Source organism: Rahnella victoriana (assembly GCF_004330295.1).
In the GTDB taxonomy this organism is placed as follows: Bacteria; Pseudomonadota; Gammaproteobacteria; order Enterobacterales; family Enterobacteriaceae; genus Rahnella; species Rahnella victoriana.
Genome location: NZ_SJOJ01000031.1, coordinates 1 through 57,389, shown reverse-complemented (window position 1 = coordinate 57,389; position 57,389 = coordinate 1). Strand labels below are relative to the sequence as shown.

Sequence of the window (57,389 nt, the reverse complement as noted above, 5' to 3'; positions counted from 1 at the left end):
CGCCAACGCCCGTCGCTTTGAGATGCAGATGAAAGTCATCCACAGCGTCGATGAAAATGAACAGAGTGCCAACAATCTGCTGTCAATGAGCTGATGATGGCAGAGGAGTAAAAACATGATCCCATCGCTGTATATTGCGAAAACCGGTCTGGATGCCCAGCAGACCAACATGGATGTCATCGCCAACAACCTGGCGAACGTCAGCACTAACGGCTTTAAACGCCAGCGTGCGGTATTTGAAGACCTGCTTTACCAGACAGTCCGTCAGCCTGGTGCGCAGTCTTCTGAACAGACGAACCTGCCATCCGGTTTACAGATCGGTACCGGTGTGCGTCCTGTGTCCACGGAACGTCTGTTCTCGCAGGGTAACCTGTCGCAGACCAGCAACAGCAAAGACATCGCCGTAAAAGGGGAAGGGTTCTTCCAGGTGCAGTTGCCGGACGGCACCACCGCCTATACCCGTGACGGTTCTTTCCAGGTTGACCAGAACGGTCAGCTGGTGACCTCCAGCGGTTATCAGGTGATCCCGGCTATCACCATTCCGGCCAATGCCCTGAGCATGACCGTGGGCCGTGACGGTATCGTCAGTGTGACCACGCAAGGTCAGACGGCGGCACAGCAGGTCGGTCAGCTGACGCTGAGCACCTTCATCAACAACAGCGGCCTGGAGTCACTGGGTGAGAACCTGTATCAGGAAACCCAAAGCTCCGGCGCACCGACTGAAAGCACACCGGGCCTGAACGGCGCGGGTCTGCTGTATCAGGGTTATGTGGAAACCTCTAACGTCAACGTGGCGGAAGAACTGGTCAACATGATCCAGACGCAGCGCGCTTACGAAATCAACAGTAAAGCCGTGTCCACGTCGGACGAAATGCTGCAGAAACTTTCTCAGCTGTAAGTTTTTTGTGTCAGTAAGACAAAAAGAGGACAGGGGCGGATCCGCTCCGCTCCTGTCCTGAACCGGTTCAGATCCCTACCAGGTCGATTTTTTTAAAGGCGATAACTGTGGTGACCAAAAAAAACACGTCGGTAATGACTTTTTCTACAGACCGACCAGGCAAGCTGGTGCTGCCGCTGTTAATCACATTACTGGCGAATGGCTGCGCGTATATGCCGCACACCCCGCTGGTCCCCGGAACAACCACAGCGGCACCTGCGCCTGCCGCACCGCCGGTTCCAAACGGCTCGATTTTCCAGTCAGTACAGCCGATGAACTACGGTTATCAGCCGCTGTTTGAAGACCGCCGTCCACGTAATATCGGCGATACGCTGACCATCGTCTTGCAGGAAAACGTCAGTGCGAGCAAAAGCTCCTCAGCGAACGCCAGCCGTAACGGCTCCACGACGTTTGGCTTTGATACCACCCCGCGTTATCTGGAAGGCTTGTTCGGCAATGGCCGTGCCGCCGTGGATACCTCCGGTGCGAATACCTTCGCCGGCAAGGGCGGTGCTGCTGCCAATAACACCTTCAGCGGCACACTGACCGTGACCGTCGCCGAAGTGCTGGCGAACGGCAACCTGAAAGTGGTCGGTGAAAAACAAATCGAAATTAATCAGGGAACCGAATTTATCCGGTTCTCCGGTGTGGTCAACCCACGCACCATCAGCGGCGCGAACGCCGTGATCTCCACGCAGGTGGCAGATGCACGCATCGAGTACGTGGGTAATGGCTACATCAATGAAGCGCAGAACATGGGCTGGTTGCAGCGGTTCTTCTTAAACTTATCGCCGTTATAACGAGGCAATCATGCGAAAACTTCTCTCCGGTATTCTCTGTCTGGCGATGTCTGCCCTGGTGGTACTGCCCGCATCCGCCGATCGTATTCGCGATCTGACCACCGTTCAGGGTGTGCGTGATAACGCCCTGATCGGCTACGGTCTGGTTGTCGGCCTCGACGGTACCGGTGACCAGACCACCCAGACGCCGTTCACCACCCAGACGCTGACCAACATGTTATCCCAGCTCGGTATCACCGTACCGGCAGGCACCAATATGCAGCTGAAAAACGTGGCGGCGGTCATGGTCACGGCCAAGATGCCGCCGTTTTCGCGAGCCGGTCAGGCCATCGACGTCGTGGTGTCTTCCATGGGTAACGCCAAAAGTATCCGTGGCGGCACCTTGCTGATGACGCCAATGAAAGGCGTAGATAATCAGGTGTACGCGCTGGCACAGGGTAACGTGCTGGTGGGCGGTGCCGGTGCGTCTGCCGGTGGCAGCAGCGTCACGGTGAACCAGGTGTCCGGCGGTCGTATCACCGGCGGGGCAACCATTGAACGTGAACTGCCAAGCACCTTCGGGACCGAAGGCGTGATCAACCTGCAACTCAATGACGAAGATTTCAATCTGGCGCAGCAGATCAGCGATGCGATCAACCGTCAGGGGATGGGCGTGGCGTCGGCACTGGATTCCCGCAATATTCAGGTGGTGGTGCCGCGTGGCAACACCTCGCAGGTGCGCATTCTGGCGCAGATCCAGAATATCGAAGTCAACGTCGGGCCGATGGACGCGAAAGTGATCATCAACTCCCGTACCGGTTCGGTGGTCATGAACCGCGATGTCACGCTGGACAGCTGTGCGGTGGCGCAGGGCAACCTCTCTGTGGTGGTCGATCGTCAGAACGATGTCAGCCAGCCGAACACGCCATTTGGTGGCGGTCAGACGGTGGTGACGCCAAACACCAATATTTCCGTTCGTCAGTCGGGCGGGTCGATTCAGCAGGTACGTTCGAGTGCCAGCCTGAACAACGTGGTGCGTACCCTGAATGCGTTAGGCGCGACGCCTATCGATCTGATGTCTATCCTGCAGGCAATGAAAACAGCCGGATGCCTGCGTGCTGATTTGGAAATTATCTGATGAGCGATCTGATGTCGATGTCAGGGACGTTTGACCCGCAATCTGCGGCGTACGATACGAACTCCCTGAACAAACTGAAGCGGGATGTGGCGCAGGATCCGCAGGCGCACATCAAAGAAGTGGCTAAACAGTTTGAAGGGGTGTTCGTGCAGATGATGCTGAAAAGCATGCGTCAGGCACTGCCGCAGGGTGGCATTCTGGATAACGAATCCACCAAGCTTTATACATCGATGTACGATCAGCAAATTGCGCAGGACATGTCCAACAAAGGGTTGGGCATGGCTGACATGATGGTGGAACAGCTCACCGGCGGCAGTAAACAACCGTCCGAACTGGCGGGCACGGTGCCGATGGCGCTGGATAACGAAGTGCTCAAAACCCTGCCGGTTCAGGCCATGGAACAGTACCTGCGTAAAGTCATCCCGACCGCGCCGGACCGCACCACCGGCGGCGCACCGTTGCCAACCGACAGCGGACAGTTCGTCTCCAGCCTGACCATTCCGGCGCAGGTCGCCAGTAAAGACAGCGGGATCCCGCATCAGCTGATCATGGCGCAGGCCGCGCTGGAATCCGGCTGGGGGCAGCGCGAAATCCCGACCTCCGATGGCAAGCGCAGCTTCAACCTGTTTGGTATCAAAGCGGGCAGCAGCTGGGACGGCCCGACCACCCGGATCACCACCACCGAATACACCAACGGCGTGGCGAAAAAAGTGCAGGCCAGTTTCCGCGTCTATGGCTCTTATGTCGAAGCCATCAGCGACTACATCAAATTGCTCACCAATAACCCGCGTTACGCACAGGTTGCCTCCGCCAATACCCCGGAACAGGCGGCTCACGCCCTGCAACGTGCCGGTTACGCCACCGACCCGAATTACGCCGATAAACTGGTCAGTGTGATCCAGAAAATTAAAGGCGCGGGCGAGCAGGCAGTGAAGGCGTATAGCCATGATTTAAAAGATATCTTTTAGACCTGCAAATCCTCGTTTTTTTTCTCAAGTTTTAGCGGTGCAGGCCGATAACACGATCAGAATGGGAAAAGGGGAAAGCCCCGGTTCAGCTCCCTTAATTACACGGTGGTAAAAAAGTCACCGGCAGCCAAAAGGTCACTCATGTCCAGTAGCTTAATAAATACCGCAATGAGCGGACTGAACGCAGCGCAGGCCGCGCTCAGTACCACCGGGAACAACATCGCTAACGTCAGTGTGGCCGGTTATAACCGCCAGACGGCCATTATTGCTGAAAGCAACGGCACCTCAACCTCTGCCGGGTACATCGGTAACGGTGTCACGGTTACGGGCGTTAACCGTGAGTACAACTCTTTTGTGGTCAAACAGCTTCTGGGTGCCAGCGCAACCAGCAGTGCGTTGTCGACACAGCTCGATCAGGCCAGCTCCATCGATGACTTACTGGGCGACAGCTCAACCGGTATCGACGCCACCATGGCGACGTTCTTCACCGGCCTGCAAACCCTGACCAGCAATGCCAGCGACAGCTCGGCGCGTCAGGCGGTACTGGGCGAAGCGCAGGGCTTAACGGCGCAGTTCAACAGCTCGGCGAAATACCTGAGCGACATGAACACGGCGGTTAACCAGCAGATCACGCAGAATGTTGACCAGATCAACACCTATGCGACGCAGATTGCCAAACTCAACGATCAGATCACCGCGACCCGTGGCAGCACCGGGCAGGAGCCGAATGCCCTGCTTGACCAGCGCGACCTGCTGGTCAGCCAGCTGAATGACATTACCGGCGTGACGGTGACCCAGCAGGATGGCGATACTTACAACGTCTCCTTTGCCAACGGCACCCCGCTGGTCAGCGGTGGGTCGGCGAAAACCGTCGTGGCGATGGCGTCGAGTGCGGATCCTTCCAAACTGACCGTGGGCATGACGCAGGCGGACGGTTCCGTGACCGAAATTCAGGAAAGCCGTCTGACCACCGGTTCACTTGGCGGCACACTGGCTTTCCGTAAAGACAACCTGGAACCGGCCATCAACCAGTTAGGTCAGCTTGCGCTGGCGCTGGGCGACAGTTTCAATACCACCAACAAAGCCGGTTTTGACCTCAACGGTGACGCAGGGACGGATTTCTTCTCCTTCACCGGCGCGACCACCGTGGGCAACACTAAAAACACGGGCTCGGCAGCCGTGGATGTGGCGTATACCGACACCTCAGCGGTAAAAGCCAGCGATTACACCATGTCGTACAACGGCACAAGCTGGGATGTGACCCGCGTTTCCGATGGGGCAAAAATCACCCCGACGGCAGGGACTGACAGCAACGGCGATCCGACCATGGAATTTGATGGTCTGTCGGTGTCTGTCAGCGGCACACCGGATACCAAGGACAACTTCACCATCAAAACGGTGAGCAATGTCGCAGGCAGCCTGAATGTCGCCATCAGTGATTCTTCCCTGATTGCCGCCGCCAGCGCCGCAGACAGCGGTGTCAGTGATAACACCAACGCACAAAACATGCTGAATCTGCAAACCGCCAAACTGGTGGAAGGCAAATCCACCCTGACCGGCGCGTATGCCAGTATGGTGAGTAACGTCGGTAACCAGGTTGCCACGCTGACCACCACCAGCACGGCGCAGGCCAATATTGTGACGCAGCTGACCACGCAGCAGCAGTCTATCTCCGGGGTTAACCTCGATGAGGAGTACGGCGACCTGCAACGTTTCCAGCAATATTATCTGGCTAACGCCCAGGTTGTGCAGACAGCATCGACGATATTCGACGCCATTATAAATCTCCGCTGATCCCGGAACTGATAAGGAACTGATGCCATGCGCCTTAGTACCAATATGATTTACCAACAGAACATGGATGCGGTGCTGGATGGTCAGAACCGTTTCCAGGCGACCGGCTTACAGCTGTCTACCGGCAGCAAAGTGAGCAAGCCTTCGGATGATCCGCTGGCGGCATCGCAGGCGGTGCTGGTGCGTCAGGCACAAACAGAAAACAGTCAGTATTCTGTAGCCCGTACCTTTGCCAACCAGAGCATGAGTCAGGAAGAATCGATTTTAGGCAGCGTGACATCCACCATCCAGGATGCGCAGACGCTGATCGTTCAGGCCGGTAACGGTACGCTGAGCGATGACGACCGCTCTTCACTGGCGACCAAACTGGAAAGCCTGAAATCTCAGCTTCTGAATCTGGCAAACAGCACTGACGGCAATGGACGCTATATTTTCGCCGGTTATAAAAGTGATACCGCGCCTTATACCCAGGATGCCACCACCGGCGAAGTGACTTATTCCGGCGGTACGACGGCGATCACCCAGCAGGTTGATGCCAGCCGCACGATGACCATCAACCATACCGGTAATCAGATTTTTGATACCCTGACGGGTGATGCGAAGACCGAACCGGGCGGTTCTGTCGGTGAATCGGATATATTCAAAACCATCGACGGCGCGCTGAAAGCCCTGACCACGCCATCCGCCGACTATACCACTGACACGGAATATACTGATGCCATCGATAAAGCCAACCGTGGACTGAGCAACTCACTCAACAACGTGCTGTCAGTGCGTTCTGAGCTGGGTACGCAGATGAGTGAACTGGACAATCTGGATACGCTCGGCGATAACCGTGAAGTCACCAACTCCACCAAACTCAGTAATCTGGTGGATACGGAATGGACCTCGGCGATCTCGACCTACACCCTGCAACAGGTCGCGCTTCAGGCGTCCTACAAGACCTACAGCGCCATGCAAGGTATGTCACTGTTCCAGATGAATTCGTAATCCTCTCCGGCGCGTGATCCTGCGCGCCAGACACCTTCTCGTTATCGACTGCATAACCGTAAATCTGCGGTTATGCAGGCACTTTTCTGACTGTACTTAAACCGGGTACTCTCAGCTTTGTATGTCGTCTTTCTAAGGTTTGGCGACATACTCTTTTTCCCTCTTCATATTTCAGACTGGCTCAGCGTTGGCTTCCTTCGCGAACCCCGGTCACATACTTATTGTATGCTCCCGGGGATTCACTCAGTTGCCGCCTTGATACAATCCGAACCAGTTAGAGGAATCTGTACTCGTTATTCAGGGGAACCTACCAGAGGATTAATCATTCTTAATGACCAAACATGGCAAGTAATACGGGGAACAGGAACGGGGCGAGGAGGGAGGTGATGATCCCGCAAATCACCAGCGCCAGTGAGCTGAACGCGCCTTCCTGATAATCCATTTCTGCGCAACGTGCGGTGCCCAGTGCGTGCGAGGCGGTGCCCATCGCCAGTCCGCGTGAGGCTTTGGTGGTGATTTTGAGAATATTCAAAATCGTGTGACCAAAGACGGCACCAAGAATACCGACGAAAATCACACACACGGCGCTGATAGCCGGAATGCCGTTGATGGATTGCGCCGTCGCCATGGCGATCGGCGTGGTGACGGATTTCGGTAAGACTGATGCCGCAATCTGCGGCGTTGCGCCCATCCACAGCGCGATCGCCGTGCCGGTGACCATGGCGACGACACTGCCGATAAAACAGATACTGATGATGGATTTCCAGCGGGCGCGGATCTGATGCAATTGCTCATACAGCGGGAAGGCCAGCGCGACCACCGCCGGTTGCAGCAAATCATTGAGGATTTTGCTGCCAGCGAAATAGCGGGCGTAAGGAATATTTGTCACCAGCAGCAGCGGAATAATCACCACCATCGACATCAGCAGCGGATTGAGCAGCGGCATTTTCAGTTTGATGGCGAGCTTGCGGGTGGCAAAAAACACGATAAGCGTCAGCGGCAATGACCACAGAATATCAATCATTTTTGTTCTCCGCCTTTTCGCCCACCGCACCGCGTTCGCCATGAATGTAGTGTGAACAATAGGCGACAACCAGCAGCACGATAAGGGTACTCACCAGACAGGACACCACCAGCGGACCAAACTGCGTGCGCAGTTGCTCGTAATAATTCATCACCCCGACGCCGATAGGCACGAACAACAGCGCCATATAACGGATCAGAATGTTACAGCCCGGTTTGACCCATTTAAACGGCAGAATTTGCGTGGAAAGCAGCCCGAACAGGATCAGCATCCCGATAATGCTGCCAGGTATCGTGAGCGGCAAAAGAGATGAAATCGCATTCCCGGCGAATAAACAGAGATAGATCAGAATAAACGCCCGAATATATTGAAATGCCAGAGAGGTTGCATTGCTCATGGTGTTTCACCCAGTTGAATGATGCATTCATCATACAATTAAGATGTGATCTGTGCCACATAACTCAGTATGAAATTTAGGAATGAAGTGTATTCCAAAATGGCGTGTGACTGGCAGGTTTTGTTTTCTCCTTCACCGCGCCGGAGGGACGTTTCAGCGGGTATTGAGAAAGTAGCAACGGGTCCGTGACGTGCTCCACTCATGGCGAAGTGTGAGGCGGCAACGCAGTTTTGGCTCCTCCCCCTGCGAAGGGGAGGGGGGAGGGGGTTTAGCAGGCAACACCAGATTCCGAGTTGTCATTAATACCCCACCCCAGCCCTCCCCTTCGCAGGGGAGGGAGCAAACCAGTTTTCGGCTCCACCCGCGGCGAAGTGTGAGGGAGCAACGCGGTTTTGGCTCCTCCCCCTGCGAAGGGGGAGGCGGGGAGGGGGTTTAGCAGGCAACACCAGATCCAGAATTGTCATTAATGCCCCACAACAGCCTTTCTTTTTGCAGGGGGGAGAGCCACCCATTTCTTCATCGCACGCAGGCGTTGCCGGTTAGATCATAACCCCGGTGCTTTCCACATCGACGTGGTCAGCTGCCGGTCCACCAGCCCGAGCTGGTCGGCGTACACTTCCTGCCAGTTGGCTTTCTGTACCAGATAATTTGCATGATGCGCGGCCACCGGCTGGTATTCCCGCTCCCAGCGCACCAGCGCTTCGCCGGTGTCGGCAAGTGACGCGTACACACCCGCCGCGACACCGGCCGCAATCGCACAGCCCAGTGCGGTGGCTTCTTTTACCACCGGCACATTCACCGGCACCCCGGTGACATCACTTAAAATCTGACACCACAATTTTCCTTTTGAGCCGCCGCCGGAGAACACCAGCGATTTGGCGCGGACACCGGAGAAGCGGGCGATCATATCCAGATTGCAGGCCGAGACGATGGCGGCGTTTTCTTCCAGCGCGCGGAACAGCACCGGTTTGTTGCACTTTTCAGGATCGATGGACAAATTGATGAACGACGGCGCGGCGTGATACCAGTTCTTGAAATGCATGGCGTCGGAGAACACCGGGGTGACGCCCCAGGCGCCGGCGGGTACACGGGCGGCCATATCCTCCAGAAGACTGTAAGCATCGACACCCAGACGCTGCGCCATGGTTTTTTCTTCAGTGCAAAACGCGTCGCGGAACCAGCGCATGGTCAGGCCGGTGAAAAAACTGATGGATTCGGCCTGCGCCATACCGGGGATAACATGCGGATTGACGCGGATGTTCATCTCCGGATCGGTGACCGGTTGCGGTAAGTTGACGATCTGCTGCCAGAAGGTGCCGCCGAGTACCGCTGTCTGACCGGGACGTACCAGTCCCAGCCCCAGCGTGCCGAGCTGGGCATCGCCGCCGCCCATGCCGACCGGCGTACCGGCTTTCAGCCCGCAGGCGTCGGCGGCGCTGGCGGTGACATAACCCAGCCGGGTGCCGGTTTCCGCTACCGGTGACAGCATATCGGCGCGCAGACCGGCCATATCCAGCAGTTCAGGCCGCCAGTTACGGGTGGTTAAATCCAGCATGCCGGTGGTCCCGGCGTTTGACGGATCCACCGCCAGTTCGCCGCTGAGCATATACGCCAGCCAGTCGCTGATCATGGTGATGGTCGCCGCCTGACGGTAAATGTCCGGGCGATGATGGGCCAGCCACAGCAAACGCGGCATGGCGCTGAGTGCCAGCGTCTGGCCGGAACATTCATAGACTTCGCGTTCAAACTCGAAATCGTGGATTTCTTTTAATTCGCTCACTTCCCGGCTGGCGCGGGCATCGACGTTGGCGCAGGCCCAGATGGGCGCGCCGGATTTATCGTACAGCACGATGCCTTCGCGCATGGAACAGGCAGCGACGGCGCGGATCGCGGAAGCGGGGAGGTGCGCTTCCTGCAGCGCCTGACGGATGCACTGACACGCCAGTTGCCAGTTTTTGTGCAGATCAAACTCCATCGAACCGGGGACATCCGGTACCGCCAGATGGATCCATTCGGCCTGCCCGGCGGCTATCTGCTCACCTTCGAGATTGAAAATCACCGCCCGGATACTGCCGGTTCCGGCATCCAGCGCCATCAGATAGCTACGTTCGTGCTCAGAGTTCAGGGTAGAGGTCATCGCGATGTTCTCTCGTGCCAGTTTATCGGGCACCGTTTACCTGACCGCCACGCCCCTCACTCCCTGCGGGTCAGTCGAGCAGCGCCAGCATGGCTCTTGCTGTGCTCTCTTCGGTTACCAGTGCGTTAATTCGTTTACCTTTCAGTGCCGCCACAATGGCTTCGGCTTTCTCAACGCCACCCGCCACACCTAACACCGTCGGAATGCTGGCCAGTTCGTCCGGCGCGACGGCAATCAGTTCGTCGTGGATCGCCATGTTTTCCGCCAGCTGACCGTTACGTTGCATAAAGAAGCCCAGAATGTCGCCGACCGCGCCTTTGCGGCCAAACAGCAGCTGTTCGCCTTCGCTGATATAGCCGGAGCGCAAAATGGTCGCTTCCTGTTTCTGGTTCAGCGAACCAATGCCGACGACCGCGATATCGGCCGCGCAGGCCGCCAGCATCACATCGTGAACGTTACGTTCCTGGCGGAAAATGGCCGCCACGCTGGCCGATGACGCCCGCAGCGGTGCGGGAATAATGCTGACCCCGCAGGCGGCGTCGAGCTGTCCGATGCCGGTCATATACGGCCCGACACCGCCGGAAAGCGTGACCATGCGGATTTGCTGCGACGAAATGAATCCGCTCAGATGTTGCAGCGTACTCATTGCCGTTTCGCCAAATCCCACCGCCAGCAGTTGCTCCGGTTTGAGTAATGTCATCAGCATATGCGCGGCACCGACACCCAGCCGGGCGCTCAGCGAGCCATCAGCAAGCTCTGGCAATACGCGGATCTGCTGCAAACCAAAACGTTCAAGCAGGGTGTTTTCCAGCGACAAACAGCCCTCAAAACGCGAGTTGATTTGTACGCGGATCACCCCGGACTGCCGGCCTTTTTCCAGCAGGCGCGACACTTTAAGCCGCGTCAGCCCAAGCCGTTCACCAATCTCATTCTGGGTCAGGCCGTCGTGGTAGTAGAACCACGCGGTGCGTGCCAGCAGTTCCTCTTCACCCATGCTGAATTCCGGATGGTTAGTCAAATCGGAAAGCGTTGTCTTGTCATTCATAGTGAACACTTATCAAAATGTAGATCAATTGTTCGTTAACAAAATGTTGTTAACTGTGATGTGTTTTGCAAAATTCAAATGATTACCGCCTGAATCATAACGCAGAGTATATGAGTTGAACAAACTGTGATCAGTGCAAAAGTTTTCCCCGCTACCTCGGACTAGCTTTATGAACAATGTTAAATCATAAATACATTTGTTCAGTAAATGTATTCATTCAGGGGCCAGCACATGCAGTTCAGCGAACAGTCAGCAGCAGACCTCCCGAAGCCCGACCTGTTGTTGCAGGTCAGCGGCGTCAGTAAAAGCTTTTCCGGTGTGGCGGTGCTGAAAGATATCGATTTCAGCCTGCAACGCGGCGAAGTGCACGCCTTGCTTGGCGGCAACGGCGCCGGTAAATCGACGCTGATGAAAATCATTGCCGGTGTCGAAATAGCCGATCGCGGCACGCTGCTGCTCGGCGGCGAGCCTCTGCTGGCACTGTCACCGGCGAAAGCGCATCAGGCGGGTATTTATCTGGTGCCGCAGGAACCGATGCTGTTTCCGAGTCTGACGGTGCGTGAAAACATTCTGTTTCGTCTGCCTGCCCGTCAGGCCAGTGAGAAGAAATTGCAGCAGACGCTGACGGAACTGGGGTGCAATTTGCCGCTCGGCGCGCTGGCCGGCACCCTTGAAGTCGCCGATCAGCAACTGGTGGAAATCCTGCGCGGTCTGATGCGCGATGCGCGGCTGCTGATCCTCGATGAACCGACCGCCTCGCTGACCCCGGCGGAATCTGCCCGCTTATTTACCCAGGTGCGCCATCTCACCGGACAGGGCGTCGGCGTGGTGTTTATCTCGCACAAACTGCCGGAAATCCGTGCCATTGCTGACCGCGTCAGCGTGATGCGCGACGGCAAAATCGCCCTCAGCGGCACACTTGCCGGACTGGATAACGATGCGTTGATCCGCGCCATCACGCCGCAGACTCAGGACACCGCGCTGCCCGCAGAACAAAAACTGTGGCTGGATCTCCCCGGCACGCGCCGCAACAGCGCAGGCAGCGAGCCGGTATTGCAGGTGCAAAACCTGACCGGTGAAGGCTTTATCAATATTTCATTCAGCGCCCGCGCCGGGGAAATCGTCGGGCTGGCGGGCGTCGTGGGGGCAGGGCGAACCGAACTGGCGGAAACCCTGTATGGCCTGCGCGATGCTCAAAGCGGTCAGGTTCTTCTGATGCAGCAAGACATCAGCGGGCTGACCACCTTACAGCGCCTGAAAAAAGGGCTGGTGTATCTGCCGGAAGACCGGCAGGCCTCCGGTTTGTATCTCGATGCGCCGCTGAGCTGGAACACCACTTCGCTGACCTTTAACCGTCAAAGCTGGTGGCTGAACATCAAACGCGAAGCGGCGGTGCTCGAACGTTATCACCGTGCGCTGGGAATTAAATACCGCGACGGATCGCAAACCGCTCGCACGCTTTCCGGCGGAAACCAGCAAAAGCTGCTGATCGCCAAATGTCTGGAAGCACAGCCTGCGGTGCTGATTGTCGATGAACCGACACGCGGCGTGGACGTGTCCGCGCGGGCTGATATCTACCAGTTGCTGCGCAATGTGGTGGAACAGAACGTGGCGGTGATCCTGATTTCTTCCGATCTGGATGAAATCGAAGGGCTGGCGGATCGGGTATTCGTCATGCATCAGGGGGAAATGAGCGGCGAGTTGCAGGGCAGCGACATTAACGTCAGCAACATCATGCACATCGCGTTTGGTAATCATGCCCAAACCCCTGCCACCGGAGGAACCTCATGCTGAAGCGGATACAAAATAACCGGGAACTCACCGCGCTGATGGCGATCATTGCGCTGTTTGCCCTGCTCGGCGCGATGGACAGACAGTCATTCAGCTTCCAGACGCTGAGCATGATTTTTGGCAGCGCGCAGATCCTGATGCTGCTGGCGATGGGCACCACGGTAGTGATGCTGACCCGCAACATCGACGTGTCGGTGGGGTCCATCACCGGCCTGTGCGCGGTGACGCTGGGCGTGCTGCTTAACGGCGGCATGAACCTGCTGCTGGCCTGTCTGCTGACTCTCGGCACCGGTTTGCTGGCCGGTTTGTTTAACGGTGTGCTGGTCGCCTGGCTGCGCATTCCGGCGATCGTCGCCACGCTCGGTACGCTCGGTTTATACCGTGGCCTGATGCTGCTGATGACCGGCGGCAAATGGATTGAAGGCTTACCGGCCGGGCTGAAATCCCTGTCGGAACCGGTGTTTCTCAACGTTTCATCACTGGGCTGGCTGGTGATTGTCCTGCTTGGCGCGATGTTCTGGATGCTGAGCCGCACGGTGTTTGGCCGCGGCTTCTACGCCGTGGGTGACAACTTACAGGGCGCACGGCAACTCGGCGTAGCCGTCAACCGCGTGCGCATCCTGGCGTTTGGCATCAACGGCATGATGGCGGCGATCGCCGGGATCGTGTTCGCCTCACAAATCGGTTTCGTACCCAATCAGACCGGCAGCGGGCTGGAAATGAAAGCCATTGCCGCCTGCGTGCTGGGCGGCATCAGCCTGCTCGGCGGTACAGGGTCAATCCTCGGCGCGGTGCTTGGCGCGTATTTCCTGACCCAAATCGACAGCGTGCTGGTGTTGTTACGTCTTCCTGCCTGGTGGAACGATTTTATCGCCGGACTGGTGCTGCTGGCGGTGCTGGTGTTCGACGGCAGATTGCGTCAGGCATTGCAGAAAAACCTGCGCCGCCAGAAGTATTCACGCTTCCTGACGGCCAGCCCGCCGGTACAAAAGAAACCGGCTGAACGCCATTCACGGCAGCAAAAAAATCTCACACGCCGGTTGAGTACCGGCAAAAAGGGCGGGGTGATGTGATGAATAAACTCCAACAATATGGCTGGGAAGCGGCACTGCTGGCGCTGCTGATCCTGGAAATCTTACTGTTCGGCGTCGCCAACCCGCGCATGCTGGATGCCAATACGCTGCTGTTCAGTACCAGTGATTTCATCACTATCGGCATTGTGGCGTTACCGCTGACGCTGGTGATTGTCAGCGGCGGCATCGATATTTCTTTTGGTTCGACCATCGGCCTGTGTGCTATCGCGCTCGGCGTGTTGTGTCAGGCGGGCGTGCCGCTGGCACTGGCGCTTATCCTGACGCTGGCGCTCGGGGCAGCCTGCGGTTTACTCAATGCGGCGCTGATCCTGTATACCGGCGTCAATCCGCTGGTTATCACGCTCGGCACGCTTTATCTGTTCGGTGGCAGCGCCTTGCTGCTTTCCGGGCTGGCGGGCGCCACCGGCTTTGAGGGGATCGGGAATTTCCCGGATGCCTTCACCAGTTTCGCCAATCTGGTGGTGTTGGGGCTGCCGGTGCCGCTGCTGATTTTCCTCGCCGCCACCCTGTTTTTCTGGCTGCTGATGCACCGCAGTCGCACCGGACGCAACGTGTTTCTCATCGGTCAGAATGCCCGCGTGGCGCGCTACGGTGCCTTGCCGGTCAGCCGCACGGTATTTGCGCTCTACGGCATGACCGGCCTGGCCTCGGCGGTGGCCGCCATTCTGATGACCTCTTATTTCGGCTCGGCGCGTTCTGATCTCGGTAACGCGCTGCTGATGCCTGCCATCACAGCGGTGGTGCTGGGCGGCGCCAATATCTACGGCGGTTCAGGTTCTATTCTCGGCACGGCGCTGGCGACGCTGCTGATCGGGTATCTCCAGCAGGGGTTGCAAATGGTGGGAGTCTCCAGTCAGGTCTCGAGTGCGCTTTCGGGTGCGCTGCTGATCCTGGTGGTGATTGGCCGTTCCGCCAGCCTCAACCGTGGTCTTATCCGCAGTGTTTTCCAGCGTTATCGCCAGCGCGGGTCTGCGTCTTCTCCTTCCTTGACGTCTTCACAATAAGCCGGGGTAAATGATGAAAGCCAAAACGATGAAAACCTTATTAATTGCCAGTGCCGTGAGCCTCGCCTGCCTGAGTGCGCAGGCGGCTGAACGCATCGCGTTTATCCCAAAACTGGTGGGCGTCGGCTATTTCACCAGCGGCGGCAATGGTGCCATGGCGGCGGGTAAAGCGCTGGGCGCGGACGTGACCTATGACGGGCCGACGGAGCCGAGCGTGTCCGGTCAGGTACAGATGATCAATAACTTCGTCAATCAGGGATACAACGCGATTGTGGTCGCGGCGGTATCGCCTGACGGCCTGTGTCCGGCGCTCAAGCGCGCCATGCAGCGTGGCGTCAAAGTGCTGACCTGGGATTCTGATACCAAACCGGAATGCCGCTCGATTTACATCAATCAGGGCACCCCGCAACAGCTTGGCTCGATGCTGGTGGACATGACCTCCAGCCAGGTGACGAAAGAAAAAGCCAAAGTGGCGTTCTTCTATTCCAGCCCGACGGTGACGGACCAGAACCAGTGGGTGAAAGAGGCGAAAGCCAAAATCGCCAAAGAGCATCCGGGCTGGGAAATCGTGACCACGCAGTACGGCTATAACGACGCCACCAAATCACTGCAAACCGCCGAAGGGATCCTGAAATCCTATGGCGATCTGGACGCCATTATAGCGCCGGATGCCAACGCCTTACCGGCTGCTGCGCAGGCGGCGGAGAACCTCAAACGCACCAACGTGACCATCGTCGGCTTCAGCACGCCAAACGTGATGCGCCCGTATGTCGAACGCGGCACGGTGAAACAGTTCGGCCTGTGGGACGTGGTCAGTCAGGGCAAAATCTCGGTTTACGTCGCCGATCAGTTACTGAAAAAAGGCGAACTTAATGTGGGTGACAAGCTGGACGTGCCGGACGTCGGCCCGGTGGAAGTGGTGCCGAACAGCGTGCAGGGCTACCAGTATGAGGCCAAGGGCAACGGCATTGTGTTACTGCCGGAACGCGTGGTCTTCACCAAAGACAACATCGGTAAATACGACTTCTGACAGGTAAGGAGAAAGTAACATGGCAGATCTGGACGATATCAGAGACGGTAAGAACTTCGGCATCGGCACGCCGCAGGATAATCACGCGTTCTTCCTGAAAGGCAGCGGTCAGCTTGACTGGGGAATGCAGTCGCGGCTGGCGCGGATTTTCAATCCGGCATCCGGCCGGACGGTGATGCTGGCGTTTGACCACGGTTATTTTCAGGGGCCGACGACGGGTCTCGAACGCATCGACATCAACATTGCGCCGCTGTTTGCCCACACCGATGTGCTGATGTGTACCCGTGGCGTGCTGCGCAGCGTGGTGCCTGCGGCGGTCAATAAACCGGTGGTGATGCGGGCTTCCGGCGCTAACTCGATCCTGACTGAACTCTCTAACGAAACCGTCGCCGTTGCAATGGAAGATGCGCTGCGTCTGAACGTCGCCGCGATGGCTGCGCAGGTGTATATCGGCAGCGAATACGAACATCAGTCGATTAAAAACATTATCCAGCTGGTCGATCAGGGCATGCGCTACGGCATGCCGACCATGGCGGTGACCGGCGTCGGCAAAGACATGGCGCGGGATCAGCGTTACTTCTCGCTGGCAACCCGTATTGCGGCTGAAATGGGCGCGAACATCATCAAAACCTATTATGTCGATGAAGGTTTCGAACGCGTCGCGGCGGGCTGTCCGGTGCCGATCGTGATTGCAGGCGGTAAAAAGCTGCCGGAACGCGAGGCGCTGGAAATGTGTTATCAGGCGATTGATCAGGGCGCTTCCGGTGTGGATATGGGACGTAACATCTTCCAGTCCGAATCACCGGTTGCCATGCTGAAAGCGGTAAAAGCCGTCGTCCACGAAAACGCCAGCGTGGCGCATGCGTATGAACTGTTCCTGAGTGAAAAGGGGTGAATCATGGAAGTGACACTGGTCGAGATTAATGTTCAGCCCGAAAAAGTGGATGAGTTTCTGGAAGTGTTTCACGCCAACCATTCAGGGGCGGTAAAGGAGCCGGGAAATCTCCGGTTTGATGTGTTGCAGGATGAAGCGATACCGACGCGATTCTTTATCTACGAAGCCTATCAGGATAACGATGCCGTACTGGCGCACAAGAAAACGCCGCATTACCTGAAATGCGTCGAAGCGCTGGAGGGGATCATGTCGGAGCCGAGGAAGAAGACAGTGTTTAAGGGGATATATCCGTAAGAGTAAAACCGGTTTGCTCCACCTTTAGAAAGGAGCAGGGCAGTATGGTTTTTTGGCTCCTCCCCCTGCGAAGGGGGAGGTTGGGAGGGGGTTTTAAGGGCGAACAAATCGTCAAAGCTAACTTTTTGATTTTTCTTTAATACCCCACCCCAGCCCTCCCCTTCGCAGGGGAGGGAGCCGATCTGTGTTACATCAATCCCTCAAGTCTCACATATAACTCCCTGAACACTTTGCGCCGCTCCGCATACGCAGTGTGCTTATCCGCATCGGGCTGATGCACCTGCTCAAGTGCCAGCTCCGGCAGGAAATGCTCCAGCGGCTGACCGGGATTCATCGCGATCTGCGCCAGACGCGCTGCGCCCAGCGCGGGGCCGACGTCTCCGCCGGTGCGGTATTCCAGTGTTTCACCGCTGATATCCGCCAGCATCTGACGCCAGTAAGGGCTGCGGGCGCCGCCGCCGATCAGGGTGATGCTATGAGGTTTCAAACCCGTGGCATGCAGCACATCCATGCCATCCGCCAGTGCGAAACCGACACCTTCAAGTACGGCGCGGGCGATATCGGCGGGGCCATGCTGATGGGTCAGACCAAATAATGTGCCTTTGGCATTCGGATTGTTATGGGGTGTGCGTTCGCCGGAAAGATACGGCAGGAACCACACCGGTGAACCGGCCGGTTGCGTTTTTTCGGCCAGCGCGATCAACTCACCTACCGACGCGGTGCCGGTCAGTTTGGCGGCCCAGTCCAGACAGGACGCGGCGCTGAGCATCACAGACATCAGGTGCCAGGTATCCGGCAGTGCGTGACAGAAACTGTGTACCGCCTGCTGCGGATTGCTGAGGAAACCGTCACTGACGGCGAAATACACGCCTGAGGTGCCAAGTGACAGCATCGCCTGTCCGGTTTTGTATAATCCGACGCCCACCGCGCCAGCTGCGTTATCACCGCCACCGGCGATAACCGGAACGGAATCCATATTCCAGCGCGATGCGATCTCAGGAAGCAGGTGGCCGGTGATCTGATTGCCTTCAAAAAGGGCAGGCATCTGGCTGCGCGTCAGGCCGGTCGCATTCAGTAATTCATCATTCCAGTCGCGTTTAGCCACATCCAGCCACATCGTGCCTGCGGCATCGGACATATCGCTGGCGAACACGCCGGTCATCAGCCAGCGAAGATAATCTTTAGGCAGCAGGACTTTGTCGATTTTGGCAAACAGGTCCGGCTCGTTTTCACGTAACCAGAGTAATTTGGGCGCAGTAAAACCGGGCATCATCAGATTACCGGTGATCTGGCGCGAATCGGGGACTTCCGCTTCCAGTTGCTGACACTGACTGAAGCTGCGGCCATCGTTCCATAAAATGGCCGGACGTAACACGTTCTGTTGTGCATCCAATACCGTCGCGCCATGCATCTGACCGGTCAGACCGATGGCTTTGACGTCTTTGAGTGAACGCTGATGCGAAAGCGCCGTGACCGCCTTGTCCGTGGCTTTCCACCAGTCAGCGGGAAGTTGTTCAGACCACAGCGGATGCGGACGGGACAGGGTTAACGCCTCGTTGTGACTGGCAACAACGCGACCTTCTTCGCTGAGTAAAATGGCTTTGACGCCGGAGGTGCCGAGATCGATACCGAGATACATGGTGGTTTTTCCCTTATCTTTTAATCCGTATCCAGAACGAGTTACGCCCTGACGCCGCACAAGCGGGCAGGGCGTAAACGTATTTTAGCCAATTAACCAAACAGATAGCGGTTAACCAGATTTTCCAGACGTTCCTGTTGACCGCTCTGGTGCTGAGGTGCCAGCGCATTTTGCTGCGCATAGTTGCTCAGGGATTCCAGTGACATTTTACCTTGCAGGATTTGCTGACCCAGCTCGGTATTCCAGCCTGCGTAACGTTGGGCCACGTGTTTATCCAGCTCGCGGCTTTCAATCATCCGTGCTGCCACTTTCAGCGCCAGCGCCATGGTGTCCATTCCGCCGATATGGCCGTAGAACAGATCGTATTTGTCGGTGCTCTGACGGCGCACTTTAGAGTCAAAGTTCAGGCCGCCGGTGGTGAACCCGCCCGCTTTGATGATTTCATACATCACCAGCGCGTTTTCTTCCACACTGTTCGGGAACTGGTCAGTATCCCAGCCACATTGCGGGTCGCCGCGGTTAGCATCCACAGAGCCGAAGATCCCCAGGGCGATGGCGTTGGCAATTTCGTGATGGAAGGAGTGACCGGCCAGCGTTGCGTGGTTGGCCTCGATGTTCACTTTGATCTCTTTTTCCAGACCAAATTGTTTCAGGAAACCGTATACAGAGGCCACATCGTAATCGTACTGGTGTTTGGTCGGTTCCTGCGGTTTGGGTTCGATCAGCAGGGTACCCTGGAAGCCAATTTTGTGTTTGTGCTCAACCACCATCTGCATGAAACGACCCAGTTGTTCACGTTCCTGACGCAGGTCGGTATTCAGCAGGGTTTCGTAGCCTTCACGGCCACCCCACAGCACATAGTTTTCGCCCCCCAGTTGTTTGGTGGCATTCATGGCGTGAACCACCTGAGTTGCCGCCCAGGTATAGATTTCAGGGTTCGGGTTGGTCGCTGCACCTGCGCCGTAACGTGGATTGGTGAAGCAGTTTGCCGTGCCCCACAGCAGTTTCACGCCGCTTGCTTCTTGTTTTTGTGCCAGCACGTCAGTCATGACGGCAAAGTTGTTCACATATTCTTTCAGCGATGCGCCTTCCGGCGAGACATCCACATCATGGAAGCAGTAATAAGGCACATTCAGTTTCTGGAAGAATTCGAAAGCGACATCCGCTTTACTTTTGGCCAACGCCAGTGCGTCGCCCGGTTGCTGCCACGGACGGTCAAACGCGCCGATGCCGAACATGTCATTACCGTTCCAGCAGAATGTATGCCAGTAACAAGCCGCGAAACGCAGATGCTCAGCCATCGTTTTGCCGAGGATCACTTCTTCAGGGTTGTAGTGACGGAATGCCAGCGGGTTAGTGCTGTTAGCACCTTCGTAGCGAACTGCGTCGAGCTTGTCGAAATATGCGTGCATTGAAAAACTCCTTGAAAACGGGCCCAGCGGGACTGGGAGGCTGAGGCTCTATCTTCGGAGTTGAGGTTTAATCTCACAATTACGTTATTTCACACTCAATTTAATAGAATTATTAAGTGTGCGGTAGATCGCATAAATAGGCCTTTTTACGCCTCTTTTTTATTCATTTTCCATGAAGCCTCGGTAATAAAAGGTGTCGTTATGGGTGTATTACAATCAAACCATGATCCCCATCATAATTCCGGAAATAAACAAAAAATCGTAATGCAGTGATTAAAATCTGCAATTGCCGATTAATTACCCAGCGACAACAATCCCTGTGTCATTGCTATTCGGGTTTCTCTGTATCTGCCTCTACTTATTCTTATAAAAGGTCTGACATGATGAAAATGAATAAACTCATTCTTTCTGCCTGTGCCGCGTTGGTTCTTTTTAGCCAGACAGGGTTTGCGAAAGAAATTAAAATTGGTATGGCTATTGATGACTTACGTTTAGAACGCTGGCAAAAAGACCGCGATATTTTTGTGGCTAAAGCCAAAACGCTGGGTGCCGATGTTTTCGTTCAGTCAGCGAACGGCAATGAAGAAACACAAATGGCGCAGATCGAAAATATGATCAACCGTGGCGTCGATGTGCTGGTCATCATCCCGTATAACGGCGAAGTGCTCAGTAACGTGATTGCTGAAGCGAAACAGGAAGGCATTAAGGTGCTGGCCTATGACCGCATGATCAACAACGCGGACATTGATTTCTATATCTCTTTTGACAATGAAAAGGTTGGCGAACTGCAGGCGAAAAGCCTGGTGGAGCGCGTGCCGCAAGGCAATTACTTCCTGATGGGTGGCTCGCCGGTGGATAACAATGCCAAGTTGTTCCGCGCCGGACAAATGAAAGTTCTCAACCCGCTGATTAAAGACGGCAAGATTAAAGTCGTGGGCGACCAATGGGCTGACGGCTGGCTGCCGGAGAATGCGCTGAAGATTATGGAAAACGCCCTGACCGCCAATAACAACAAAATTGATGCTGTTGTGGCCTCTAATGATGCCACGGCCGGTGGCGCAGTGCAGGCGCTGTCTGCGCAAGGGCTGGCAGGCAAAGTGGCTATTTCGGGGCAGGATGCCGATCTGGCGGCGATTAAGCGTATCGAAGCCGGTACACAAACCATGACCGTGTATAAGCCGATCACCAAACTGGCCAACGATGCCGCAGAAATTGCCGTGCAGTTAGGCAAAGGTGAAACCCCTAAATCCAATGCCACATTAAATAACGGTAAAAAAGAAGTGCCTTCTTATTTATTAACCCCGATCCCGGTGGATAAAAATAATATCGAAAGCACCGTGGTGGCTGACGGATTCCATAAAAAATCAGACCTTTAATTTTTCAATATTTTCTGTAGAAACAACACTTCCTGTCGAAGTGTTGTTTCTGCTGGAGGTGTAAATGCCAGAACAATATGAAAAATTACCTTTGCTGGATATGCGCAATATCACCAAGAAATTCGGCGCAGTCAAAGCGGTGGATAATATCAGCCTGACATTGTCTGCCGGAGAGGTGTTGTCGCTGTGTGGTGAGAACGGATCGGGGAAATCCACCTTAATGAAAGTGCTGTGCGGTATTTATCCGGACGGGTCATTTGAAGGCGAAATTTATTTTTCAGGAGAACGTCTTACTGCAAAAGGTATCCGGGATACCGAACAAAAAGGCATCGCCATTATTCATCAGGAACTCGCGCTGGTAAAACAACTGAGCGTGCTGGAAAACATGTTTCTGGGTAACGAGTGGGGCCGCTATGGCATGCTCGATACCGACAAAATGTATCTGCGCTGTCAGCGGATGCTGGCGCAGGTAAAACTCAATATCGATCCGCATACGCTGGTCGGTGAACTGGGACTCGGGCAGCGACAACTGGTGGAAATTGCCAAGGCCCTGAACAAACAGGTCCGGCTACTGGTGCTGGATGAACCCACCGCGTCGCTGACCGAAAGTGAAACCGCGATTTTGCTCGATATCATTCGTGATCTGCGCCATCACGATATCGCCTGTATTTACATCTCCCACAAACTCAACGAAGTCAAAGCGATATCCGACAAACTGTGCGTGATCCGCGATGGCCGCCATATCGCCACCTGCAATGCCGCAGGGACATCCGAGAAAGAGATCATCGCCATGATGGTGGGGCGTGAACTGACGGAACTGTTCCCGTCACGCGAACGGCAGATCGGTGAGCAGATTTTGCGGGTAGAAAATCTTAACGCCTGGCATCCGGTGAACCGCCATATCAAACGGGTGGATAACGCCGGTTTTGACCTGCGGCAGGGCGAAGTGTTGGGGGTTGCCGGGCTGGTGGGCGCAGGAAGAACCGAAATGATGGAATGTCTGTTCGGTGTCTATCCCGGGCGCTGGTCGGGTGATATCTGGCTGCAGGGCGAAAAAGTGCAGATCACCGGCTGCCGCGATGCCATGCGCCGGGGGTTGGCGATGGTGCCGGAAGACCGTAAACGTGATGGCATCGTGCCGGTCATGGCGGTGGGCAGCAACATCACATTGGCGGCGTTAAGCCAGTTCAGTGGCGGCGGCGTACTGCGGGAAGCGCAGGAACAGCACACCATCAGCGAATCGGTGAAGCAACTCAAAATTAAAACCTCATCGCCGGAGCTGGCGATCGGGCGGCTAAGTGGCGGTAATCAGCAAAAGGCCATTCTGGCCCGGTGCCTGCTACTGAATCCCAAAATCTTAATTCTTGATGAGCCGACGCGCGGGATCGACGTCGGGGCAAAACATGAAATCTACAAACTGATCGGCCAGCTGGCGGCGCAGGGAATGGCAATCATCGTCATCTCATCAGAGTTACCCGAAGTGCTGGGGCTGAGTGACCGCGTGGTAGTGATGCATCTCGGGCAGGTTAAAGCCTGTCTGGATAACAATAATTTAAGTCAGGAACAGGTCATGGAAGCAGCATTGAGGAGTGAAGCTTATGTCTAAATTTTCCCAACCAGGGGCGACGCCCGCGTCTGCCGGCAGTGGCGAAGCGGAGACGCTGTTTTCAATGCAGAAACTGAAGAACATTAATCTGCAGGTTTTCGTGATGCTGGCGGCGATTGCGGTGATTATTGTCTTTTTCAGTGTCACCACGGACGGCGCTTATATCAGCGCGCGTAACGTCTCTAACCTGCTGCGCCAGACCGCCATTACCGGCATTCTGGCTGTCGGGATGGTCTTTGTGATTATCTCGGCGGAAATCGACTTGTCCGTCGGTTCCATGATGGGATTACTCGGCGGTGCGGCGGCGATATTCGACGTCTGGCTCGGCTGGCCGTTGCCGCTCACCATTGTGGTCACGCTGGCGCTGGGGTTGTTGCTGGGGGCATGGAATGGCTGGTGGGTGGCATACCGCAAGGTTCCGTCATTTATCGTGACACTGGCCGGGATGCTGGCGTTTCGCGGGATTCTGATCGGTATCACCAGCGGCACCACGGTTTCACCGACGACGCCTGCGATGTCGTTAATCGGTCAGAGCTATCTGCCTGATTCTTTAGGCTTTGGTATTGGTGCGATTGCCCTGGCGCTGTTCATCGGCTGGCAGTGGCGCAGACGCAAACAACGCGCGGCGCTGGGGCTGCCCCTGACCGCTGCCAAAGGCGACGTCACTCGTCAGGCGCTGACGGCCATTATCGCATTGGGCGCTATTTATCTGCTCAATGATTACCGTGGCGTCCCCACGCCGGTACTGATTTTGGTGGCGCTGATGCTGGGCGGCATGTTTATGGCCTCAAGAACGGCTTTCGGTCGCCGTATTTATGCGATTGGCGGCAATATCGAGGCGGCGCGGTTATCGGGTGTCAACGTCGAGCGCAGCAAGCTGGCGGTGTTTGCGATTAACGGCCTGATGGTGGCGATTGCCGGTTTAATCCTCAGCTCGCGGCTGGGGGCGGGGTCGCCCTCGGCGGGGAACATTGCAGAACTGGATGCCATTGCCGCCTGTGTTATCGGCGGAACCAGTCTGGCGGGCGGCGTCGGTAGCGTGGCCGGTGCGGTGATGGGCGCGTTTATTATGGCCTCGCTGGATAACGGCATGAGTATGCTGGATGTGCCGACGTTCTGGCAGTACATCGTCAAAGGGGCGATTTTACTGCTGGCCGTATGGATGGATTCTGCGACGAAGAGACGTGCATAAAGTCAGCAGAAGGGGCGGCGTTTACAGACAGTTTCTCAGGAAAATCTGAGGTACCTCACAGTTTCGCTATGCTAAATCTACGCGAGCCATTGCGTTGTGCTATTGACCACGCAATCAGCCTCATTCGTTTGTACTTAAGGATGAGGCTTTAGTCTATTTGATCACCGGTGAGAAACAGGCATGTTTGAAAAACGTTATCGGATCACGCTGTTATTTAACGCGAATAAAGTCTACGACCGTCAGGTGGTAGAAGGCGTGGGCGAATATCTGCAGGCTTCGCAGAGTGACTGGGATATCTTCATTGAGGAAGATTTCCGCTGTCGCATAGACAATATCAAGGACTGGCTGGGGGATGGCGTGATCGCCGATTTTGACGATCGCGAAATTGAAACCCTGCTCGAAGGTCTGAATGTGCCGATTGTCGGCGTTGGCGGCTCTTACCATCGCGAAGAAGATTATCCGCCGGTTCACTATATCGCCACGGACAACTACGCACTGGTTGAAGCGGCATTTATGCACCTGAAAGAAAAGGGTATAAACCGTTTCGCGTTTTACGGCTTGCCTGATGCGGGCGGAAAACGCTGGGCGCAGGAACGTGAGCACGCGTTCAGAAAACTGGTGTCTGCCGAACAGTATCAGGGCGTGGTGTATCAGGGGATGGAAACCGCACCGGAAAACTGGCAGCACGCGCAGAACCGGCTGGCGGACTGGATCCAGACCTTGCCGCAACAAACCGGCATTATTGCCGTCACCGATGCCCGCGCGCGCCATCTGCTACAGGTATGCGAGCATCTGAATATCCCTGTGCCGGAAAAACTCAGCGTGATTGGTATTGATAACGAGGAACTGACGCGCTATTTGTCGCGGGTCGCCTTGTCATCGGTGGTGCAGGGTACGCGCCAGATGGGGTATCGTGCCGCGAAACTTCTGCATCAGTTGCTGGATCAGCGCGATTTGCCGCTGCAACGTATTCTGGTGCCGCCGGTAAAAGTGGTGGAAAGGCGCTCAACGGATTTCCGTTCACTGCGTGATCCGGCCGTCATTCAGGCCATGCATTACATCCGTTATCACGCCTGCAAAGGCATCAAGGTTGAACAGGTACTGGATGCCATCGGCATGTCGCGTTCTAATCTTGAGAAGCGTTTTAAGGATGAAACCGGACAGACGATTCATGGCGTGATCCACGAAGAAAAACTCGACCGCGCACGCAATCTGCTGGCTGCGACGTCGATTTCCATCAACGAAATCTCGCAGATGTGTGGCTATCCGTCGCTGCAATATTTCTATTCGGTATTCAAAAAAGGCTATGAAATGACGCCAAAAGAATACCGCAGTATTCACGGTGACAGCGTGTATCAGGACGTTTAGTAAACGCAAAAAAGCCCCGCAATGAGGGTTGCGGGGCAAGGCGGGCAGGCACTTCTTAAGGTTCTACGACCTTTTGATATCCCACCAGCATCATGGTCGGCGTCTTCCCACTTTCTCTCGAGTTCACGCTAATGGTTCTGCCATTACGTTCTCCGCCAATATAATAAGCCACTTCCGTTTTACCGGCGGCCAGTGCGGCACGTACGGCACTGTCCACATCGACATAACGGAACTGCTGCGTATTATTCATATATAAGCTGGCATCAGAGCTGTATTTAAATGACGGTTTATTATTCCAGGTGACTGTGTTTTCATCCCAGCCGTCCGGTGTCGTAGGGTAGAAAAATATAGTAAATGCTTTGGCGTCAGTAATATTTCCTTCATAAAGGCGTATTTTGTATTTAAAACTCACGCCGGTGTAATCTTCAATATTTGTGGGTTGTGGCGGGATTTTAAATTTAATTAACGTCAGTATTTGTTTGTTGATATTCCGGCCTGAGTTTCGCCAGTCATCCTGCACGAGTAATGTGGTGGCATGACCGAAATTCGTGTCCGCCTCAGTCTGATTACTGACATAAGTATCGGCAACCGCTTCCGTAAAGCTGTAAGGAATATTGGTGCTACATTCCATAGCAAAATTCATACAATGATCGGCCATGAATCGGGTGGCATCTTCCGTCCAGCCATTCATAAAATCACCGTGCGCCGTATAAATACTGCCCCAAAGCGGGGTCAGTTCACCGTCTACCAGTTGCGGATCGAGAGACAGCTCAACTTTGCTGACATCCAGGGAGGTAATCTGCGGTAAAACGTAGGCGACGTTCATGTTCACTTTCGGCAGTTTCACCGGATGATCCGCAGGGCACTGACCCTCATTGTCACTGTAGACGGCATTCTTCGTGCCTCTGGCTTTCAGGTTTTTACCATCCCAGCAATCAGGGAACATGATGCCGATATTAAACTGAACAGCATCTCCTTTTGATCGTAATCCGCAGATTTGATTGGCCTTATTGGTGTAACCGTTGCCGTTGGCACACAGGAAAGAAATATGGGGGTTCGGGCTGTTTCCCCGGTGGTCGCCTGCCAGAAGTTGCAGCCCGTGAGGGTATCCGGTCACCGGATATTGTCCGACGTTATATGCCTGATAATACGTTTTGATGTAAGTGGGATGAACAATTTCGCCATCCGGTAACTTCATGGTAGGTATCCAATAACCGGTGCTGTCAGCCCCGTTATTGCAGGTGGTGCCTGAGCGTTGCAAAAGCGTTTCGGCGGTGGAAAAAGCATCGGTAGAACGGTTACCCATAAAATCATGTGACATCGCCATGCCTGGCATATCCGGCATCATTATCGCGTCGTCCGGTTTCATATGGCTGAAATTACACACGACGTTAGCCTGCCCGTCGGCAGCCTGCGCGGAGGTTATGGATATTCCTGCGCTACAGGCCAGCAGTAAAGAAAAACAGAAAACAAATTTCATATTGGCATCCTTTAAGGGCGCGGAAGTGTATCTGAAATTAACGTCGTCAATGAATCGGCAGTGATTTCCGGTCGGGTGAAAGGGGTGAGCTTATTATTTTTATTGTCGGAAAATCCTGCACGTAAAATCTGCTTAAATAATAAAAGCATGATGTGTTTTATAATAATGAGCAGATAAGAGTGGCGCGGGGAATTGACGGAAATAAAAAGCCCCGCTACCGATGACGGAAGCGGGGCGGGACAGTGATAAATTTTATAACGTAATCACGAACTCCTCAGCGTCAGCCCCTGGCGTCAGGAGCAGTCCCTGCGGATGCGTCGCGGAGGTCCCCTGCGAGATCCCCGCAATGCGCTGAATATTGCGCAGACAGAGCGTCCAGCCTGGCGCTTTACCTTTACGGGCCAGGGTAATGGTGTTGCCGTTGCGTACCGCACGGAGAGTGAAGACGGTTTTTCCGCTCAGGTCGGTAATCTGGCTTTCCGCGACCGCGCCGTCTTCCAGTTCAAACAGATGGAATTCAGGCTTCTGGCTGTAATCGTAATCCGGCTTCTGATTATTGCTGCCCAGCGCCAGCAAGGTGTTCGGACGGACATACAGCGGCAGGCTGTTGAAGCCATGCTGCTGACGATGCCAGCGTGAACCTTCCGCAACGTCGTTGTTAAGAAGGTGCGTCCAGCGGCCTTGCGGCAGATAGAAATCGACATCCCCTTCTTCACTGAAGACCGGTGCCACCAGCAGGTTATCGCCGAGCATATACTGACGGTCGAGATAGTCGCATGCCGGATCGTCCGGGAACTCCAGCATCATGGCGCGCATCACCGGCGTACCGTGGCTGGCGGCCTGCGCCGAGGCCGGATAGAGATACGGCATCAGACGGCATTTCAGCTGTGTGAATTCGCGTACCACATCGCAGGCTTCATCGTCATACACCCACGGCACACGATAGGATTTGCTGCCGTGCAGGCGGCTGTGGCTTGAGAGCAGACCGAATGCGCACCAGCGTTTGTAGATATGCGCCGGTGCGGTATTTTCGAAACCGCCGATGTCGTGGCTCCAGAATCCGAAGCCGGACAGACCGATGGATAATCCGCCGCGCAGGCTTTCAGCCATGGATTCATAGGTCGCGTAACAGTCTCCGCCCCAGTGAACCGGGAATTGCTGGGCGCCCACCGAAGCGGAACGGGCGAACAGCACCGCTTCGTCTGCGCCGAGTTTATCCTGCAAGGTTTCGTACACCAGTTTGTTGTACACGAACGCGTAATGGTTGTGCATTTTCTGCGGATCGCTGCCATCGTGCCAGACCACGTCGGTCGGGATGCGTTCGCCAAAGTCGGTTTTAAAGCAATCCACGCCCATATCAACCAGGCGTTTCAGGTGACCGGCATACCAGTCGCACGCCTCTGGATTGGTGAAATCGACAATCCCCATGCCTGCCTGCCATTTGTCCCACTGCCAGACACGGCCGTCAGGGCGTTTCAGCAGATAGCCTTTCTCTTTGCCTTCGTGGAACAGCGGCGATTTCTGGCCGATGTACGGGTTTATCCATACGCAGATTTTCAGGCCGCGCGCTTTCAGACGTTGCAACATGCCCTGAGGATCCGGGAAGGTCTGTGGATCCCATTCAAAATCGCACCACTGGAAAGCTTTCATCCAGAAGCAGTCGAAGTGGAAGACGTGTAAGGGCAGCTCGCGTTCAGCCATGCCGTCAATAAAGCTGTTAACCGTCGCTTCATCATAATTGGTGGTGAACGAGGTGGTCAGCCACAGGCCAAACGACCAGGCAGGCGGCAGCGCAGGGCGGCCGGTCAGACGCGTATAGCGGTCGAGCACTTTTTTCGGCGTCGGACCATCAATGACGAAATACTCAAGATATTCGCCTTCCACGCTGAACTGCACTTTAGAGACTTTTTCGGAGCCGACTTCAAAAGACACACATTCAGGATGATTCACCAGCACGCCGTAGCCGCGGTTGGTCAGGTAGAACGGAATGTTTTTGTAAGACTGTTCGGTGCTGGTGCCGCCATCGCGGTTCCAGGTTTCCACGGTCTGGCCGTTTTTGACCAGCGCGGTGAAGCGTTCGCCCAGTCCGTAAACGGTTTCGCCGACGCCCAGATCCAGGCGTTCCATCATGAAGGTTTTCTGCGTTTTGGCGTCCTGAACATAACCGTTCGATTTCGCGACGCTGCCGGTGATCCGGCGGCCATTGCGCAGGAAATCCAGCGTCCAGTTATTGCCTTTGGTGACGCGAACACTCAGGTCGCCGCTGTGCAAGGCGGCGAATTCGTCATTGTCCTCAAAGCGCAGTTCGGGGGTATCGTTTTGCATTAACGGGTAATGCGGGCCTTTATCCGTTTCGCCATCAAAATGGGTAATGCGCACACCAATCACGCCGGTCTGCGGCGAGAAGAAACGCAGGGTGAACAGCGGAGAATCCAGCTGGCTGGCGCGTTCCGACGCATCTTTCGGTGCGGCGTAAACCACCATGTCGTTGCCTGAGCGCTGTACTTCAAACACCTGTAGCGGGTGTGTGAGTGTGAGACCGTCCTGGATCAACCAGTTACCGTCACTAATTTTCAAAATAAAACCCTCCTTTTAAATGTGATCCCATTCATTTCATAAATTCTTGCTGATTGCGGCGGATGCCTTGTGAGACTTCATCCAGAATGCGGCGCAGCAGCGGGGTGCGCAGAATGTAATAACGTTTGCAGATGATGGCGCTCAGCAGGTAGCAGACCGCAGGAACCACGGTGAACAGCGCGATGATGCTGGTCATGGTGGCGGCATTCTGTGTCGCTGCACCGGACTGATAACCTGCACCGGCCAGCATCCAGCCAATCATGGCGCCTGCCAGGGCCAGACCGAGTTTCAGGACGAACAGGGTGCCCGCGAAGCTGATACCGGTCAGACGTTTACCGTCATTCCATTCGCCGTAATCCACGGTGTCGGACATCATGACCCACTGGATTGGCGTCACTAACTGATGCAGAACGCCGATAACGAAGATGAAGATAAACATCAGTACACTGCCGTTCACCGGCAGGAAGAACATGCCGATGCTGAGTACGGCGAGAATGGCGTTGGTCCACCAGAACACGCTGACTTTGCATTTCCAGTCGGTCAGCGGTTTTGCCAGCGCACTGCCGAACAGGTTGCCGACGGAATAAACCCCCAGGAACCAGGCGAACAGCACCGGATTGCCGAGAATATAGGTGACGTAATACATCATGGCACCGCCGCGCACGGCGACCGCCATGATGTTGAGGATGGTCAGCAGGCCGACGATGCGCCACTGGTCGTTGTGCCAGATGTCACGCAAATCTTCGCGCATGGTGCCGGTCGGTTTGCCCGGATCGATACGTTCTTTGGTGGTGGCAAAGCAAATCGCCAGCATCACGGCGGCGACAATCGCCAGTACCGCAATCCCGCCCTGATAGCCGAGGGCTTTATCTTCACCTCCGATGAAGTTCACCAGCGGCATCATCAGCACGGTACTTAACATGCCGCCCGCCGTGGCCAGCACGAAGCGGTAGGATTGCAGGGAAATACGTTGCGTCGGGTTCGAGGTGATCACGCCACCGAGGGCGCAGTACGGGATGTTCACCACGGTGTACATCAGCGTCAGCAGCGTATAAGTGATGGCGGCATAAATCATTTTGCCGGTCATGCTCAGCTCTGGCGTGGTGTAAGTGAAGACGCAGACGATCCCGAAAGGAATGGCGCCAAACAGCACGTAAGGGCGGAATTTACCCCAGCGGGTGCGGGTACGGTCAGCCAGTAATCCCATGCATGGGTCAGAGATCGCGTCCAGTGCGCGGGCCAGCAGGAACATCGTACCGACATAACCTGCGGGGATGCCGAAAATATCGGTATAGAAAAACATCATGTAGAGCATGACGTTGTCGAAAATGATATGGCTGGCGGCATCGCCTAATCCATAACCAATCTTTTCCTTCACCGAAAGGATTTCTGTACTCATTGCTTCAATGTCCATATGAAAAGGGAGAGTACAGGTTTTAACGGTTGGCGGGGACGGCGGCTATTGAGATTTTTACTTCTGAAATTATGTTTCTTTATTTCTGTGATCACAGGGGGCAAACGGGGGAAAGTTGAGCGGAGAAGCGCGGGGGAAGTGCTGAAAAAACCTCCCGTTTCCGGGAGGTCGCAGACGATTACTTTTTGTATTTGGCTTCCAGCGTCGCAAACCACGGCGCGGTGAAATCTTCGGATTTACCCCAGCCCGGGATAATTTTGCTCAGACCGGTCACGTTAATGCCATCCGGCTGGCTCAGCAGCAGGGATTGCGGGATGGTTTGTGCCGGGAATTCATAAGTGGCAGGCGTTTTCTCACCGGCAATTTTCAGCGCCACAATACGCAGGTTAACGGCACCGATCAGCTGGGTATCCACGGCGGCGGTCATCTGCCACGGGCTGCCTTTTTCGCGCATCAGTTGCAGATCCTGATTCGACACGTCGATGCTGTAGAGTTTGATCTCGGTACGGCCATTCTCTTTCAGCGCCTTGTACGCGCCCTGACTGAACGCATCCCACGCGCCCCAGATGGCATCAATCTGACCTTTCGGGTATTTCGCCAGGATCGCGCCCACTTTGTTGGCGGTATCACCCTGCACATCAGACGAGACTGCGCCGATGGATTCCAGCTGATGAATGCCCGGGTTCTCTTTCAGGATCGCTTCGTAGGTTTTCTGACGGCGTTCCATGGGCGGGAAACCGGCCACCCACAGTTTGACGATATTGGCTTTGCCGTTGAAATCTTTCACTAACTGACCGACAGAGGCTTTCGCCAGCGAGGCGTCGTCCTGACGGGTCACGGTGACGCCCGGAATGTTTTCCGGCACTTCGGTATCGAACGCGGAAACGGCGATACCGGCAGCGGCGATACGTTTTACCAGCGCTTCGGAATACGGCCCACGGCCCTGAGAAAGGATAATGCCGTCATATTTCTGGCTGATGGCCTGATTGACGAAATCCTGAAATTTGGCGTCGTCGCCATTACTCAGGAAGGTATCGACTTTAAAACCCAGTGCGCGGCCTTGTTTGATAGCACCGGCCAGAAACTGGGTGGTGTTGTCGTCAGAACCCAGATTACGCACCACGGCGATACGCACCGGGCCGCTGTGCTGGGCAATGGCCGCCGGAACAGGCGCTGGCGTTTCACCGGCAGCGAATGCCGGTACGGCAGAAAACAGGCTTAAAGCCAGCAGGGATGCGGATATTTTTTTCATTATGAAACTGCTCCGTCGGACGCGATGTTTTTTCTGGTGTTTTTTTGTAAATCGGGGAAAGCAATACACCTTACCCGATTGAGGATGTACAGAAGTCTGTCTGTCCAGACGTCTATTCTGTTGGGGCAGTTTACCGGTATGTTAAGAAAGAGGGAATGGCTTGTTGTTATTATATTTCGCCGCGCTGTTATTCCTGTTAGTTATAGTGAACGCGCAAGGGACGAGCAAAATCAGGGGCATGGCCTAAACTTTAACTTCACCGTGATCCTTCTTTTCTCAATACACCTCCGGGAGAAGCCCTATGCCATTTCCTTTCCGCGTCCCCTTGTTGCCGGTGTTTGCGCTGGCATTGTTTAGCGGTCATGCCACGGCCGCCGCTCCGCAAGCCCCTGAGTCGCCGCCTTCTGCCGCCACCGACGTTACCGAACTGGCGAAAGGGCTGGCGCATCCATGGTCACTGGCTTTTCTGCCTGATAATCAGGGCGCGCTGATCACCGAGCGCAGCGGGCAGTTACGGTTGTGGACGCAGGACAACGGATTATCCGCACCGCTGAAAGGGGTGCCACGGGTGTGGGTCGCCGGGCAGGCGGGTTTATGGGATGTGCGTTTGTCGCCAGATTTCGCCCGTAACCGGCGGGTATATCTGACCTACGCGCAACCGGGAGAAGTGGGTGAACCCCACGCGGCGCTGGGCTATGGCACATTGTCTGCCGACAATAAATCCCTGACCGGTTTTAAAGCCATTTTCGTGCAGCAACCGGCGTTGCAGAGCGGCATCAATCTGGGCGGACGCATCGCCTTTGATCAGAAGGGCAACATTTTCCTGTCCACCGGCGATAACAACCAGCGCATCAGGGCGCAGCATCTCAATCAGTTGCAGGGCAAAATCCTGCGCCTGACCCCTGAAGGTGGCGTGCCGCAAGACAATCCGTTCGTGAATGATCAAAGGGCGAAACCGGAGATCTGGACCTACGGCAACCGTAACGCGCAGGGGCTGGCGATCAATCCGTGGAGCGGCGCGCTGTGGGAAACGGAGCACGGCCCGCGCGGGGGCGATGAAGTGAACCTGCCAAAAGCCGGTAAAAACTACGGCTGGCCGCTGGCGACTTTTGGTATCAACTATTCCGGCCAGCCGATCCCGGAAGCCAAAGGCACGACGCTGGCCGGGGCGGAAGATCCGATTTATTACTGGAAAGTATCGCCCGCGCTGAGCGGCATGGCGTTCTATCACGCGCAGACTTTCCCGCAATGGAAAAACTCGCTGTTTGTCGGGGCACTGGCGGGAAAATCACTGATCCGTCTGACACTGGACGGCGAAAAAGTCACTCATGAGGAACGGCTGCTCAGTGAACGGAACGAGCGTATCCGCGAGGTGCAGGTGGGCGCTGACGGCTTTGTATATGTGCTGACGGATGAAAGTGACGGCAAACTGCTGAAAGTGGCACCCAAGGATTAACCCTGAAAAAGGCGGGCTGCCATCGCCCGCCTCAGAGAGCACCTCAGCGCTGGGTTCGTTGTGCCTTGAACAGCGCCCAGACACTGAGCAATCCGACCATCATCAGGTAGTAGCCCGGTGCCAGACTGCTGCCGGTGGCGGAAATCAGCAATGTACAAATGAACGGGGCAAAACCACCAAATACCGTCACGGCGACGTTATAGCTGATCGCCATACCGCTGGCGCGGGTGGTGATCGGGAACAGATCCGCCATCATCGACGGCACGGTGGAGAAATACACCGATTTCAGCAGGGCCAGCCAGCTGATCAACAACAGCAACGACATCGCCGACGTGTGTTGCAGCATCAGCCAGAAGGCCGGATACACCGTCAGCAACAGCAGGATCAGTGACCCCCACATCAGCGGCAGGCGACCAATTTTCTCTGCCCACAGCCCCATAATTGGCGTCACCACGGTCAGGATAATCCCGGCTGCCAGCGTGGCGCTGAACCCTGCGGACGCAGGCAGATGCAGCGTTTTGGTGGCATACGTCGGCACGTAGTTCAGCATGTAGTTAATTGCGGTAGAGACCACCATCAGGCCGATCGCCGTAAAGAACAGACCTTTTTGCGCCCGCACGATTTCCTTCAGCGGTGACGCGGTTTTCTCGGCCTTGCTGAAACTTTCCGATTCTTTGATATGGCGGCGGATATACAAACCGACAGGACCAATCAGCAACCCGAAGATAAACGGAATACGCCATCCCCAGTCCTGCAACTGTGTTTCACTCAGAATCGCCGACAACCCCAGACCGAATGCCGAGGCCAGCAATGTGCTTGCGCCCTGCGTCGCGAACTGCCAGCTGGCGATAAATGCCTTGCGCTCCGGGAAGTGTTCCACCAGAAAGGCCGTCGAGCTGCCGAATTCACCGCCCGCCGAAAAGCCCTGGATCAGACGTGCGGCGAGGATCAGCAGCGGCGCAGCCATCCCGATGGTGCCGTAGGCTGGCGTGATCACGATGATCAGTCCGCCCACCATCATCAGGCTGATGGAGAGCAGCAATGAGGCTTTGCGGCCATGTTTATCCGCATACGCACCCAGCACAATGGCACCGAGCGGACGGATAAGGAACGACACGCCGAAACTGCCGAATGTCAGTAACAGGGAAACTGTCGGGTCGGAAGTCGGGAAATACGCATGGGCAATGTAGCTGGCGAAAAAGCCATAAATCGCGATATCAAACCACTCCAGCGCGTTACCGATACAGGTCGCGAACAGGGTCTTCAGCAGATGTGGCTTTTCGGTCACCGCACCTGCGCTGCCTGAAGATGCCGTTAACTGGCTCATTGGTCACCTCCGGCGTGTGCGGCATGTTGCGCGAGCAGGGTGGCACCCCGTTCGCCGAGATCCCAGAGCAGATGGGTCATGATCGCCAGCCCTTCGCGGGCGACGGAAATCAGCATATGTTCGTTGACACCGTGCTGGCCGCAGGCCGGATAGGAATGCGGCACCCACAGCGTCGGCAGGCCGAGAATGTCGGCAAAGACGTCATTAGGCAGCGACCCGCCGAGGTTCGGTAACAAGGCCGGTTTCTTGCCGGTGGTGTGCTGCATGATGTCCAGCGCCCAGCCGACCAGCGGGTCGGTCGGATCAAAACGGGTGGCCGGTGAGCCGCGCATAAATTCCACCTCTACCTGCGGGAAACCCTGCGCATCGAGGTGCGCGCGGACATGTTCTGCCAGATGCTGCCAGTCAGTGCCCACCACAAAACGCAGCTGACATACCGCCGTGGCACTGCCGGGAATGGCATTCATCGGGCGCTGAGGGTTGCCGGTCAGGAAGGAGAGCACCTCCAGCGTATTCCATGCGTACAGCCGTTCAGTGGGCGTCAGACCGGCTTCGCCCCAGTGCGGATCAATTTGCGGATCGCTTTCGCCCCCGCCAACCTCGACATCACTGAGGATCTCGCGGATGGCGTCGCTGACCGCAGGCGGTTTCAGCGCCGCCACCTGCAACTGACCGTGCTGATCCACCAGACAGGCCAGCGCATTGGCAAGCTGGGTGCCCGGATTGGTCAGCAGACCGCCCCAGTTACCGGAGTGGTAGGCGTTGTCGCGCGCGTTAATTGTCAGACGGAAATTCACCGCGCCGCGTGAACCGAGGAACAGCGTCGGGCGCACGGCGCTCAGGCGCGGGCCGTCGGAGGCGAGGAAAATATCGGCGCTGAGCTGGTCGCGGTAATCGCGGCACAGTTCAGCCAGCCCCGGAGAACTGATCTCTTCGCCCATCTCGAACAGCAGTTTGCAGTTGAAGCCCAGACGCCCGCCGCGCGCGTTGAAGATCTGTTCCAGCGCCGCGATATTGATGCTGTGCTGGCCCTTGTTGTCGGCGCTGCCGCGTCCGTACCAGCGGTCGCCTTCCTCTTTCAGCACCCAGGGAGACAAATCGCTGCGCCAGTTTTCGTCGTCACCGAACACGACGTCGCCGTGACCGTAACTCAGCACGGTGGGCAATGCGCTGTCTTCAATGCGCGTGGCAATCAGAAAAGGACGGTTGGCGGCATGTGGATTTTCCACGCTGAGCAGGCTGAAACCCATCGCTGAAAGTGCCGGTTTGATCTCTTCATCAAGATAACGCGCCAGTTCTGCATCGCGCTGATTGCTCTGGCTTTCGGTGGCGATTGCCACCCTGCGTGCCAGAATTCGCTGGTATTCACCCTGATCGAACCAGGCTAATGCCTGTTTTACGATATTTTCCGCTGTCATGAGGAACCTGCTTTTCAATGTTTTGAGGATTTATTGTTGGTTTTTTTAGCAGTTTCACTCTACGTCCCGTGTCAGCGTTGCCACAATAATAATAATTGCAAGTCAGCGTTGCTTTTATTGTAATGCTTGTCTGCACAATGATGAGGCAATACGGTCATGCAAAGTACCGAGATTCGTTATTTTCTGGCGGTGGCAAATACCGGCTCGCTGAGTGCCGCCAGTAAACAGTTGTTTGTGGCGGTATCTGCCATCAGTCGCCAGATCCAGAGGCTGGAAGAACGCATTGGCGCGCCGCTGTTTGAGCGTCACGCACGCGGCATGGTGCTGAACGACGCCGGGCAAATTCTGGAAAACCATGTGCGGAAAAGCATGATGGACATGGAACACGCCATCGCAGAAATTCAGGGGTTAAACGCAGTGCGCCGCACGGTGATCCGCATGGCGTGCACCGACGGGTTGGCGTTTGATCTGCTGCCGCAGATGTTTTCGCAGTTCCGGCTGATCAACCCCGGCGTGATGTTTTATCTCAATGTCGGCACGGCGGCGGAGGTGTCGGAGATGATCCATAACGGCGAGGTGGATCTGGCCTTGCAGTTCAGTCTGGTGGCGGAGCGCGGCGTGGACATCATGGCGTCTTTCCCCGCGCCGGTACGCATGGTGATGCGGCCGGATCATCCGCTGGCTGACGCGGATGTTCAGCTGACGGATTTGCATCCGTATCCGCTGGCGATGAACGAGCAGGGCAGCACCATCCGCCAGTTGTTTGATTTGTCCTGCCGGATGAGCGGGATCTTTCTTGAACCGGCGGTCAGCTGTAACCGTTTTTCGACACTGTACGATTTTATGGTACAGACGCCGGGGGCGATTGCGGCATGCAGTCATTTTTCGATTATGTACAAAGCGCGGCGCGATAACCTGCGGGTGAAACCGGTGAACATCGAACAGCTGAGTCAGCGCACGTTGCAGTTGCAGTCACCGGCAGGGAAGCGGCGGTCGGCCTCGCTGAGTCAGTTTATCGAGTTTATCCGTGATGAACTGACCCGCGAAAACGACGCTTTTATTCGTGATTTTGCGCTGCAACCGTCAGCAGGCGGTTTTTTGTAGCCGGGGATAGCGCGACCAGTGCTGGCTGTTCCAGCCCTGTGCGGCAGCGATTTTTTGCAGCGGTTCGCTGGCATTGATGACCGTTGCCACATCGGCAAATTCCAGCAGGGGCTGATCGTAAAGGGTGTGGCTGTAGGCGAAAATCTGCTGATAAGTTTGTGGCCTGCGGGCGTCCAGCCACACTTTCAGCCGGTCGACGCGCCCCTGATGAAAGGTGAGTCTGCCTTCCACCGTACCGCTGAAACGCTGATTGAGGATGCCGGTTTGCAACCCCAGACCGGCGTCTGCGCCCAGCCTTCTGGCCACCGGTATCACCAGATGTTCGCCGGAATCCGACATAATCAGGATCTCGTCGCCGCGTGCGCGATGCCATTCCAGCTTTTCGCGCGCCTGCGGGTAGACTCGCGGCAGGATATCCCGGTGGATAAACCGCTGAACCCAGTTCGCCACCGTCGCGCAGCTCATGCCACTCATCGGCAATAAAGTCTGAGAAAGATACTGACTGTAACGGGCGGCATAGTGCGGGCAAAACACGCCGCTGGCGGGCGCATTGTGCTGATGAACGGCATGAAGACGATAATGGCTGAGTTCTTCGCGGGAGGCGTAACCTTGCGAAATCAGCCAGTGCAGCCACAGGTTATGGCTGTCGTCACAAATCAGCGTGTGGTCGAGTTCAAATATTGCGAGATCCATGGCGCGGATTCCCTCATCTGAAAGTCTTCATTCAGCGTAGCGCAATTTTTGAGTTCGGGTGTTTTATGTACAATCTTGTCACGCGATCTTCATCAGGCGTGAAAGCGGGTCCACAGCGTGATCAGCAGCCAGGCGGCCAGCGACCAGCAGACCACGGCACAAAACAAGGCATAAGGCAGTTTCATCGAACCGATGAAAAAATACAGCGAAATCAGGTACACCATATAAGGGATCACTGCCCACAATCCGAAAATGATGGTGGTGCGCAGAGCCTCAATATTTCGCTCGGTGCCGACAATATAATGGGCAATCAGGGCAAACGTCGGGAACAACGGCACCAGCCCGGCGATGTAATAATTGCGGGTTTTCGACAGGATGCCGATCAGAATAACCACCAGTGCGCCAATCAGCGCTTTTATCACCAGACCTGTCATGGATGCCCCTGAAAGCGATTCTCCCACGCAGACCTCACGCGGAGATTAACCCCTTTATTGTTATAGATATTTTATATGTATTTGCAGACTAAACTGCCGCACATCAATGGAAGGGTCAAGTGCTGACTGCTTATTTTCCCGCCAGTGAGATGTGCGCAAGCAGCGGAAATCTCTACTATTCTTTAGATCTTTACACTATTTAGGTTTATTCCCGAGCCGGAAAGCAGTAGGTTTTACACCTGACAGAGTTGCACAATCTGATTGAAAGATAAGATAAATTTCAGTTACCCGGACAAAAGCGCTGATACCTATGACTATTTCTTCCCAATTCAAACGGACTTTCATTTACGCGCTGGGCGGTGGAGTTTTGCTGCTGGCGCTTCCTGCCGCTCAGGCGGATAACGGCCCCGTCGCCCCACAGATTAATGCCAAATCCTGGGTATTGATGGATTACAACAGCGGTAAGATCCTGACGGAATCGAACCCTGACGCGCGTCTCGACCCGGCCAGCCTGAGTAAAATCATGGTCAGCTATGTGGTCGGGCAGGCGATCAAATCCGGCAAAATCAAATCCGACGATCTGGTTTCCGTCGGTAACGATGCCTGGGCCACCGGCAATCCGGTGCTGCGCGGCTCCTCGCTGATGTTCCTCAAGCCGGGCGACCGTGTGCCGGTGTCTGAGCTGAATAAAGGTATCGTGATCCAGTCAGGTAACGACGCCAGTATCGCACTGGCGGATTACGTGGCAGGCAGTCAGGATTCTTTCGTTAACCTGATGAACCGCTATGCCGAACAACTGAAACTGCAAAATACCCATTTCAAAACCGTTCACGGGCTGGATGCGGACGGTCAGTACACCTCGGCAACCGACATGGCGTTGCTGTCGCAGGCGCTGATCCGCGATACGCCGGATGAATATGCGCTGCATAAAGAGAAAGAATTTACCTTCAACCACATCAAACAGATTAACCGCAACCGCCTGTTATGGAGTTCAAACCTGAATGTCGACGGCATCAAAACCGGCTACACCTCCGGCGCGGGCTACAATTTGGTGTCGTCGGCCAGTGATCCCAACGGTATGCGTCTGATCGCCGTGGTGATGGGCGCGCCGAGCGACCGTATCCGTTTCAGTGAAAGTGAAAGCCTGCTGACCTGGGGATTCCGTTTTTATGAAACCCTGACACCGATTAAAGCCGGTGATGCCTTCACCAGCCAGCGCGTGTGGTTTGGCGATGAGAAAAAGGTGCCGCTGGGCGTGGCAGAAAATGCCTCGCTGACCATGCCGAAAGGTCAGCTGAAAAACCTCAAAGCCAGCTTCAACCTGACCACACCACAGCTGGAAGCACCGCTGGCGAAAAATCAGGTGGTGGGCACGGTGGATTTCAGCCTGGATGGCAAAGTGATTGAGCAGCGTCCGCTGGTGGCCTTGCAGGAAGTGAAAGAAACCGGCTTTATCGGCCGCATCTGGGACTTCGTGATGATGAAAATCAGCAGCTTGTGGACCAGTGTTTTTGGCAAATAAGGCAGGCTGATAAACAAAAACGAGGCTCAGGTGGCCTCGTTTTTTATGCGTTCATTCGGAGAAATTCAGAGCGTAATCAGTTACGCACCCAGCCCTTCTTAATCGGGAAGGCAAATCCGAAGCGGTAAACCTTACACATCAGCGCGTTAATCGGCTCGCCAAACAGGTTCCATACCAGCTGCGCGAACAGGCATCCCAACATTCCTACCAGGAATCCTCCCAGCATATCCAGCGGCCAGTGAACGCCAAGGTAAACGCGCGACCAGGCGATCGACAGGGCGGTCACCATCAGTAATGCGCCCGACCAGGCGCGGTGCCAGAACATAAAGGCCAGTGCAAAGGTGAAGCTGACGGTACCGTGATCGCTCGGGAAGGAATCATCCGGCGAATGGTGCAGGAAGTTATAGCCAAAGCCTTCGACAAAAGGACGGGCATGCGGGAACAGGGCGGAGATGGCTTTTGCGGTAGACATGGCGAAAAGCAGGGCGATGGCGGTCTTGCTGATCATTTCGCGTTGCTGACCGATACGTTCCTGATGACCCCACAGCCAGAGGCCGATAATCAGCAGCGGAACAATCATGATCAGATCATTCGCCAGAAAAGTGGCCAGTTGGATCAGCGCCTTCGGCGACGCCGGTGTGGCGTTAATCCATAGAAACACTAAATGATTCAGTTGCTCCATTAAACATACCCTCATATGTACAGGCCAAATTAGCCTTCAAAAATTTCCGATAACCTGCTGACATCGCGCAGAAAAATAAGTTCTACGTTAGTTTGTGCTATCTGCAAGGTAAAGGGGGGATCGTCTGAATATCCGTGATTCATTGAATAACGGTATAGTTTCACGATGAAAATGAGTCTAAAGATCAGAACTTAAGGAAGCCTTAAGCAGACGGCCTGAAGAGGGATGCCGGGTGCCCTGAGGAGCCTGTATACTGTAACGAGTGATGTCACAGAAGGGGGCAGAATGGCGATTCGCGATGCGGTCATGGCGGATTCCGGCGTGTCACAGCGCCTGGGAAAAGAGACCTGTCGCCATTATTTTGGTAGTTTGTGGCAAAACGAATGACCGGCGATCGGTTTTTATCAACGTCAGGGGATGCATCAGGCCGCCGGGACAGCCTGTGTTACCGTGACGCAAACCACCAATTTGTGGATCATGAAAAAGGATATCAATGATTAAAATACGTCTGGGCGGTCTGTTTATCACACTGGAAGCCGGGGAAGATATCCCCTACGCGCCGGAATTTTGTGAACATTACACCTACCTTTTTCATCCGGTGGACGGCGGCTATGAAATCCTGCGCTACGATGCTTATTCCGGCTGGCATAAACGTCCCGATCAGTTATTTGAAGACGGTCATCAGGCGTTCGTGTTTGCCTATCAGTCTTATGAAAAAGAGTGGAATCAGACCGACGGCCGTTTAGGCGGGAAAGATCAGCGCCTTGAGCGAATTATGTAAATAACCTTTCTGACATGATGAAAATATAAACGACCACCTGCGGGTGGTTTTTTTTATTTTCAGGGATAATACTGGAATAATCTGAAGGCATTATACTTAACTTTACATTTAATAGCATTTTCCTGACGGTAAAGAGTATTGTGGATATAATTATTCTGTCAGATAAGTTCTGTTCATAACATATTGTTGTGCAGATGTGATGGCGATTTTCCGTGATGATATTTCCCTCTATGATCATGATTAATAGCGTTATATTTCATTTTTTCAGCCTCTGACATCCTCCCGTCGCAGCAACTGTTTAACCAAGCATGTTAATGTTTGTGGCGGCCCTCGTTATTATTCTAAATGCTTCCTAAACGAAAATTATTTCAAATGTTTTCCGGTTGCAACGGAATTTATCCTCGTTTAATTTGACGCTCATCTGCTCCGGGTCTGATGAAGAAATATAACTTCACGGTGGAGAGAAAATAATTTTGTCGCATGACGGCATCGATAGTTTATAAATAATCAAGGATATTGATAATGAAATTACGCGTACTTTCTCTGGTGGTTCCGGCACTCATGATGGCAGGCACTGCGGGCGCTGCTGAAATTTATAACAAAGACGGCAACAAGCTGGATCTGTTCGGTAAAATCGACGGCCTGCATTATTTCTCCAAGGATAACGGCACGGACGGCGATCAGTCTTATATGCGTTTCGGTCTGCGCGGTGAAACCCAAATCAACAGCGAACTGACCGGTTACGGCCAGTGGGAATATCAGGCTTCGCTGAACCAGGCTGAAAGCGATGATGCGAACAACTTCACCCGTATCGGTTTTGCCGGTCTGAAATTCGGCGACTGGGGTTCACTGGATTATGGCCGTAACTACGGCGTGATGTACGACGTCGCGGCATGGACCGACGTGCTGCCGGAATTCGGCGGCGACACTTATGGCGCGGACAACTTCCTGTTCCAGCGTGCTAACGGTGTGCTGACTTACCGTAACCAGAACTTCTTCGGTCTGGTGGATGGCCTGAACGTTGCCGTGCAGTATCAGGGCAAAAACGGCAGCGCGACCGAATCCAACAACGGGCGTGACGTGCTGGCGCAGAATGGCGACGGTTACGGCATGGCGCTGACCTATGATCTGGGCGACGGCTTCAGCGCCGGTGCCGCGATGATGGCTTCAGACCGTACGAATGAACAAAATGGCCGCAACAACCCGGCGATTCTGGGTGACGGCGACAAAGCCACCGCCTACAGCGGCGGTCTGAAATACGACGCGAACAATGTCTATCTGGCTGCCATGTATACGCAAAGCTACAATGCCAACCGTTTCGGCAAGGCAGGCAGCACCGCGTACGGCTACGCGGATAAAGCTCAAAACTATGAACTGGTTGCACAGTACCAGTTCGATTTCGGCCTGCGTCCTTCCGTTGCCTATGTGCAGTCAAAAGGTAAAGACATTCAGGGCTACGGCAACCAGAATCTGACCAAATATGTTGATGTCGGCGCGTCTTATTTCTTCAACAAGAACATGCTGACTTACGTCGATTACAAAATTAATCTGATGGATGACAGCCGCTTCACCCGCAACTCCGGTATTAACACTGATAACGTGATTGCTACCGGTCTGGTTTATCAGTTCTGATAATCCGGCAATGCCCTGAACCCTCAGGGCATCTGCGTCTGCTGTGTCTGATTCTCCCGTCGCAAGGCGGGGGATGACCTTTCTCACAGAATCTCATCGGTCGCTTTCCCCCTCATCTCCGCTCAGGCATCATGGCGTATACGTATCATTCGCATCTGACGCACGGAGCCGCCATGACCGATTACGCCACACCCAATCTTCCTTCCCGTAATTTCGAAGAAACCCAATATTTTTATAGCAGTTTTGGTTTCTCCACCACCTATGTCGATGACGGCTGGCTGATCATGACCCGTGGCACGATTACGCTGGAATTCTTCCTGCATACCGATCTGGATCCGCTCACCAGCTGGTTCAGCTGCTGTCTGCGTGTTGATAATGCCGATGAATTTTTCGATGCGTTTATTGCCGCCGGAATAGGGCAGGATAAGAAATCTCATCCGTGCATTCATCTGCCAAAAATGCAGCCTTTCGGATTGAGAATGGGCGCAATGATCGATATCGACGGCACGCTGGTGCGGGTGATTGAGAATGAGAAATAGGTCAGTCGGGGGGAGTTTCAAAAGCAGAAAAGAAAAAACCCGGCAATCTTGAACCTAACGAGGCGGGATTGACGGGCTCTCCAAATTTGGGGACTTCAAAGAAAAGCAGTGGCACTAATTAAGACTCTGGCTAACTTTAAAAGTTCGCGCGATGTGGCAAAAAATTAAAAAAATTATTGATTTTTTTTTGCCACATTACAGTTCAATGAGTTACGTCATGCGCCGGGCCAGATGATGACGATCAGCGTACCGGCGAGCGTCAGCAATACGTTAGCAATCGCGTAGGTTCCTGCATAACCGAGTGCCGGAATGTTACTGCGCGCGGTGTCACTGATGATTTCCATCGCCGGAGCACAGGTTCGTGCGCCCATGATCGCGCCGAACAATAATGCGCGGTTCATGCGCAGCACGTAGGCACCGAAGATAAAGCAAATTACCACCGGCACCAGGCTGACAATCAGACCGGAAACCAGCATCTGGCCGCCGACCGCGCCAAGCCCGTTATTGATGCCGGCGCCAGCACTCAGACCGACACCGGCCATAAACACCATCAGACCGAACTCTTTCACCATGTTCAGCGCGCCCTGCGGGATATAACCGAAAGTAGGGTGGTTGGCCCGCAGGAAGCCGAGCATGATACCGGCGAACAGCAGACCCGCCGCGTTACCGATGCCAAAGCTGAAGTTTTTAAACTGGAAGGTGATAAGCCCAATCATCAGGCCGACAATAAAGAAGGCGCAGAAGGCCAGCAAATCGGTGAGCTGACTGTGAACCGAAATAAACCCGATGCGCTCTGCCACGCTTTTCACGCGTTTGGCGTCCCCGCTGACCTGCAACACATCCCCTTTATTGAGGACGATGCTGTCGTCGATCGGCATTTCAATCTGGCTGCGGATCACGCGGTTAAGGAAACAACCCTGATCGGTCAGGTTCAGCTGACTCAGACGTTTGCCGACCGCATGGTTATTCTTGACCACCACTTCTTCGGTCACGATCCGCATGTCCAGCAGGTCGCGGTCAAAAACTTCCTTACCGTTTCTGAAACTCGGGTCGAGACGCGAATGCGCGTCCGGATAACCGACCAGCGAGATTTCGTCACCGACCTGCAAGACTGCGTCACCGTCCGGCGTCGCCAGAATGCCGTTACGGCGGATACGTTCGATGTAACAACCGGTCTGGCGGTAAATGCCCAGTTCGCGCAGGTTTTTGCCGTCGGCCCATGCCACCAGTTCCTGTCCGACGCGGTAGGCGCGGATCACCGGCAGATAGACTTTGCGTTTGCTGTCGGTATCCAGACCCCGTTCGCGGGCGATTTGCTGGGCGCTGGTCGGTAAATCCTGATGTTGCAGCTTCGGCAGATAGCGTGCGCCGAAAATCAGGCTGACCAGACCGATAAGATAGGTCAGGGCGTAGCCCAGACTCAGGTTGTCCAGTTCAGGGCCGAGCAGCTTATTGCCGCCCATGGTGTTACGCAGCGTGTCTCCGGCACCGACCAGAACCGGCGTCGAGGTCATCGAACCCGCGAGCATACCGGCGGTAAGACCGATATCCCAGCCGAACACTTTGCCCAATCCGAGCGCCAGCAACATGGCGCTGCCGACCATAACCAGTGCCAGCATGAAGTAATTTTTGCCGTCCCGGAAGAAAATGGAAAAAAAGTTGGGTCCGGCTTCGACGCCGACACAAAAAATAAACAGCATAAAGCCGAGGTTGAGCGCTTCCGTATTAATACTGAAATGCTGCTGACCCAGCAGAAGGGAAACCACTAATACGCCAATAGAATTTCCGAGCTGGACGGAACCCAGGCGAATTTTCCCCAGGCATAAACCCAGTGCCAAAACCACAAATAATAACAGGATGTAATTCCCGTTTAACAAACTAGCGACGTTTATATTCACAAGGATAACTTATTGTTTACCAACAAATTCTTGATATAGGAGAATGTAAAGGATAAATTCAGAACCGGAATATTCCTACTCTTGCTGACACTTTCTGTCACTGAATCAGGTGGAGTGGAAAAGCGGGTTTCGGGCGTCATTTTAGTCACAGAACGCCGGTTCAGCCAGAGAAAACCCCGTATAAATCTTCTGAAAGCTTTTTTTGTGTTTCGCGGGAGTGCGTGACACCTCAGGGAAGTGAGCCAGAAGGCTCCGACAGGTAAGAAAGAACACATTTGTGCTGCAGATAACCTGTAAATCTCGCCAACTTTAAGGAGGAAGTAAAATGGCAATTTGGCGAAAAGTGGTAGCCCCGTTAATTTGTTGCATAATATTCTTAATTATATTTCTTTTATTAAAAAACGGTTGGATTATTGTTAGAAATGTCGCGCCGGGGCCAGAATACGGCCTGTTATTATTTATGATCCCGGGGGTGATTGCGTCGCTGATTTCCCGTGATTCGGCGATATTCTCGTCTTTTGTCGGCGGGCTGGTGTCCATTCCTGTTTGTTTTTTATTGCGCATGGCGTTTTACCCGCGCGTTCGTCCGCTGGTTCAGGAGCTGGCTTATGCCACCAGCGCGATATTTTGGTGTGTTCTGGGAGCCATACTGGTGCAACTTCTGGTCATCGCTTACCGGCAGTTCAGGCAACACTGACAGATGATGAGGTCGGGGCAATAAAAAAGGCGCTCAGTGAGCGCCTTTTTGCTGTGTGTCAGTCTTTATTTTTTTGCGGATCAGTTGCTGAACAACGCCAGATGCTCTTTGGCATAGGCTTCAAAATCAGTGCAACCGCCGATGTGTTTCTGATCGAGGAAAATCTGTGGAACCGTTTCTACCGGTTTGCCCACGGTTTTTTCCAGGTCGGCTTTAGTGATGCCTTCCGCATGGATGTCGATGTAACGGAAGTTGAAATCATCACGTTCTTCAGTCAGTTTTTCAGCCAACTCTTTAGCGCGTACACAATAAGGACAGCCAGGACGCCCGAAAATTACTGCAAACATGGAGACTCCTTTGTTAATGCCAACGAGATAAATGAAAGGGGAGTGTCGTTTTTGTTATCCACATCACCTTTTTGATGTCGCTACTATGCCTGTTGCAAACCATAAAAAAAAGCAGGAATTACCTGTCAGTCCGATACCTTTGACCTATCTAAATGAACCGGCAGTCATTTTTAGCCGCCGCACATTGTTACAGCTATTGATGCCACAATCCTTGCAAACAGTGCTCACAGCATGAATGATTGGGACGACTGTTTTTATTTACCGCTACCGTTCAGGAATTTTTAAATGACGCCGACTATCGATCTTCTGCGCTCACACCGCTCCATTCGTGCCTTTACCGACCAGCCGGTATCCGATGAGCAGCGCGAAGCCATTATCGCCGCCGCTCAGGCCGCTTCCACGTCCAGCTTCCTGCAATGTTCTTCTATTATCCGGATCACCGATCCTGCGCTGCGTGAAACGCTGGTGCAGTACACCGGCGGACAAAAATATGTCGCCAGTGCCGCCGAATTTTGGGTCTTTTGCGCCGATTTCAACCGTAACTGGCAGATTAACCCGGAAGCGGAACTGGGGCTGGCGGAACAACTGCTGCTCGGCTGTGTGGATACCGCGCTGATGGCGCAAAATGCCATGACCGCCGCAGAATCGCTCGGTCTGGGCGGTGTGTTTATCGGCGGGATACGTAATCAGGTCGACGATGTGGTGAATCTGCTGAAATTGCCGAAATTTGTCATGCCGCTGTTCGGTTTTTGCATCGGCACACCGGCGCAGGATCATCAGGTTAAACCGCGTATGCCGCAGTCATTGCTGGTGCATGAAAACGCCTATCAACCGGTCGATAAAGCGGTGCTGGCGGACTATGACGAACAATTAAGTCAGTATTATCTTCAGCGCGACAGCAATGCCCGTCGCGATACCTGGAGTGATCTGATCATGCGTACACTGAAAAAGGAACAGCGTCCGTTTATGCTGGACGCACTGCACAAGCAAGGCTGGGCAACACGCTAATCGGCGACGGAGTGTCGGATGAAAATTGCAATTCTTTCCCGTGACGGGTCTTTGTATTCGTGTAAGCGCCTGAAAGAAGCGGCGGAGTCCCGCGGCCATGAGATCGACATCATCGATCCTTTGTCCTGCTATATGAATATCAATCCCGCCGCGCCAAGCGTGCATTATCGCGGGCGGCAACTGGATAAATACCATGCCGTGATCCCGCGAATCGGCTCTGCGATTACCTTTTATGGCACCGCCGTGTTGCGCCAGTTTGAGATGCTGGGCAGTTTTCCGCTGAACGAATCGGTGGCGATCACCCGCGCGCGCGATAAATTGCGCTCAATGCAGATTCTGGCGCGCGAAGGTATTGATTTACCGATCACCGGATTTGCCAATGCCCCTGATGACACGTCCGATTTGATTGCGCTGGTCGGTGGTGCGCCGCTGGTGGTGAAACTGGTGGAAGGCACGCAGGGTATCGGCGTGGTGCTGGCGGAAACCCGTCAGGCGGCGGAAAGCGTGATTGATGCCTTTCGCGGGCTGAATGCGCATATTCTGGTGCAGGAATATATCCGCGAAGCCGAAGGGCGCGACATCCGTTGTCTGGTGGTGGGTAAAAAAGTGGTGGCGGCCATTGAACGGCAGGCCAAGCCGGGGGATTTCCGCTCCAACCTGCATCGTGGCGGCACGGCCAGTAACGTCAAAATTACCCCGGAAGAGAAAGATATTGCCATCAAAGCGGCGCTGACCCTCGGGCTGGATGTCGCAGGTGTCGATATCCTGCGCGCGCATCGCGGGCCGCTGGTGATGGAGGTCAATGCGTCGCCGGGGCTGGAAGGGATTGAAACCACCACCGGCCTCGATATCGCCGGGATGATGATCGACTATATTGAGCATAGAGCGCGGCCGGGATTTCGTCTGAAATCCGGCGGCTAAATCTTATTTCACCGCGTTAATCACCATCAATCCGCTATTGATCGTAGCGCCGGACAGTAATATTCCGTAAGCTATAACCCCTTCGTAATGCTGACGGCGTTGCGAAGGGTTTGTTTTTTTCGTTGTGTTGAACTCGTGAGGCATTTTATGGATTCGCTCATCGTCCCTGATTTGGCGCTGCTGCGGCGCTGGCTGGATCAGCTGGGCATCTCTTTTTTCGAGTGTGATTCCTGTCAGGCTCTCCATTTGCCGCATATGCAGAATTTTGATGGCATTTTTGATGCCAAACTCGATATCGTCGACAACGTGATTTTGTTCTCTGCGCTGGCCGAAGTAAAACCGACGGCGCTGATCCCGCTGGTGGCGGATTTAAGCTCGATTAACGCCAGCTCGCTGACCATCAAAGCGTTCGTGGATATTCAGGATGATAATCTGCCAAAACTAATTGTCTGCCAGTCGCTGACCATCGCCGTGGGCGTGACCGAAGAGCAGTTTGCCTTCTTCCTGCAACAGGCAGAAGAGCAGATGTCGATGATTATTCTCGAAGCACATGCCAATGACCTGCTGTTTCTCGGCGATGAAGAAGAAGGGGTTCCGGTGACGTCCGTGAACCTGCCGCTGTTGCATTAAGCCTGACCCGGCTGTTCGTTATTCCCCTCTGAAGATCCTTTCCTGCGAGCCGTGTTTATTGCGGCTCCGCTGCCTTTATTCGCTTTCGCCATAAGTTATGCTGCCTTGACGGCAGTGTTGCCAGATATTTCACTTTGTTAAAAGGCAAAATGCCAGACGGTATAGACCAAATCTGCATAATTAATCGATAAACGCCGGTTTTGTCTCAGGAGGCTGGTACGCAGGGGTTGCAGGCGCTATTCTTCTGACTCTGCATCACGCGTGATTACGTCGTAAAACCAAACGGTTAATTCGCAGGCAGCGTATGCGCCAACATTGAATGTCTATGCACATGTCGTGGAGGACAGTTGGCTTTGTGTGAAAGGTTTTGTATCAGTCTCAGTGATACAAATTCAATTTTATATTCCCTGTCTTGGAGGTAGTAACGGATGTTCACCCTGCGTAAAAAGTGGTTATCGGGTGTTGTCGCCGGCCTGGTCATGGCTGCGTCCGTCACAGCGTCTGCGGAAGAAAAAACGCTGCATATCTATAACTGGTCCGATTATATCGCGCCAAATACCGTGCCTGATTTCCAGAAGGAAACCGGCATTAAAGTGGTTTACGACGTCTTTGACTCCAACGAAGTGCTGGAAGGCAAACTGATGGCAGGCAGCACCGGTTTCGACCTGGTGGTGCCATCAGCCAGTTTCCTTGAGCGCCAGCTGGCAGCGGGTGTATTCCAGCCGCTGGATAAGAGCAAACTGCCCAACTACAAGAATATGGATCCTGAGCTGCTGAAAATGGTGGCGCAACATGATCCGGGCAACAAATACGCTATCCCTTATCTGTGGGCGACCACCGGTATCGGCTATAACGTCGATAAAGTGAAAGCCATTCTCGGTAAAGATGCGCCGGTAGACAGCTGGGATCTGGTGCTCAAGCCTGAAAACCTTGAGAAACTGAAAAGCTGCGGCGTGTCATTCCTTGATGCACCGGCGGAAATCTATGCCACGGTGCTCAATTACCTGCATCTGGATCCGAACAGCACCAAAGCGTCCGATTACACCGGTGCGGCCAACGATCTGCTGCTGAAATTGCGTCCGAACATCCGTTATTTCCACTCTTCCCAGTACATTAACGATCTGGCGAACGGCGATATCTGTGTGGCGATCGGCTGGGCAGGCGATGTCATGCAGGCGTCAAACCGCGCGAAAGAAGCGAAAAATGGCGTGAACGTGGCGTACAGCATTCCGAAAGAAGGGGCGCTGGCCTTCTTCGACGTGTTTGCTATTCCGGCGGATGCGAAAAACCTCGATGAAGCCTATCAGTTCCTCAACTACCTGATGGAACCGAAAGTGATCGCGCAAATCAGTAACACCGTTTACTACGCCAGCGGCAACAAAGCCGCGACGCCACTGGTGAACGAAGAGGTGCGCAACAACCCGGGCATTTATCCACCGGCGGATGTGCAGGCGAAACTCTTCACCCTGAAAGTGCAGGATCCGAAGATCGACCGGGTTATCACCCGTTCGTGGACCAAGGTCAAAACCGGCAAGTAATACTCTTCATCCTTCAGGCTGCTTCTGCGTTGGCTGCGTGAACGCGCCCCGGTCACTGACTTGTGTCAGCTCCCGGGGACTTGCTCACTTGCCGCCTTGATGCAACCAGAATGATTTTGAGTATCGTTAACGCGGCTCCGCTTATTGATGGCGGGGCCGCTGACGTTTTATTTCCGGCTGTATTTTGGGCATAGAGATCAGGCACTTTTCCCCCTGACTGTTATGCTTATTTGAACTGCTTTTTTTTCTGATACCGGAGATTTCTCTGAGTGAACGACGCTATCCCCCGCCCGCAGCCTAAGTCCCAGAAGGGTTTCACGCCTTTACTGGAGATCCGCAATCTGACCAAATCTTTTGATGGTCAGGCCGCCGTCGATGATGTGAGCCTGACCATTTATAAAGGCGAGATTTTCGCACTGCTCGGCGCGTCCGGCTGTGGGAAATCCACGCTGTTGCGTATGCTGGCCGGTTTTGAGCCGCCGACGCAGGGACAAATCGTCCTGGATGGTGTTGACCTGTCGCAGGTGCCGCCGTATCAGCGGCCGATCAATATGATGTTCCAGTCCTACGCGCTGTTCCCGCACATGACCGTGGAGCAGAACATCGCCTTCGGTCTCAAGCAGGACAAACTGCCGTCGGCGGAAATCAAAAGCCGCGTGGCCGAAATGCTGACGCTGGTGCATATGCAGGAATACGCCAAACGTAAGCCGCATCAGCTTTCCGGCGGTCAGCGTCAGCGCGTGGCATTAGCGCGCAGTCTGGCGAAACGGCCAAAGTTATTACTCCTCGACGAACCGATGGGCGCGCTGGATAAAAAGCTGCGTGACCGTATGCAGCTGGAAGTGGTGGATATTCTTGAGCGTGTTGGCGCGACCTGTGTGATGGTCACGCACGATCAGGAAGAAGCGATGACCATGGCCGGGCGCATTGCCATCATGAACCGTGGCAAATTCGTGCAAATCGGCGAGCCGGAAGAAATCTACGAGCATCCTACCAGCCGTTTCAGTGCCGAATTTATCGGCTCAGTGAACGTATTTGAAGGCGTACTGAAAGAACGTCTGGACGATGCACTGGTACTGACTTCGCCGGGGCTAAAGCATCCCCTGAAAGTCGATCCGGACGTGTCGGTCGTGGACGGCGTGCCGGTGTTCGTTGCGCTGCGTCCGGAAAAAATCATGCTGTGCGAAGAGGTGCCGCAGGACGGCTGTAACTTCGCGGTCGGCGAAGTGGTCAACATTGCGTATCTCGGCGACCTGTCGATTTATCACGTCCGGCTGCACAGCGGTCAGATGATTACCGCGCAATTGCAGAACGGTCACCGTTTCCGCAAAGGCATGCCAACCTGGGGCGACGAAGTGCGCCTGTGCTGGGAAGCCGACAGCTGTGTCGTGCTGACTGTTTAAGGGGGGATGAAAATGTCTGTGATCTCCGAACAACCGGCCAGCAAACCTCCGGGCGGATTCAAAGCCTTCACCGGGCGTCTGCAACAGCGTCATGGCCGCAAGCTGGTGATCCTGCTGCCGCTGGTGTGGTTCCTGCTGCTGTTTTTACTGCCGTTCCTGATTGTCTTCAAAATCAGTTTCGCCGAAATGGCGCGCGCGATCCCGCCGTATACCGATCTGGTCACCTGGTCAGACGGTATGCTGGATATCGCGCTCAACATTGCCAACTACATCGGGCTGACGCAGGATCCGCTGTATATCGATGCCTATCTGCAATCGCTGCAAGTGGCGGCGATTTCCACACTGCTTTGTCTGCTGATCGGTTATCCGCTGGCATGGGCGGTGGCGCACAGCCGCACCTCGACGCGCAATATCCTGCTGTTGCTGGTGATCCTGCCGTCGTGGACATCGTTCCTGATCCGCGTCTATGCCTGGATTGGCATTCTCAAAGACAACGGCGTGCTGAATAACGTTCTGCTCTGGCTGCATGTGATCGACCAGCCGCTGGTGATCCTGCACACCAATCTGGCCGTGTATATCGGCATTGTGTACTCCTATCTGCCGTTTATGGTGTTGCCGATTTACACCGCGCTGATCCGTATGGATTACTCGCTGGTGGAAGCGGCGCAGGATCTCGGTGCACGTCCGATGAAAACCTTCTTCAAAGTGATTATGCCGCTGACTAAAGGCGGCATTATCGCCGGTTCGATGCTGGTCTTTATTCCGGCGGTCGGGGAATACGTGATCCCGGAGCTGCTCGGCGGGCCGGACAGCAATATGATTGGCCGTGTGCTGTGGCAGGAATTCTTTAACAACCGCGACTGGCCGGTGGCTTCAGCGGTGGCGGTGGTCATGCTGTTGCTGCTGATCATGCCCATTCTGTGGTTCCAGAAATACCAAAACAAAGAGCTGGGAGAGAAAGAATGAATCAGTTACCGGTTGTCCGTTCGCCGTGGCGAATTCTTATTCTGGTGCTCGGCTTTACGTTTTTGTACGCCCCGATGCTGATGCTGGTTATTTACTCATTCAACAGCTCGAAGCTGGTAACGGTCTGGGCGGGCTGGTCTACCCGCTGGTATACTCAGCTTTTCCATGATTCAGCGATGATCAGCGCCGTCGGCATGAGTCTGTCGATTGCGACGGCAGCGGCGACCATGGCGGTGATTGTCGGCACGCTTGCGGCGGTGGTGATGGTGCGTTTCCGACGTTTCCGTGGTTCCACCGGGTTTGCGTTCATGCTGACCGCGCCGCTGGTCATGCCCGATGTCATTACCGGTCTGGCGTTGTTGTTGCTGTTTGTGGCGATGGGGCACACCTTCGGCTGGCCTGCGGAACGCGGCATGTTCACCATCTGGCTGGCGCACGTGACGTTTTGTAGTGCGTACGTTGCCGTGGTGGTGTCGGCGCGCCTGCGTGAACTGGACCGCTCGATTGAAGAAGCCGCGATGGATTTAGGTGCCGCGCCGCTGAAAGTGTTCTTCATTATCACGTTGCCGATGATTTTACCGGCGCTGATTTCCGGCTGGCTGCTGGCGTTTACCTTGTCGCTCGACGATCTGGTTATTGCCAGTTTCGTCGCCGGACCCGGCTCGACGACCTTACCGATGCTGGTGTTTGCCAGCGTGCGTATGGGCGTCAACCCTGAAATCAACGCACTGGCGACACTGATCCTGCTGGTAGTGGGCATCATTGGTATGATTGCCTGGTGGTTTATGGCGCGGGCGGAAAAGCAGAGAAGAAAGGAAATTCAGCGCGCACAACGCGCTTAAATTTAAAGATAATGTCAGGGCGGATTTTTCCGCCCTGAAGGTAAATGGAGAGCCCAAACGGATTTATGAAACTGGCATTTATCCCTGTTCCCGTCATGATCGGCGCGTCGGCGATTGTCGCCACACGCTGTCTGGAATTCATTTTGTTGTTCGATGCGATGGGCTTTTCAGGGCTGATGAGTTTTATCGAGGTCAGTGCAGAATCCTGGCTGAACTGCTTCATTATGCTGGCGAGCCTGCTGATTGTTCTGATCGAATGCCGTGCCGCGTATGCGATGATGCGCGCCCGCCGCTGGGGACGTCGGGCATTTATCGGCTGTCAGGTGATTGTGGTCGGTTACATGATGCTGGCGTCATTTGACTGGTTCGGGCCACGTATCTTTCGCTTTAACGTTGAAACACAGGGCGAGTTTCTCTCTTCGCTGCTGATGCAAAAAATCCCTGATATCGTGGTGTTGCTGTTGTTATATCTGCCCGCCAGCAGCCGCAGATACTTTTCCCGTAACAAATAGCCACGACGTACATGAGCCTTTCCCGCCGCGCAGTGATAAACTGCGCGCCAGTTTTTCCCAGCATTCGATGACCGGAACATTTTCATGCATTGCGCACTTTACACCGCAGGAACCTGCCGTTCCTGCCAGTGGCTCGACAAACCTTATTCACAACAGTTAGCCGACAAGCAGCAAGATCTCAGTGACCTGCTGTCCGATTTGCCGGTGGGTGAGTGGTGTGAACCGGTCACCGGCCCGGAAAGTGCGTTTCGCAACAAAGCCAAAATGGTGGTCAGCGGCAGCGTGGAGCGTCCGTTGCTGGGCATGTTGCATCGTGACGGTACGCCGGTAGATTTGTGTGATTGCCCGCTGTATCCGGCCAGCTTCCCTGCGGTGTTTTCCGTGCTCAAAACCTTCATCGCCCGCGCCGGTCTGACGCCTTATCACGTGGCGCGTAAACGCGGCGAACTGAAATTCCTTCTGCTGACAGAAAGCCAGAAAGACGGCGGCATGATGCTGCGCTTTGTGCTGCGCTCAGACACCAAACTGGCGCAACTGCGGGCCGCGCTGCCGTGGCTGCAACAGCAGTTGCCGCAGTTGACCGTGATTTCTGCCAATATCCAGCCGGTGCATATGGCGATCCTCGAAGGCGACACCGAAATCCCTCTGACGGAGGTTCAGCGGCTGGAAGAAGACTTTAACCATGTGCCGCTGTTTATCCGCCCGCAGAGTTTCTTCCAGACCAATCCTGTGGTGGCTGAAAAACTCTACGCTACGGCGCGGGACTGGGTGAGGGCGCGGGGTGATATTCACAGTATGTGGGATTTGTTCTGCGGCGTCGGCGGTTTTGGTCTGCACTGCACAACGCCGCAGATGAAACTGACCGGTATCGAAATCAGCGCCGAAGCCATTGCCTGCGCGAAGGAATCGGCGGCGCGTCTGGGGCTGCAAAACGTAGAGTTTCAGGCGCTGGATTCCACCGGTTTTGCCACCGGCAAAGGCGAGGTACCGGATCTGGTGCTGGTGAATCCGCCACGCCGGGGTATCGGTAAAACCCTGTGTGACTATCTCAGCCACATGGCGCCCGACACCATTCTCTATTCCAGCTGTAATGCTAAAACCATGGCGCAGGATCTGGCGTTATTGCCGGATTATCATATCCTGCGTGTCCAGCTTTTCGACATGTTCCCGCATACCGCGCATTACGAAGTGATGGCACTGCTGGTCCGGCGTTAAGCCTGTCCGTCAGCCCGCCAGCTGATTCACGATCAGCACAATCTTATCCAGAATCTCACTGAACAGATGCTCGCTGAATGGCGCGAGCATCGGCATCATCAGGCTGATGGCCAGAATGCCGATGCTGAGCGTCAGCGGGAAACCGATCACGAAAACGGAAAGCTGAGGCGTCATGCGATTTAACAAGCCCAGCGCCATATTGAGGGTCAGCAGCAACGTCACAATCGGTAACGCCAGCATCATGCCGCCGCTGAACACAATGCTGCCGGCTTTGGCGACCGCCATAAATCCTTCCGCGTTCACCGGATTCAGACTGATGGGCAGGGTATGGAAACTGTCTGCCAGCAGGGAAATCAGCCACAAATGGGCGTTAAAACTCAGGAACAGCAACACCGCCAGCAGGTTTAAAAACTGCGCCAGCAGCGGGGTGTTGAGACGGTTGCTCGGGTCATAGAACGTCGCGAAGGAAATCCCCATCTGCAATCCCATGATCTCACCGGCCATACGGATGGCGGCAAACGCCAGTTGCATGGTGATGCCTAACGCGGTACCGATCATGATTTGCTGCATCGCCAGCCACAGCGCGGGCGTGGAGAAAATCGGCGTTTCCACCGGCGGCAGGGACGGTGCGATCAGAAAAGTAATCATCATGCCAAGTCCGAGTTTGACCCGGTTAGGCACCGATTTCTCGCTGGTGATAGGGGCGGTGCTGATCAGCGCCAGAATTCGCAGCAGGGGCCAGAAATACATGCTCAGCCAGCCGGCTAACTGGGTGCTGTCGAAGGAAACCATAGATTACCCGATGATGTAGGGCAGGTTGGAGAACAACGTGCGGATGTAATCGAGCAGCAGATTCAGCATCCACGGGCCTGCAATCACGATAGTGGCGACAACGGCCAGAATTTTCGGGATGAAGGACAGCGTTTGTTCGTTGATCTGTGTCGCCGCCTGCAACAGGCTGACGATAAGCCCGGTCACCAGCGCGGCCAGCAATAAAGGCGCAGCAACGGCTAATGCCACTTTCATCGCCTCGTTACCCAGTGCCATTACCGATTCAGGAGTCATAAGATTCTCGTAAAAGAAGACGGTCAACTCCCTCCCCTGCGAAGGGGAGGGTTGGGGTGGGGTATTAATGGCAGCTCAGAATTTGAAGTTGCCTGTAAAACCCCCTCCCGTCCTCCCCCATCGCAG

The 57,389-nt window shown here is 54.8% G+C and carries 52 protein-coding genes (1 of these 52 running past the window's edge); 33 read left to right on the top strand and 19 right to left on the bottom strand.

All coding sequences use genetic code 11. From position 1 onward, the window contains the following. The 7 genes from EYY67_RS21210 to flgL form a co-directional block, all read left to right on the top strand. On the top strand, positions 1-94 hold the 3' end of the coding sequence (locus tag EYY67_RS21210) for a flagellar basal body rod protein FlgF (RefSeq protein ID WP_095922296.1). It extends 662 nt beyond the left edge of the window; only the last 94 of its 756 coding nucleotides appear in the window; its start codon lies off the left edge, out of view; it ends in the stop codon at positions 92-94. 21 nt (positions 95-115) lie between these two features. Then, complete coding sequence (gene flgG, locus EYY67_RS21205) at positions 116-898, top strand: flagellar basal-body rod protein FlgG (protein ID WP_095922295.1); 783 nt, start codon at positions 116-118, stop codon at positions 896-898. A 134-nt stretch (positions 899-1,032) separates the two neighbouring features. Beyond that, positions 1,033-1,737: a flagellar basal body L-ring protein FlgH gene (locus EYY67_RS21200; RefSeq protein ID WP_131694329.1), complete on the top strand. Its 705-nt coding sequence runs from the start codon at positions 1,033-1,035 to the stop codon at positions 1,735-1,737. A gap of 10 nt (positions 1,738-1,747) precedes the next feature. After that, positions 1,748-2,854, top strand: coding sequence for a flagellar basal body P-ring protein FlgI (locus tag EYY67_RS21195; RefSeq protein WP_131694328.1), 1,107 nt, complete (start codon positions 1,748-1,750; stop codon positions 2,852-2,854). After that, positions 2,854-3,822, top strand: a complete 969-nt coding sequence (gene flgJ / locus EYY67_RS21190) for a flagellar assembly peptidoglycan hydrolase FlgJ (RefSeq protein WP_095922293.1) — start codon at positions 2,854-2,856, stop codon at positions 3,820-3,822. Before EYY67_RS21195 ends, flgJ begins: the two co-directional genes overlap by 1 nt. 141 nt (positions 3,823-3,963) lie before the next feature. Next, positions 3,964-5,616, top strand: a complete 1,653-nt coding sequence (flgK, locus tag EYY67_RS21185) for a flagellar hook-associated protein FlgK (RefSeq protein ID WP_131694327.1) — start codon at positions 3,964-3,966, stop codon at positions 5,614-5,616. Positions 5,617-5,643: 27 nt separating this feature from the next. Further along, complete coding sequence (gene flgL, locus EYY67_RS21180; protein ID WP_119822408.1) at positions 5,644-6,606, top strand: flagellar hook-associated protein FlgL; 963 nt, start codon at positions 5,644-5,646, stop codon at positions 6,604-6,606. A gap of 328 nt (positions 6,607-6,934) precedes the next feature. Here flgL and EYY67_RS21175 read toward each other — a convergent pair whose 3' ends face one another. The 4 genes from EYY67_RS21175 to lsrR all read right to left on the bottom strand — a co-directional run bounded on the left by EYY67_RS21175 (position 6,935) and on the right by lsrR (position 11,209). Continuing rightward, a complete protein-coding gene (locus EYY67_RS21175; protein WP_119822409.1) occupies positions 6,935-7,630 on the bottom strand; it encodes a CidB/LrgB family autolysis modulator in 696 nt (231 codons plus the stop codon). Beyond that, positions 7,623-8,027, bottom strand: coding sequence for a CidA/LrgA family protein (locus tag EYY67_RS21170; RefSeq protein WP_131694326.1), 405 nt, complete (start codon positions 8,025-8,027; stop codon positions 7,623-7,625). Before EYY67_RS21170 ends, EYY67_RS21175 begins: the two co-directional genes overlap by 8 nt. Before the next feature lie 544 nt (positions 8,028-8,571). Continuing rightward, positions 8,572-10,164, bottom strand: a complete 1,593-nt coding sequence (gene lsrK / locus EYY67_RS21165; RefSeq protein ID WP_095922288.1) for an autoinducer-2 kinase — start codon at positions 10,162-10,164, stop codon at positions 8,572-8,574. Positions 10,165-10,234: 70 nt separating this feature from the next. After that, a complete protein-coding gene (gene lsrR / locus EYY67_RS21160; protein ID WP_131694325.1) occupies positions 10,235-11,209 on the bottom strand; it encodes a transcriptional regulator LsrR in 975 nt (324 codons plus the stop codon). A 231-nt stretch (positions 11,210-11,440) separates the two neighbouring features. Here lsrR and lsrA point away from each other — a divergent pair, with 231 nt between their 5' ends. From lsrA to lsrG, 6 genes are read left to right on the top strand one after another with little or no spacing between them, the layout of a single operon-like run. After that, positions 11,441-13,003 (top strand): autoinducer 2 ABC transporter ATP-binding protein LsrA, encoded by a 1,563-nt coding sequence (gene lsrA, locus EYY67_RS21155; RefSeq protein ID WP_095922286.1) that lies wholly within the window; start codon positions 11,441-11,443, stop codon positions 13,001-13,003. Further along, on the top strand, positions 12,997-14,073 hold the full coding sequence (gene lsrC, locus EYY67_RS21150) for an autoinducer 2 ABC transporter permease LsrC (RefSeq protein ID WP_131694324.1): 1,077 nt from the start codon (positions 12,997-12,999) through the stop codon (positions 14,071-14,073). The genes lsrA and lsrC overlap by 7 nt, the downstream gene beginning before the upstream one ends. Continuing rightward, positions 14,073-15,098: an autoinducer 2 ABC transporter permease LsrD gene (lsrD, locus tag EYY67_RS21145; RefSeq protein ID WP_131694323.1), complete on the top strand. Its 1,026-nt coding sequence runs from the start codon at positions 14,073-14,075 to the stop codon at positions 15,096-15,098. Before lsrC ends, lsrD begins: the two co-directional genes overlap by 1 nt. A gap of 28 nt (positions 15,099-15,126) precedes the next feature. Next, positions 15,127-16,128: an autoinducer 2 ABC transporter substrate-binding protein LsrB gene (lsrB, locus tag EYY67_RS21140; RefSeq protein WP_411740909.1), complete on the top strand. Its 1,002-nt coding sequence runs from the start codon at positions 15,127-15,129 to the stop codon at positions 16,126-16,128. A 19-nt stretch (positions 16,129-16,147) separates the two neighbouring features. After that, positions 16,148-17,023, top strand: a complete 876-nt coding sequence (gene lsrF / locus EYY67_RS21135; RefSeq protein WP_131694322.1) for a 3-hydroxy-5-phosphonooxypentane-2,4-dione thiolase — start codon at positions 16,148-16,150, stop codon at positions 17,021-17,023. A 3-nt stretch (positions 17,024-17,026) separates the two neighbouring features. After that, the gene (gene lsrG / locus EYY67_RS21130; protein WP_095922281.1) at positions 17,027-17,317 is read left to right on the top strand and encodes a (4S)-4-hydroxy-5-phosphonooxypentane-2,3-dione isomerase; all 291 of its coding nucleotides are present in this window, start codon (positions 17,027-17,029) and stop codon (positions 17,315-17,317) included. A 187-nt stretch (positions 17,318-17,504) separates the two neighbouring features. Here lsrG and xylB read toward each other — a convergent pair whose 3' ends face one another. Together xylB and xylA are read right to left on the bottom strand one after the other, a co-directional pair. Continuing rightward, complete coding sequence (xylB, locus tag EYY67_RS21125) at positions 17,505-18,956, bottom strand: xylulokinase (RefSeq protein ID WP_095922280.1); 1,452 nt, start codon at positions 18,954-18,956, stop codon at positions 17,505-17,507. A gap of 92 nt (positions 18,957-19,048) precedes the next feature. Next, positions 19,049-20,368, bottom strand: coding sequence for a xylose isomerase (gene xylA, locus EYY67_RS21120; RefSeq protein ID WP_095922279.1), 1,320 nt, complete (start codon positions 20,366-20,368; stop codon positions 19,049-19,051). A gap of 383 nt (positions 20,369-20,751) precedes the next feature. Here xylA and xylF point away from each other — a divergent pair, with 383 nt between their 5' ends. From xylF to xylR, 4 genes are all read left to right on the top strand, one after another. Then, on the top strand, positions 20,752-21,744 hold the full coding sequence (gene xylF, locus EYY67_RS21115) for a D-xylose ABC transporter substrate-binding protein (protein WP_095922278.1): 993 nt from the start codon (positions 20,752-20,754) through the stop codon (positions 21,742-21,744). Positions 21,745-21,808: 64 nt separating this feature from the next. Continuing rightward, positions 21,809-23,350: a xylose ABC transporter ATP-binding protein gene (locus tag EYY67_RS21110; RefSeq protein WP_131694321.1), complete on the top strand. Its 1,542-nt coding sequence runs from the start codon at positions 21,809-21,811 to the stop codon at positions 23,348-23,350. Positions 23,351-23,414: 64 nt separating this feature from the next. After that, positions 23,415-24,542, top strand: coding sequence for a xylose ABC transporter permease XylH (xylH, locus tag EYY67_RS21105; RefSeq protein ID WP_229921105.1), 1,128 nt, complete (start codon positions 23,415-23,417; stop codon positions 24,540-24,542). 180 nt (positions 24,543-24,722) lie between these two features. After that, positions 24,723-25,910, top strand: coding sequence for a D-xylose utilization transcriptional activator XylR (gene xylR, locus EYY67_RS21100; RefSeq protein ID WP_095922275.1), 1,188 nt, complete (start codon positions 24,723-24,725; stop codon positions 25,908-25,910). A gap of 55 nt (positions 25,911-25,965) precedes the next feature. On the opposite strand, the gene EYY67_RS21095 is transcribed toward xylR, so the two are convergent. From EYY67_RS21095 to EYY67_RS21080, 4 genes are all read right to left on the bottom strand, one after another. Continuing rightward, positions 25,966-27,390, bottom strand: coding sequence for a CBM96 family carbohydrate-binding protein (locus EYY67_RS21095; RefSeq protein ID WP_131694319.1), 1,425 nt, complete (start codon positions 27,388-27,390; stop codon positions 25,966-25,968). A 252-nt stretch (positions 27,391-27,642) separates the two neighbouring features. After that, positions 27,643-29,967, bottom strand: a complete 2,325-nt coding sequence (gene yicI, locus EYY67_RS21090) for an alpha-xylosidase (RefSeq protein WP_131694318.1) — start codon at positions 29,965-29,967, stop codon at positions 27,643-27,645. Positions 29,968-29,998: 31 nt separating this feature from the next. After that, positions 29,999-31,366: a glycoside-pentoside-hexuronide family transporter gene (locus tag EYY67_RS21085; protein WP_095922272.1), complete on the bottom strand. Its 1,368-nt coding sequence runs from the start codon at positions 31,364-31,366 to the stop codon at positions 29,999-30,001. 193 nt (positions 31,367-31,559) lie between these two features. After that, positions 31,560-32,633 carry a sugar ABC transporter substrate-binding protein gene (locus EYY67_RS21080; protein ID WP_095922271.1) on the bottom strand — a complete coding sequence of 358 codons (1,074 nt, stop codon included), beginning with the start codon at positions 32,631-32,633 and terminating at the stop codon, positions 31,560-31,562. Positions 32,634-32,934: 301 nt separating this feature from the next. Here EYY67_RS21080 and EYY67_RS21075 point away from each other — a divergent pair, with 301 nt between their 5' ends. Beyond that, positions 32,935-34,089 carry a PQQ-dependent sugar dehydrogenase gene (locus EYY67_RS21075; RefSeq protein ID WP_131694317.1) on the top strand — a complete coding sequence of 385 codons (1,155 nt, stop codon included), beginning with the start codon at positions 32,935-32,937 and terminating at the stop codon, positions 34,087-34,089. Between the two features lie 43 nt (positions 34,090-34,132). On the opposite strand, the gene EYY67_RS21070 is transcribed toward EYY67_RS21075, so the two are convergent. Beyond that, on the bottom strand, positions 34,133-35,416 hold the full coding sequence (locus EYY67_RS21070; protein WP_131694316.1) for an MFS transporter: 1,284 nt from the start codon (positions 35,414-35,416) through the stop codon (positions 34,133-34,135). Continuing rightward, entirely contained in the window at positions 35,413-36,834 is a 1,422-nt protein-coding gene (locus tag EYY67_RS21065) for a M20 family metallopeptidase (RefSeq protein WP_131694315.1), read from the bottom strand. The genes EYY67_RS21070 and EYY67_RS21065 overlap by 4 nt, the downstream gene beginning before the upstream one ends. Positions 36,835-36,990: 156 nt before the next feature. Here EYY67_RS21065 and EYY67_RS21060 point away from each other — a divergent pair, with 156 nt between their 5' ends. Further along, the gene (locus tag EYY67_RS21060) at positions 36,991-37,938 is read left to right on the top strand and encodes a LysR family transcriptional regulator (protein WP_119825168.1); all 948 of its coding nucleotides are present in this window, start codon (positions 36,991-36,993) and stop codon (positions 37,936-37,938) included. Here EYY67_RS21060 and EYY67_RS21055 read toward each other — a convergent pair. Together EYY67_RS21055 and EYY67_RS21050 are read right to left on the bottom strand one after the other, a co-directional pair. Beyond that, positions 37,918-38,631, bottom strand: a complete 714-nt coding sequence (locus tag EYY67_RS21055) for an HAD family hydrolase (RefSeq protein ID WP_131694314.1) — start codon at positions 38,629-38,631, stop codon at positions 37,918-37,920. The genes EYY67_RS21060 and EYY67_RS21055 overlap by 21 nt on opposite strands. Positions 38,632-38,723: 92 nt before the next feature. Further along, positions 38,724-39,065 carry a GlpM family protein gene (locus tag EYY67_RS21050; RefSeq protein WP_095922265.1) on the bottom strand — a complete coding sequence of 114 codons (342 nt, stop codon included), beginning with the start codon at positions 39,063-39,065 and terminating at the stop codon, positions 38,724-38,726. A gap of 310 nt (positions 39,066-39,375) precedes the next feature. Between EYY67_RS21050 and EYY67_RS21045 the strand changes: the two genes are divergently transcribed. After that, positions 39,376-40,587, top strand: a complete 1,212-nt coding sequence (locus tag EYY67_RS21045; protein ID WP_131694313.1) for a serine hydrolase — start codon at positions 39,376-39,378, stop codon at positions 40,585-40,587. Positions 40,588-40,663: 76 nt separating this feature from the next. On the opposite strand, the gene ybjG is transcribed toward EYY67_RS21045, so the two are convergent. After that, positions 40,664-41,269 carry an undecaprenyl-diphosphate phosphatase gene (gene ybjG / locus EYY67_RS21040; protein ID WP_095922263.1) on the bottom strand — a complete coding sequence of 202 codons (606 nt, stop codon included), beginning with the start codon at positions 41,267-41,269 and terminating at the stop codon, positions 40,664-40,666. Positions 41,270-41,762: 493 nt separating this feature from the next. Between ybjG and EYY67_RS21030 the strand changes: the two genes are divergently transcribed. From EYY67_RS21030 to EYY67_RS21020, 3 genes are all read left to right on the top strand, one after another. Then, positions 41,763-42,050 (top strand): hypothetical protein, encoded by a 288-nt coding sequence (locus EYY67_RS21030; RefSeq protein ID WP_095922262.1) that lies wholly within the window; start codon positions 41,763-41,765, stop codon positions 42,048-42,050. Between the two features lie 522 nt (positions 42,051-42,572). After that, on the top strand, positions 42,573-43,682 hold the full coding sequence (ompC, locus tag EYY67_RS21025) for a porin OmpC (protein ID WP_095922261.1): 1,110 nt from the start codon (positions 42,573-42,575) through the stop codon (positions 43,680-43,682). Between the two features lie 173 nt (positions 43,683-43,855). Next, the gene (locus EYY67_RS21020; protein WP_131694334.1) at positions 43,856-44,221 is read left to right on the top strand and encodes a bleomycin resistance protein; all 366 of its coding nucleotides are present in this window, start codon (positions 43,856-43,858) and stop codon (positions 44,219-44,221) included. 215 nt (positions 44,222-44,436) lie between these two features. Here the strand turns inward: EYY67_RS21020 and EYY67_RS21015 are convergent, their stop codons facing one another. After that, entirely contained in the window at positions 44,437-46,119 is a 1,683-nt protein-coding gene (locus EYY67_RS21015) for an aspartate:alanine antiporter (protein ID WP_131694312.1), read from the bottom strand. 325 nt (positions 46,120-46,444) lie between these two features. Here EYY67_RS21015 and ybjM point away from each other — a divergent pair, with 325 nt between their 5' ends. Further along, positions 46,445-46,816, top strand: coding sequence for an inner membrane protein YbjM (gene ybjM / locus EYY67_RS21010; RefSeq protein ID WP_095922255.1), 372 nt, complete (start codon positions 46,445-46,447; stop codon positions 46,814-46,816). Between the two features lie 80 nt (positions 46,817-46,896). Here ybjM and EYY67_RS21005 read toward each other — a convergent pair whose 3' ends face one another. After that, on the bottom strand, positions 46,897-47,163 hold the full coding sequence (locus EYY67_RS21005) for a GrxA family glutaredoxin (protein WP_013575818.1): 267 nt from the start codon (positions 47,161-47,163) through the stop codon (positions 46,897-46,899). Positions 47,164-47,448: 285 nt separating this feature from the next. Between EYY67_RS21005 and nfsA the strand changes: the two genes are divergently transcribed. The 9 genes from nfsA (at position 47,449) to rlmC (ending at position 56,198) form a co-directional block, all read left to right on the top strand. Continuing rightward, on the top strand, positions 47,449-48,171 hold the full coding sequence (gene nfsA / locus EYY67_RS21000; protein WP_095922254.1) for an oxygen-insensitive NADPH nitroreductase: 723 nt from the start codon (positions 47,449-47,451) through the stop codon (positions 48,169-48,171). Between the two features lie 18 nt (positions 48,172-48,189). Continuing rightward, positions 48,190-49,092, top strand: coding sequence for a 30S ribosomal protein S6--L-glutamate ligase (gene rimK / locus EYY67_RS20995; protein ID WP_131694311.1), 903 nt, complete (start codon positions 48,190-48,192; stop codon positions 49,090-49,092). Positions 49,093-49,239: 147 nt separating this feature from the next. After that, entirely contained in the window at positions 49,240-49,722 is a 483-nt protein-coding gene (locus EYY67_RS20990) for a type III secretion system chaperone family protein (protein WP_095922252.1), read from the top strand. Between the two features lie 428 nt (positions 49,723-50,150). Continuing rightward, entirely contained in the window at positions 50,151-51,260 is a 1,110-nt protein-coding gene (gene potF, locus EYY67_RS20985; protein WP_131694310.1) for a spermidine/putrescine ABC transporter substrate-binding protein PotF, read from the top strand. 269 nt (positions 51,261-51,529) lie between these two features. Next, positions 51,530-52,663, top strand: a complete 1,134-nt coding sequence (gene potG / locus EYY67_RS20980; RefSeq protein WP_095922250.1) for a putrescine ABC transporter ATP-binding subunit PotG — start codon at positions 51,530-51,532, stop codon at positions 52,661-52,663. A 12-nt stretch (positions 52,664-52,675) separates the two neighbouring features. Next, on the top strand, positions 52,676-53,629 hold the full coding sequence (potH, locus tag EYY67_RS20975; protein ID WP_131694309.1) for a putrescine ABC transporter permease PotH: 954 nt from the start codon (positions 52,676-52,678) through the stop codon (positions 53,627-53,629). Next, positions 53,626-54,471 carry a putrescine ABC transporter permease PotI gene (gene potI / locus EYY67_RS20970; protein ID WP_095922248.1) on the top strand — a complete coding sequence of 282 codons (846 nt, stop codon included), beginning with the start codon at positions 53,626-53,628 and terminating at the stop codon, positions 54,469-54,471. Before potH ends, potI begins: the two co-directional genes overlap by 4 nt. A 65-nt stretch (positions 54,472-54,536) precedes the next feature. Continuing rightward, complete coding sequence (locus EYY67_RS20965) at positions 54,537-54,983, top strand: YbjO family protein (protein WP_095922247.1); 447 nt, start codon at positions 54,537-54,539, stop codon at positions 54,981-54,983. Positions 54,984-55,067: 84 nt separating this feature from the next. Next, on the top strand, positions 55,068-56,198 hold the full coding sequence (gene rlmC, locus EYY67_RS20960) for a 23S rRNA (uracil(747)-C(5))-methyltransferase RlmC (RefSeq protein WP_131694308.1): 1,131 nt from the start codon (positions 55,068-55,070) through the stop codon (positions 56,196-56,198). Positions 56,199-56,207: 9 nt separating this feature from the next. Here rlmC and fliR read toward each other — a convergent pair whose 3' ends face one another. After that, entirely contained in the window at positions 56,208-56,990 is a 783-nt protein-coding gene (gene fliR, locus EYY67_RS20955; RefSeq protein WP_119825013.1) for a flagellar biosynthetic protein FliR, read from the bottom strand. 3 nt (positions 56,991-56,993) lie between these two features. After that, entirely contained in the window at positions 56,994-57,263 is a 270-nt protein-coding gene (gene fliQ / locus EYY67_RS20950) for a flagellar biosynthesis protein FliQ (protein ID WP_095925151.1), read from the bottom strand. Between the last annotated feature and the right edge of the window lie 126 nt (positions 57,264-57,389).

What these genes read in the sequence shown, in the direction of transcription:
- flgG (WP_095922295.1), top strand. Translation starts at nt 116, where the DNA reads ATGATCCCATCGCTGTATATTGCGAAAACCGGTCTGGATGCCCAGCAG.
- EYY67_RS21200 (WP_131694329.1), top strand. Translation starts at nt 1,033, where the DNA reads ATGACTTTTTCTACAGACCGACCAGGCAAGCTGGTGCTGCCGCTGTTA.
- EYY67_RS21195 (WP_131694328.1), top strand. Translation starts at nt 1,748, where the DNA reads ATGCGAAAACTTCTCTCCGGTATTCTCTGTCTGGCGATGTCTGCCCTG.
- flgJ (WP_095922293.1), top strand. Translation starts at nt 2,854, where the DNA reads ATGAGCGATCTGATGTCGATGTCAGGGACGTTTGACCCGCAATCTGCG.
- flgK (WP_131694327.1), top strand. Translation starts at nt 3,964, where the DNA reads ATGTCCAGTAGCTTAATAAATACCGCAATGAGCGGACTGAACGCAGCG.
- flgL (WP_119822408.1), top strand. Translation starts at nt 5,644, where the DNA reads ATGCGCCTTAGTACCAATATGATTTACCAACAGAACATGGATGCGGTG.
- EYY67_RS21175 (WP_119822409.1), bottom strand. Translation starts at nt 7,630, where the DNA reads ATGATTGATATTCTGTGGTCATTGCCGCTGACGCTTATCGTGTTTTTT.
- EYY67_RS21170 (WP_131694326.1), bottom strand. Translation starts at nt 8,027, where the DNA reads ATGAGCAATGCAACCTCTCTGGCATTTCAATATATTCGGGCGTTTATT.
- lsrK (WP_095922288.1), bottom strand. Translation starts at nt 10,164, where the DNA reads ATGACCTCTACCCTGAACTCTGAGCACGAACGTAGCTATCTGATGGCG.
- lsrR (WP_131694325.1), bottom strand. Translation starts at nt 11,209, where the DNA reads ATGAATGACAAGACAACGCTTTCCGATTTGACTAACCATCCGGAATTC.
- lsrA (WP_095922286.1), top strand. Translation starts at nt 11,441, where the DNA reads ATGCAGTTCAGCGAACAGTCAGCAGCAGACCTCCCGAAGCCCGACCTG.
- lsrC (WP_131694324.1), top strand. Translation starts at nt 12,997, where the DNA reads ATGCTGAAGCGGATACAAAATAACCGGGAACTCACCGCGCTGATGGCG.
- lsrD (WP_131694323.1), top strand. Translation starts at nt 14,073, where the DNA reads ATGAATAAACTCCAACAATATGGCTGGGAAGCGGCACTGCTGGCGCTG.
- lsrB (WP_411740909.1), top strand. Translation starts at nt 15,127, where the DNA reads ATGAAAACCTTATTAATTGCCAGTGCCGTGAGCCTCGCCTGCCTGAGT.
- lsrF (WP_131694322.1), top strand. Translation starts at nt 16,148, where the DNA reads ATGGCAGATCTGGACGATATCAGAGACGGTAAGAACTTCGGCATCGGC.
- lsrG (WP_095922281.1), top strand. Translation starts at nt 17,027, where the DNA reads ATGGAAGTGACACTGGTCGAGATTAATGTTCAGCCCGAAAAAGTGGAT.
- xylB (WP_095922280.1), bottom strand. Translation starts at nt 18,956, where the DNA reads ATGTATCTCGGTATCGATCTCGGCACCTCCGGCGTCAAAGCCATTTTA.
- xylA (WP_095922279.1), bottom strand. Translation starts at nt 20,368, where the DNA reads ATGCACGCATATTTCGACAAGCTCGACGCAGTTCGCTACGAAGGTGCT.
- xylF (WP_095922278.1), top strand. Translation starts at nt 20,752, where the DNA reads ATGAAAATGAATAAACTCATTCTTTCTGCCTGTGCCGCGTTGGTTCTT.
- EYY67_RS21110 (WP_131694321.1), top strand. Translation starts at nt 21,809, where the DNA reads ATGCCAGAACAATATGAAAAATTACCTTTGCTGGATATGCGCAATATC.
- xylH (WP_229921105.1), top strand. Translation starts at nt 23,415, where the DNA reads ATGCAGAAACTGAAGAACATTAATCTGCAGGTTTTCGTGATGCTGGCG.
- xylR (WP_095922275.1), top strand. Translation starts at nt 24,723, where the DNA reads ATGTTTGAAAAACGTTATCGGATCACGCTGTTATTTAACGCGAATAAA.
- EYY67_RS21095 (WP_131694319.1), bottom strand. Translation starts at nt 27,390, where the DNA reads ATGAAATTTGTTTTCTGTTTTTCTTTACTGCTGGCCTGTAGCGCAGGA.
- EYY67_RS21085 (WP_095922272.1), bottom strand. Translation starts at nt 31,366, where the DNA reads ATGAGTACAGAAATCCTTTCGGTGAAGGAAAAGATTGGTTATGGATTA.
- EYY67_RS21080 (WP_095922271.1), bottom strand. Translation starts at nt 32,633, where the DNA reads ATGAAAAAAATATCCGCATCCCTGCTGGCTTTAAGCCTGTTTTCTGCC.
- EYY67_RS21075 (WP_131694317.1), top strand. Translation starts at nt 32,935, where the DNA reads ATGCCATTTCCTTTCCGCGTCCCCTTGTTGCCGGTGTTTGCGCTGGCA.
- EYY67_RS21070 (WP_131694316.1), bottom strand. Translation starts at nt 35,416, where the DNA reads ATGAGCCAGTTAACGGCATCTTCAGGCAGCGCAGGTGCGGTGACCGAA.
- EYY67_RS21065 (WP_131694315.1), bottom strand. Translation starts at nt 36,834, where the DNA reads ATGACAGCGGAAAATATCGTAAAACAGGCATTAGCCTGGTTCGATCAG.
- EYY67_RS21060 (WP_119825168.1), top strand. Translation starts at nt 36,991, where the DNA reads ATGCAAAGTACCGAGATTCGTTATTTTCTGGCGGTGGCAAATACCGGC.
- EYY67_RS21055 (WP_131694314.1), bottom strand. Translation starts at nt 38,631, where the DNA reads ATGGATCTCGCAATATTTGAACTCGACCACACGCTGATTTGTGACGAC.
- EYY67_RS21050 (WP_095922265.1), bottom strand. Translation starts at nt 39,065, where the DNA reads ATGACAGGTCTGGTGATAAAAGCGCTGATTGGCGCACTGGTGGTTATT.
- EYY67_RS21045 (WP_131694313.1), top strand. Translation starts at nt 39,376, where the DNA reads ATGACTATTTCTTCCCAATTCAAACGGACTTTCATTTACGCGCTGGGC.
- ybjG (WP_095922263.1), bottom strand. Translation starts at nt 41,269, where the DNA reads ATGGAGCAACTGAATCATTTAGTGTTTCTATGGATTAACGCCACACCG.
- EYY67_RS21030 (WP_095922262.1), top strand. Translation starts at nt 41,763, where the DNA reads ATGATTAAAATACGTCTGGGCGGTCTGTTTATCACACTGGAAGCCGGG.
- ompC (WP_095922261.1), top strand. Translation starts at nt 42,573, where the DNA reads ATGAAATTACGCGTACTTTCTCTGGTGGTTCCGGCACTCATGATGGCA.
- EYY67_RS21020 (WP_131694334.1), top strand. Translation starts at nt 43,856, where the DNA reads ATGACCGATTACGCCACACCCAATCTTCCTTCCCGTAATTTCGAAGAA.
- ybjM (WP_095922255.1), top strand. Translation starts at nt 46,445, where the DNA reads ATGGCAATTTGGCGAAAAGTGGTAGCCCCGTTAATTTGTTGCATAATA.
- EYY67_RS21005 (WP_013575818.1), bottom strand. Translation starts at nt 47,163, where the DNA reads ATGTTTGCAGTAATTTTCGGGCGTCCTGGCTGTCCTTATTGTGTACGC.
- nfsA (WP_095922254.1), top strand. Translation starts at nt 47,449, where the DNA reads ATGACGCCGACTATCGATCTTCTGCGCTCACACCGCTCCATTCGTGCC.
- rimK (WP_131694311.1), top strand. Translation starts at nt 48,190, where the DNA reads ATGAAAATTGCAATTCTTTCCCGTGACGGGTCTTTGTATTCGTGTAAG.
- EYY67_RS20990 (WP_095922252.1), top strand. Translation starts at nt 49,240, where the DNA reads ATGGATTCGCTCATCGTCCCTGATTTGGCGCTGCTGCGGCGCTGGCTG.
- potF (WP_131694310.1), top strand. Translation starts at nt 50,151, where the DNA reads ATGTTCACCCTGCGTAAAAAGTGGTTATCGGGTGTTGTCGCCGGCCTG.
- potH (WP_131694309.1), top strand. Translation starts at nt 52,676, where the DNA reads ATGTCTGTGATCTCCGAACAACCGGCCAGCAAACCTCCGGGCGGATTC.
- potI (WP_095922248.1), top strand. Translation starts at nt 53,626, where the DNA reads ATGAATCAGTTACCGGTTGTCCGTTCGCCGTGGCGAATTCTTATTCTG.
- EYY67_RS20965 (WP_095922247.1), top strand. Translation starts at nt 54,537, where the DNA reads ATGAAACTGGCATTTATCCCTGTTCCCGTCATGATCGGCGCGTCGGCG.
- rlmC (WP_131694308.1), top strand. Translation starts at nt 55,068, where the DNA reads ATGCATTGCGCACTTTACACCGCAGGAACCTGCCGTTCCTGCCAGTGG.
- fliR (WP_119825013.1), bottom strand. Translation starts at nt 56,990, where the DNA reads ATGGTTTCCTTCGACAGCACCCAGTTAGCCGGCTGGCTGAGCATGTAT.
- fliQ (WP_095925151.1), bottom strand. Translation starts at nt 57,263, where the DNA reads ATGACTCCTGAATCGGTAATGGCACTGGGTAACGAGGCGATGAAAGTG.